General features: G+C 66.4%; 46 protein-coding genes. 24 read left to right on the top strand and 22 right to left on the bottom strand.

The features are described from left to right. From V2B31_RS18035 to msrA, 6 genes are all read left to right on the top strand, one after another. Window positions 1-798 (top strand): FAD-dependent oxidoreductase (locus tag V2B31_RS18035; protein ID WP_328281159.1); only part of this gene is annotated, 798 nt, incomplete at its 5' end. Between the two features lie 253 nt (window positions 799-1,051). Then, complete coding sequence (locus V2B31_RS18030; protein WP_328281158.1) at window positions 1,052-1,924, top strand: UDP-2,3-diacylglucosamine diphosphatase; 873 nt, start codon at window positions 1,052-1,054, stop codon at window positions 1,922-1,924. 126 nt (window positions 1,925-2,050) lie between these two features. Then, window positions 2,051-3,079, top strand: coding sequence for a glycosyltransferase family 4 protein (locus tag V2B31_RS18025; protein WP_328281157.1), 1,029 nt, complete (start codon window positions 2,051-2,053; stop codon window positions 3,077-3,079). Window positions 3,080-3,194: 115 nt separating this feature from the next. Beyond that, the gene (locus V2B31_RS18020; RefSeq protein ID WP_328281164.1) at window positions 3,195-3,878 is read left to right on the top strand and encodes a DUF1013 domain-containing protein; all 684 of its coding nucleotides are present in this window, start codon (window positions 3,195-3,197) and stop codon (window positions 3,876-3,878) included. A 138-nt stretch (window positions 3,879-4,016) separates the two neighbouring features. Further along, window positions 4,017-5,723, top strand: coding sequence for a long-chain-fatty-acid--CoA ligase (locus tag V2B31_RS18015; protein WP_328281156.1), 1,707 nt, complete (start codon window positions 4,017-4,019; stop codon window positions 5,721-5,723). 41 nt (window positions 5,724-5,764) lie between these two features. Further along, the gene (msrA, locus tag V2B31_RS18010; RefSeq protein ID WP_328281155.1) at window positions 5,765-6,298 is read left to right on the top strand and encodes a peptide-methionine (S)-S-oxide reductase MsrA; all 534 of its coding nucleotides are present in this window, start codon (window positions 5,765-5,767) and stop codon (window positions 6,296-6,298) included. 74 nt (window positions 6,299-6,372) lie between these two features. Here msrA and V2B31_RS18005 read toward each other — a convergent pair whose 3' ends face one another. Continuing rightward, window positions 6,373-7,329: a crotonase/enoyl-CoA hydratase family protein gene (locus V2B31_RS18005; RefSeq protein ID WP_328281154.1), complete on the bottom strand. Its 957-nt coding sequence runs from the start codon at window positions 7,327-7,329 to the stop codon at window positions 6,373-6,375. Window positions 7,330-7,567: 238 nt separating this feature from the next. Here V2B31_RS18005 and V2B31_RS18000 point away from each other — a divergent pair, with 238 nt between their 5' ends. Next, window positions 7,568-7,747, top strand: a complete 180-nt coding sequence (locus tag V2B31_RS18000; protein ID WP_328281153.1) for a hypothetical protein — start codon at window positions 7,568-7,570, stop codon at window positions 7,745-7,747. A 43-nt stretch (window positions 7,748-7,790) separates the two neighbouring features. Then, a complete protein-coding gene (tgt, locus tag V2B31_RS17995) occupies window positions 7,791-8,921 on the top strand; it encodes a tRNA guanosine(34) transglycosylase Tgt (RefSeq protein WP_328281152.1) in 1,131 nt (376 codons plus the stop codon). A 50-nt stretch (window positions 8,922-8,971) separates the two neighbouring features. Here tgt and V2B31_RS17990 read toward each other — a convergent pair whose 3' ends face one another. Next, complete coding sequence (locus V2B31_RS17990) at window positions 8,972-10,477, bottom strand: sensor histidine kinase (RefSeq protein ID WP_328281163.1); 1,506 nt, start codon at window positions 10,475-10,477, stop codon at window positions 8,972-8,974. Between the two features lie 88 nt (window positions 10,478-10,565). Then, complete coding sequence (locus V2B31_RS17985; protein ID WP_328281151.1) at window positions 10,566-10,784, bottom strand: NepR family anti-sigma factor; 219 nt, start codon at window positions 10,782-10,784, stop codon at window positions 10,566-10,568. 307 nt (window positions 10,785-11,091) lie between these two features. Between V2B31_RS17985 and V2B31_RS17980 the strand changes: the two genes are divergently transcribed. The 8 genes from V2B31_RS17980 to V2B31_RS17945 all read left to right on the top strand — a co-directional run bounded on the left by V2B31_RS17980 (window position 11,092) and on the right by V2B31_RS17945 (window position 20,261). Beyond that, entirely contained in the window at window positions 11,092-11,883 is a 792-nt protein-coding gene (locus V2B31_RS17980) for a response regulator (RefSeq protein WP_328281150.1), read from the top strand. A gap of 73 nt (window positions 11,884-11,956) precedes the next feature. After that, entirely contained in the window at window positions 11,957-12,091 is a 135-nt protein-coding gene (locus V2B31_RS17975; RefSeq protein WP_328281149.1) for a hypothetical protein, read from the top strand. 114 nt (window positions 12,092-12,205) lie between these two features. After that, entirely contained in the window at window positions 12,206-12,862 is a 657-nt protein-coding gene (locus V2B31_RS17970) for a sigma-70 family RNA polymerase sigma factor (RefSeq protein ID WP_328281148.1), read from the top strand. A gap of 56 nt (window positions 12,863-12,918) precedes the next feature. Continuing rightward, window positions 12,919-13,215, top strand: a complete 297-nt coding sequence (locus tag V2B31_RS17965; protein WP_328281146.1) for a hypothetical protein — start codon at window positions 12,919-12,921, stop codon at window positions 13,213-13,215. A 159-nt stretch (window positions 13,216-13,374) separates the two neighbouring features. Further along, window positions 13,375-14,763, top strand: a complete 1,389-nt coding sequence (locus tag V2B31_RS17960; protein ID WP_328281145.1) for a TIGR03013 family XrtA/PEP-CTERM system glycosyltransferase — start codon at window positions 13,375-13,377, stop codon at window positions 14,761-14,763. A gap of 13 nt (window positions 14,764-14,776) precedes the next feature. After that, complete coding sequence (gene prsK, locus V2B31_RS17955; protein ID WP_328281144.1) at window positions 14,777-16,867, top strand: XrtA/PEP-CTERM system histidine kinase PrsK; 2,091 nt, start codon at window positions 14,777-14,779, stop codon at window positions 16,865-16,867. Then, the gene (prsR, locus tag V2B31_RS17950; RefSeq protein ID WP_328281143.1) at window positions 16,867-18,237 is read left to right on the top strand and encodes a PEP-CTERM-box response regulator transcription factor; all 1,371 of its coding nucleotides are present in this window, start codon (window positions 16,867-16,869) and stop codon (window positions 18,235-18,237) included. Before prsK ends, prsR begins: the two co-directional genes overlap by 1 nt. After that, the gene (locus tag V2B31_RS17945; RefSeq protein WP_328281141.1) at window positions 18,237-20,261 is read left to right on the top strand and encodes a tetratricopeptide repeat protein; all 2,025 of its coding nucleotides are present in this window, start codon (window positions 18,237-18,239) and stop codon (window positions 20,259-20,261) included. The genes prsR and V2B31_RS17945 overlap by 1 nt, the downstream gene beginning before the upstream one ends. 80 nt (window positions 20,262-20,341) lie before the next feature. Here V2B31_RS17945 and V2B31_RS17940 read toward each other — a convergent pair whose 3' ends face one another. Beyond that, the gene (locus V2B31_RS17940; protein ID WP_328281139.1) at window positions 20,342-20,686 is read right to left on the bottom strand and encodes a GntR family transcriptional regulator; all 345 of its coding nucleotides are present in this window, start codon (window positions 20,684-20,686) and stop codon (window positions 20,342-20,344) included. A gap of 71 nt (window positions 20,687-20,757) precedes the next feature. After that, window positions 20,758-21,336, bottom strand: coding sequence for a nitroreductase family protein (locus tag V2B31_RS17935; RefSeq protein ID WP_328281137.1), 579 nt, complete (start codon window positions 21,334-21,336; stop codon window positions 20,758-20,760). A gap of 141 nt (window positions 21,337-21,477) precedes the next feature. Between V2B31_RS17935 and V2B31_RS17930 the strand changes: the two genes are divergently transcribed. The 3 genes from V2B31_RS17930 (at window position 21,478) to V2B31_RS17920 (ending at window position 25,795) form a co-directional block, all read left to right on the top strand. Continuing rightward, window positions 21,478-23,001 (top strand): peptide MFS transporter, encoded by a 1,524-nt coding sequence (locus V2B31_RS17930; protein ID WP_328281136.1) that lies wholly within the window; start codon window positions 21,478-21,480, stop codon window positions 22,999-23,001. Next, window positions 22,998-24,395 carry an amidohydrolase gene (locus tag V2B31_RS17925; RefSeq protein ID WP_328281135.1) on the top strand — a complete coding sequence of 466 codons (1,398 nt, stop codon included), beginning with the start codon at window positions 22,998-23,000 and terminating at the stop codon, window positions 24,393-24,395. Before V2B31_RS17930 ends, V2B31_RS17925 begins: the two co-directional genes overlap by 4 nt. Window positions 24,396-24,520: 125 nt before the next feature. Then, the gene (locus V2B31_RS17920) at window positions 24,521-25,795 is read left to right on the top strand and encodes an amidohydrolase family protein (RefSeq protein WP_422247614.1); all 1,275 of its coding nucleotides are present in this window, start codon (window positions 24,521-24,523) and stop codon (window positions 25,793-25,795) included. A 3-nt stretch (window positions 25,796-25,798) separates the two neighbouring features. Here the strand turns inward: V2B31_RS17920 and V2B31_RS17915 are convergent, their stop codons facing one another. The 3 genes from V2B31_RS17915 to V2B31_RS17905 are packed head-to-tail and all read right to left on the bottom strand — an operon-like array spanning window position 25,799 to window position 27,446. Continuing rightward, window positions 25,799-26,446 carry a heme exporter protein CcmB gene (locus tag V2B31_RS17915; RefSeq protein ID WP_328281133.1) on the bottom strand — a complete coding sequence of 216 codons (648 nt, stop codon included), beginning with the start codon at window positions 26,444-26,446 and terminating at the stop codon, window positions 25,799-25,801. Continuing rightward, a complete protein-coding gene (gene ccmA / locus V2B31_RS17910) occupies window positions 26,443-27,042 on the bottom strand; it encodes a heme ABC exporter ATP-binding protein CcmA (RefSeq protein ID WP_328281132.1) in 600 nt (199 codons plus the stop codon). The genes V2B31_RS17915 and ccmA overlap by 4 nt, the downstream gene beginning before the upstream one ends. After that, window positions 27,039-27,446, bottom strand: coding sequence for a metallopeptidase family protein (locus V2B31_RS17905; protein ID WP_328281130.1), 408 nt, complete (start codon window positions 27,444-27,446; stop codon window positions 27,039-27,041). The genes ccmA and V2B31_RS17905 overlap by 4 nt, the downstream gene beginning before the upstream one ends. Before the next feature lie 41 nt (window positions 27,447-27,487). Here V2B31_RS17905 and V2B31_RS17900 point away from each other — a divergent pair, with 41 nt between their 5' ends. After that, the gene (locus V2B31_RS17900; protein WP_328281128.1) at window positions 27,488-27,778 is read left to right on the top strand and encodes a 4a-hydroxytetrahydrobiopterin dehydratase; all 291 of its coding nucleotides are present in this window, start codon (window positions 27,488-27,490) and stop codon (window positions 27,776-27,778) included. Here the strand turns inward: V2B31_RS17900 and V2B31_RS17895 are convergent. Genes V2B31_RS17895 through V2B31_RS17885 form a run of 3 tightly spaced genes read right to left on the bottom strand, consistent with a single transcriptional unit; the run spans window position 27,775 to window position 31,361 of the window. Then, window positions 27,775-28,278, bottom strand: coding sequence for a hypothetical protein (locus V2B31_RS17895; RefSeq protein WP_328281126.1), 504 nt, complete (start codon window positions 28,276-28,278; stop codon window positions 27,775-27,777). The two genes, V2B31_RS17900 and V2B31_RS17895, sit on opposite strands and share 4 nt — an antisense overlap. After that, on the bottom strand, window positions 28,275-30,608 hold the full coding sequence (locus tag V2B31_RS17890) for a patatin-like protein (RefSeq protein WP_328281124.1): 2,334 nt from the start codon (window positions 30,606-30,608) through the stop codon (window positions 28,275-28,277). The genes V2B31_RS17895 and V2B31_RS17890 overlap by 4 nt, the downstream gene beginning before the upstream one ends. A gap of 54 nt (window positions 30,609-30,662) precedes the next feature. After that, window positions 30,663-31,361 carry an endonuclease/exonuclease/phosphatase family protein gene (locus V2B31_RS17885; RefSeq protein ID WP_328281122.1) on the bottom strand — a complete coding sequence of 233 codons (699 nt, stop codon included), beginning with the start codon at window positions 31,359-31,361 and terminating at the stop codon, window positions 30,663-30,665. Between the two features lie 161 nt (window positions 31,362-31,522). On the opposite strand from V2B31_RS17885, the gene radA reads away from it, so the two are divergent. Beyond that, window positions 31,523-32,890, top strand: coding sequence for a DNA repair protein RadA (radA, locus tag V2B31_RS17880; protein WP_328281120.1), 1,368 nt, complete (start codon window positions 31,523-31,525; stop codon window positions 32,888-32,890). 114 nt (window positions 32,891-33,004) lie between these two features. Further along, window positions 33,005-33,523 (top strand): CvpA family protein, encoded by a 519-nt coding sequence (locus tag V2B31_RS17875; RefSeq protein WP_328281118.1) that lies wholly within the window; start codon window positions 33,005-33,007, stop codon window positions 33,521-33,523. A gap of 4 nt (window positions 33,524-33,527) precedes the next feature. Here V2B31_RS17875 and V2B31_RS17870 read toward each other — a convergent pair whose 3' ends face one another. The 5 genes from V2B31_RS17870 to V2B31_RS17850 form a co-directional block, all read right to left on the bottom strand. Beyond that, window positions 33,528-33,728, bottom strand: coding sequence for a hypothetical protein (locus tag V2B31_RS17870; RefSeq protein WP_328281116.1), 201 nt, complete (start codon window positions 33,726-33,728; stop codon window positions 33,528-33,530). 52 nt (window positions 33,729-33,780) lie between these two features. Continuing rightward, window positions 33,781-34,677 carry an NAD-dependent epimerase/dehydratase family protein gene (locus V2B31_RS17865; protein WP_328281161.1) on the bottom strand — a complete coding sequence of 299 codons (897 nt, stop codon included), beginning with the start codon at window positions 34,675-34,677 and terminating at the stop codon, window positions 33,781-33,783. A gap of 23 nt (window positions 34,678-34,700) precedes the next feature. Continuing rightward, window positions 34,701-35,831 (bottom strand): glutamate 5-kinase, encoded by a 1,131-nt coding sequence (gene proB, locus V2B31_RS17860; protein WP_328281160.1) that lies wholly within the window; start codon window positions 35,829-35,831, stop codon window positions 34,701-34,703. 142 nt (window positions 35,832-35,973) lie between these two features. Continuing rightward, entirely contained in the window at window positions 35,974-37,068 is a 1,095-nt protein-coding gene (obgE, locus tag V2B31_RS17855; RefSeq protein WP_328281114.1) for a GTPase ObgE, read from the bottom strand. A gap of 30 nt (window positions 37,069-37,098) precedes the next feature. Beyond that, entirely contained in the window at window positions 37,099-37,716 is a 618-nt protein-coding gene (locus tag V2B31_RS17850) for a TetR/AcrR family transcriptional regulator (RefSeq protein WP_328281111.1), read from the bottom strand. A 53-nt stretch (window positions 37,717-37,769) separates the two neighbouring features. Here V2B31_RS17850 and V2B31_RS17845 point away from each other — a divergent pair, with 53 nt between their 5' ends. Further along, window positions 37,770-38,621, top strand: a complete 852-nt coding sequence (locus V2B31_RS17845; protein ID WP_328281109.1) for a metal-dependent hydrolase — start codon at window positions 37,770-37,772, stop codon at window positions 38,619-38,621. Window positions 38,622-38,652: 31 nt separating this feature from the next. Beyond that, complete coding sequence (locus tag V2B31_RS17840) at window positions 38,653-39,213, top strand: GNAT family N-acetyltransferase (protein ID WP_328281106.1); 561 nt, start codon at window positions 38,653-38,655, stop codon at window positions 39,211-39,213. Here V2B31_RS17840 and V2B31_RS17835 read toward each other — a convergent pair. From V2B31_RS17835 to rplA, 6 genes are all read right to left on the bottom strand, one after another. Next, on the bottom strand, window positions 39,183-39,755 hold the full coding sequence (locus tag V2B31_RS17835) for a GNAT family N-acetyltransferase (RefSeq protein ID WP_328281103.1): 573 nt from the start codon (window positions 39,753-39,755) through the stop codon (window positions 39,183-39,185). The genes V2B31_RS17840 and V2B31_RS17835 overlap by 31 nt on opposite strands. 268 nt (window positions 39,756-40,023) lie before the next feature. Next, complete coding sequence (rpmA, locus tag V2B31_RS17830) at window positions 40,024-40,293, bottom strand: 50S ribosomal protein L27 (RefSeq protein ID WP_009822431.1); 270 nt, start codon at window positions 40,291-40,293, stop codon at window positions 40,024-40,026. Window positions 40,294-40,326: 33 nt separating this feature from the next. Continuing rightward, complete coding sequence (rplU, locus tag V2B31_RS17825) at window positions 40,327-40,623, bottom strand: 50S ribosomal protein L21 (RefSeq protein ID WP_328281094.1); 297 nt, start codon at window positions 40,621-40,623, stop codon at window positions 40,327-40,329. Window positions 40,624-40,747: 124 nt separating this feature from the next. Continuing rightward, complete coding sequence (locus V2B31_RS17820; RefSeq protein WP_328281090.1) at window positions 40,748-42,277, bottom strand: cryptochrome/photolyase family protein; 1,530 nt, start codon at window positions 42,275-42,277, stop codon at window positions 40,748-40,750. A 123-nt stretch (window positions 42,278-42,400) separates the two neighbouring features. After that, window positions 42,401-44,173 (bottom strand): DEAD/DEAH box helicase, encoded by a 1,773-nt coding sequence (locus V2B31_RS17815; protein ID WP_328281085.1) that lies wholly within the window; start codon window positions 44,171-44,173, stop codon window positions 42,401-42,403. A 306-nt stretch (window positions 44,174-44,479) separates the two neighbouring features. Further along, on the bottom strand, window positions 44,480-45,015 hold a 536-nt coding region (gene rplA, locus V2B31_RS17810; RefSeq protein WP_328281084.1), incomplete at its 5' end, for a 50S ribosomal protein L1.

The following is a 45,015-nucleotide window of genomic DNA, read 5'->3' as shown; positions in this document are numbered from 1 at the left end:
GTGGTCGAATATCTCGACCAGATCCTGCCCGGCATGGACGGCGAAGTCCGCAAGGAAGCCAACAAGGTCTTCAAGAAGCAGGGGTTCGAGTATAAGCTCGGCACCAAGGTCACGAGCGCCGAGGTTGTCGGCGAGGGCGTGAAGCTGACGGTCGAGCCGGCCGCCGGTGGCGAGGCGGAGACGATCGAGGCCGATGTCGTGCTGGTGTCGATCGGGCGGCGTCCGAATACCGAAGGGCTCGGCCTCGACAAGATCGGGCTGGACGTGAACCAGCGCGGGCAGATCGAGATCGACCATGATTTCGCCACCAAGGTTCCGGGCGTCTGGGCGATCGGCGACGTGGTGCCCGGCCCGATGCTGGCGCACAAGGCCGAGGATGAAGGGATCGCCGTCGCCGAGAATATCGCGGGGCTGACCGGCATCGTGAACCATGACGTCATTCCGTCCGTGGTCTATACCAAGCCGGAGATTGCGGGCGTCGGCCTCACCGAGGAAGCGGCCAAGGAAAAAGGCGCGATCAAGGTCGGCAAGTTCCCGATGCTGGCGAACAGCCGCGCCAAGACCAATCATGAGCCCGACGGCTTCGTGAAGATCATCGCCGACGCCGAGACCGACAAGGTGCTGGGCGTGTGGATCATCGCCACGGTCGCGGGAACGATGATCGCGCAGGCGGCGCAGGCGATGGAGTTCGGCGCGTCGAGCGAGGATATCGCCTATACCTGCCACGCGCATCCGACGCACAGCGAAGCGATCAAGGAAGCGGCGATGGCGGTGACGGGCAAGCCGATCCATATGTGATTAAGCGGCGGTGCTGCGAAGAGGAGGGGCTGCCGGGCGACTGGCGGCCCTTTTTCTTGAGTGTCGCAGCCCGGTGCCCCCTCATCCAACTTCGCCTAGGCTCCTTCGTCGCCAAGGCTTCGTATCCTTCTCCCTCACAGGGAGAAGGGCTAGTGCCCAAAACCGTCGCATTTCCGTCATATTCGGTGCGGAGTTGTAACAATGCGGCGCTAAGGATTCGGTCCCGAGGATAGTATATTCCGGGGAACGCATCATGAATGCCATCACGCGCCTGCCCTTTCTGGCGGATATGGAAGAAGGCGCCGAAGACAAGCTCCATATCCCTGAGCGGGAAGGGCAGCGTCGGCGCTATCGGACCATCTGGATTTCGGACATTCATCTGGGCACGCGCGGCTGCAATGCGGCGATGTTGATCGACTTTCTCGACAGCGTCGACAGCGATACCATGTATCTGGTCGGCGACATCATCGACGGATGGCGGCTGAAGAAGCGCTTTTACTGGCCGCAGACGCATAATGACGTGGTGTGGCGGGTGATGAAGCGGGCGAAGCGCGGCACGCGGGTCGTCTATATCCCCGGTAATCATGACGAGATGTTCCGCCAGTTTACCGGCATGAGCTTTGGCGGAGTCGAAATCCGGCGCAAGGCCATCCATGTGACTGCCGACGACCGCAAGCTGCTGGTTCTGCATGGCGACGAGTTCGACACGATCATGCTGGCGCACCGCTGGCTCGCCTTCGTCGGCGACGCTGCCTACACGATGATGATGCGGCTGAACGTCGCGGTGAATGCCGTGCGGCAGCGGATGGGGCTACCCTATTGGTCGCTGAGCAAGATGGCCAAGCACAAGGTCAAGAACGCGGTCGAGTTCATATCCAAGTTCGAGGATGTGGTGGCGCATGAGGCGGCGACGCGGGGCGTCGACGGCGTTGTGTGCGGCCATATCCATAATGCCGAGATGCGCCAGATCGCCGGGGTCGATTATTATAATGACGGCGATTGGGTGGAGGGCTGCACGGCCCTGGTCGAGCATTTCGACGGGCGGATGGAAGTGCTGCACTGGGCCGACGAGATCGCGAAGCGGGAGAAGGTGGAAGAGCTGCAGGGCCAGCGGATCGCGGCTTAGGTCATTCCCCCCTCCCGTTCAGGGGAGGGGCCGGGTTGGGAGCTGTCGGGATAGGCTGGCGCTTCACGGATGGCCCCCACCCCGACCCTCCCCTGAAGGGGAGGGAGCAGAAAGGTAGTCCGATCGATGCGTATAGCCATTGTCACCGATGCCTGGAGCCCGCAGGTCAATGGGGTCGTGCGCACGCTCCAGACGATCCGGGCGGAGCTGGAGCGGATGGGGCATGTGGTGCAGGTGATCTCGCCCGATCTCTATGGTTCCATTCCTTGCCCGACCTATCCCGAAATCCGCCTGGCGCTGGTGCGCCCGACCGTGGTGGGACAGGCGATCGCGGCGTTCCGGCCCGATGCGGTGCATCTGGCGACCGAGGGTCCGCTCTGCCTGGCCGCGCGGCGCTGGTGCCTGCGGGGGAAGGTGCCCTTCACGACGGCCTATCACACCCATTTCCCCGATTATGTGGCGCAGCGCACCGGGCTGCCCGCCGCCTGGTTCTGGCGCTATATCCGCTGGTTCCATGGGCCGGCGCAGGCGGTGCTGGTGTCGACGCGGTCGGTGCGCGAGCAGTTGCGGGCGCATGGCCTGCCCAATGTGCGGCCATGGGGGCGGGGGGTGGACCTGAGCGCCTTCACGCCTGACGCGACGCCGCCGCAGGTCTTCGCCGATCTGCCGCGCCCGATCATGCTTTATGTCGGCCGGGTGGCGGTGGAGAAAAATCTGGAAGCGTTCCTGGCGACCGATCATCCTGGCACCAAAGTGGTGGTAGGCGACGGGCCGGCGCGCGCGGCGCTGGAGCGGGCCTATCCCGACGCACGGTTCCTGGGCGCGCTATTCGGCAAGGATCTGGCGGGCGTTTATGCTGGGGCCGACGTGTTCGTGTTTCCGAGCCGGACCGACACGTTCGGGCTGGTGATGATCGAGGCGCTGGCGTGCGGCACGCCCGTCGCGGCCTATCCGGTTACCGGGCCGGTGGACATTGTGACGGCGGAGACTGGCGCCTTGTCCGAGCAGCTGGGCGAAGCGATCGGCGCGGCGCTGACGAAGGACCGAGCGGCCTGCGCCGCCTATGGCCGCAGCTTCAGCTGGGAACGCAGCGCGCAGGAGTTTCTGTCCGGGCTGCACGCCATCGACCCCGATGTGATGGACAGCGCCGCCTGACGCTTTTCCTTGCCGGAAAGGCAGGGATGCACTATCTCTCCCCCGTCGCGGCCGCCCTGCTTGGGCGGCCCTTATCGTTTTTACGCCGGAGAAAGTCCCCGTGTCCCAGCCCCTGATGCCCCATGCGACCGCCAGCTGGCTGGTCGACAATACCGCGCTCAGCTTCGACCAGATCGCGGAATTCTGCGGGCTTCACATCCTTGAAGTGCAGGCGATCGCCGACGATACCGCCGGCACCAAATATACCGGCCGCGATCCGGTGCGCGCGCACGAGATCACCATGGAGGAAATCCACAAGGGCGAGGCGAACCCGGATTACAAGCTCAAGATGCTGAAAGGCCCCGAGCCGGTCCGCCGCACCAAGGGGCCGCGCTACACGCCGGTCAGCAAGCGGCAGGACAAGCCCGATGGCATCGCCTGGATCCTGCGCAACCATCCCGAAGTGTCGGACGGCGCGATCGGCAAGCTCATTGGCACCACGCGCACGACGATCGCGGCGATCCGCGACCGGACGCACTGGAACATCAGCAACATCACGCCGAAAGACCCTGTGACGCTCGGGTTGTGTTCGCAGCGCGAGCTGGACGCGCTGGTGGCGAAGGCGGCGAAGAAGGCCGGCATCGAAGCACCGACCGATTCGCGGCTGGACGGCGACCGCGAGGCACTGATCGAGGAATTGCGGCGGGAGCGCGAGGACAATGCCCGGCGCGCCGAAGAGGCGCTGAAGAGCGAGTCCGAATTTATTTCCGGCGCGGCGACGATTCTCGATCCGTTCGGCGGGAACCGGAGCGACGCTTGATGCCGTAGCGTCATCGCCGACGCTTTGACCACAGCGCAACAATGCGGCAATCTACAAGGGGTCGCGCCTATCCATGGCGCGGCCCCTTCGCTTGGGTTGACGCTTGCGTAAAGCAGCAAGCCTCCATAGACTTTGCCCATGGAGAGCGTAGAAAAAATCTGGAGAGAGCGGTACCAGCACCCCACGGTCTGGGACCAGACATTCCCCCCCTTGTCGATGGGCGCGATGGTGAGCGCGAGCGCCGCCGCTCATCCGCAGGCCCACATGATCGACTTCATGGGCCGAAAATTCAGCTATGGCGACATGATGGCGCAGATCCGCCGGATCGCCTGCGGATTGCAGGCGATGGGCGTGAAGAAGGGCGACCGGGTCGGCCTCTATCTGCCCAACACGCCCCATTATGTCGCGGCCTATTATGGCGCGCTGATGGCCGGCGCGATCGTCGTCAACTTCTCGCCGCTCTACACCGCCGCCGAGCTGGAGCATCAGGTCGAGGATAGCGGGACGCAGATCCTCTTCACCCTGTCGGCCAAGGCGCTGCTGCCCACGGCGCTGGAGGTGCTGGAGCAGAGCAGTCTCCAGAAGCTGGTAGTAGGGTCGGTCGCCGAAATGCTCTCGCCGGTCAAATCGCTGCTGTTCCGCTGGTTCAAGGCGGCCGAGACGGTCGAACTGCCTGACGATCCGCGCGTGCTGCGTTATGACCGGCTGATCGCCAATGCGGGCGACTGCGTGGTGGCGGAGATCGATCCGGTCAACGATGTCGCGCTGCTGCAATATACGGGCGGGACGACCGGCACGCCCAAGGGCGCGATGCTGACTCACCAGAACCTGACCGCCAATGCGCGGCAGGCGCAGGCGATCGATCCCCATCAGCATCAGGCGGACCGCATCATCGCGGTGCTGCCCTTCTTCCATGTGTTCGCCAATACCTGCACGCTCAACCGGACGGTGGTGAATGGCGGCGAGATGGTGATGCTGCCGCGCTTCGACGCGGCGCAGGTGCTGGCCGCGGTGCAGCGGGTGAAGGCGACATCGCTGCCCGGCGTACCGACCATGTTCCAGGCGCTGCTGGATCATCCGGCAATCCGCAACATCGATTTTTCCTCGCTGCGGGCCTGCATTTCGGGCGGGGCGCCCCTGCCGCTCGAACTCAAGCAGAAGTTCGAGGCGGTGACGGGCGCGCAGCTGATCGAGGGCTATGGCTTGACCGAGACCAGCCCGATCGTCTGCACCAACCCCTATGAGGGGCTGAACAAGAGCGGGACGGTGGGGCAGCCGGTGCCGGGCACAAGGGTGAAGCTGGTGGACCGCGAAGACCCCACTAGGCCCCCGCCAGAGGGCGAACCGGGTGAGTTGCTCTTTGCCGGGCCTCAGATCATGAAGGGCTATTGGAACCGGCCCGATGCTGACGCCGAAGTGTTCGTCGGCGAGTACGTGCGCACCGGCGACGTCGGCCTGATCGACGAGGACGGCTATGTGAAGATCGTCGATCGGTTGAAGGACATGATTGCGGTTGGCGGCTTCAAGGTCTTCCCGAGCCAGGTCGAGCAGGTGCTGTATCATCACCCGGCGGTCAAGGAGGCGCTGGTGATCGGCGTGCCCGACCGCTATCGCGGCGAGCAGCCCAAGGCGTTCGTGACTCTGAACGAGGGCTTCGAGATCGGCGGCGCGGCACTCAAGGAATGGCTCAATCCGCAGCTGGGCAAGCATGAGCGGGTGTGCGAGGTGGAGGTGCGGTTGAATCTGCCCAAGACGCTGGTCGGCAAGCTGTCGCGCAAGGAATTGGTCGCCGAAGAGCGGGCGAAGGCGGCGGCGCGGCTGGCGGAGGCTGGAACGGCGGCCTGAGCCTTCCTATCTTTGCGGCCAATCGAACTAAAGGAATGACGATGGCGCAAGAGATCGCGACGCTGGCGGGTGGCTGCTTCTGGTGCACCGAGGCGGTGTATCAGAATTTGAAAGGCGTTAGCTCGGTCGAGAGCGGCTATATCGGCGGGACGAAGCCGAATCCGACCTATGAGCAGGTCTGTTCCGGCGATACCGGCCATGCCGAGGCGATCCGGGTGACGTTCGACCCGGATGTGATTTCCTATGGCGATCTGCTCGACATCTTCTTCGCCACGCATGATCCGACGACGCTGAATCGTCAGGGCAACGACATCGGCACGCAATATCGATCGGCCATCTTCCCCCATTCTCCCGAGCAGGAAGCGGAGGCGCGCGCGGGCATCGAACGGGCGCAGGCGGACCAGAAGGCGCCGATCGTGACGGCGATCGAGCCGGACGCGCCCTGGTATCCGGCGGAGGATTATCACCAGAAATATTGGGACCGCGTCGGCGACCGAAACCCCTATTGCATGGCGGTGATCCCGCCCAAGCTCGCCAAGCTGCGCAAGGGCTTTGCAGAGCGGATCGAGGGGTAAGATTTAGCAATTCTCCCCTCCCCTTAAGGGGAGGGGCTATAAGTTCTCATTTACGCAGCTTGGTGTAAGCGCCGTCAGTGCCGCAGCTTGGTCTGGGCGGCAGCGAGGCGGCGCATCATGCGCAGGTCGCGGTCGGACAGGGACAGAGCGGTGTCGGTCCAGGTTTCGACAATGTCTATGAGTTCGTCGAGCGTCATCGGGTTCACGCGGCGGCCCGCGCGGTTGATGCCGACATAGCCGGCATGATGCGGCCTATGATCGCGAATCCAGGCGGCAGTCGCGGCTTCGCCTTCCCCGGTATCGACCACCTGCGTGACGACGCCCATGTCGCACATCTCTTCGGCGGTGTAGATGCGCCCGTCCGTTATCATCCGCCGGGCCTGCACCGGGCCGACCTTGCGCGAGAGGATGGAATAGGCGCCCATGCCGGGGAAAAGGCCGAACAGCACTTCGGGCAGGCCGAAGCGCGCCTGGCGCTCGGCGATGATGACGTCGAAGCACATCAGCGCTTCCAAGCCGCCGCCGAGCGCATCGCCCTGCGCCAGGCCGATATTGATGATGTTCATGTCGTTGCAGTGCCAGATGCGGTCGACGATCTCGCAGCAAGCGATGCCATATTTGAGCAAAGTGTCGCGATCGCGCCGCTGGATGCATTCGGCGAACATTTCGAGGTCGCCGCCGAGGTTGAATACGCCGGGGAAACGCGAGCCCAGCACCATATATTTGAGCAGCCCGCCCTTTTCGCCGAACACCCGGCGGCTTTCGCGCTGCCAGGCCATGGTGTCGCGAATCAGGCCCATGTTGGAATTGGGGCGCTCGTGCGGGGTCATGAAGGCCCAGAGAGTCGCAAGGTCGGCATCCCAGCGCACGTCGATCTGCCCCAGATCGAACAAGGTGGACTGGCGGAAGGCGGCGGCGAGCGGCGTTTCCGCAGCGGCAAGCGGCGGTCGGTCGCCACTGTCGACCAGATGCGCGTCCGATACGTCCTCCGCATCGTCTCGGCCGGGATGAAACCGTCCAGAATCAATCATGTGCGTCCCCATTTTCTTGTGCGGTCAGACCACAACAAGCGCGCGTGGCAGGATGCAACCAATCGGCACAGGATTGACAGGGTGTTAACCATTTTTGATGATGACTGTTGCATCGCAGCAGCCATAAACCCGCGCGAAATGCCGGCTTGTTGCGCAAAAGGCACAAAAAGCGGGTTGTGACCTATGTAAGTTTCGCGGCGCAGGTCTTTGTTAACCTTTATTAATTATGCATCGGTGCATGATCGAACCGCGTCGTCCTTCCCCCCCAGTGACCCTCGCTCTGCATGATGCGCAGGGTGATCCGTGGCCGCTGCGGCTGTCGGCCGACTGCCTGCGCTTCATCGGCCCCTATCGCCGGGTCGAGGGCTTCCATATTGACGCCATGGCATTATTCGAGGGCGTGCGCCGGGCAGGTTGAGCGCCGTCTTGTGCGGCGTATCGCGGGCCGGTAGAGCGCCGCGATGAGCAGACCGCGGTTCTCCTTCTCGATCAGCGCCACCGACGGCAAGGCGCGCACCGGCATGATCCAGATGCGCCGGGGCGACATTCGCACGCCCGCCTTCATGCCCGTGGGCACCGCCGCAACCGTCAAGGCGATGCGGCCGGCCGAGGTGCGCGCGGCGGGCGCCGACATCATCTTGGGCAACACCTATCATCTGATGCTGCGGCCCGGCGCCGAGCGGGTCGCGCGGCTGGGCGGGCTGCATGGCTTTATGGGGTGGGACCGGCCGATCCTGACCGACAGCGGCGGATACCAGGTGATGAGCCTCAGTGCGCTCACCAAGATGAGCGAGGAGGGCGTCGCCTTTTCGAGCCATATCGATGGGTCGAAGCATATGCTGACACCCGAACGATCGATGGAGATCCAGCGCCTGCTGGACAGCGACATCGTCATGGCGTTCGACGAATGCACCAGGAATGGCTGCACCCATGACGAGGCGGGGCGATCGATGGAGCGATCGATGCGCTGGGCGAAGCGATCGCGCGACGGATTCGACGCGGGCGGCGAGCACGCCGAACGGGCAGCCTTGTTCGGCATCCAGCAAGGGTCGCTGGACGAGGGGCTGCGGCGGGTTTCGGCGGAGAAGCTGATCGAGATCGGCTTCGACGGTTATGCCGTGGGCGGGCTGGCCGTGGGCGAGGGGCAGGAAGCGATGTTCGCCACGCTCGACTTCGCGCCCGACATGCTGCCCGCCGACCGGCCCCGCTATCTGATGGGGGTAGGCAAGCCCGACGACATCGTCGGCGCGGTGGAGCGCGGTATCGACATGTTCGATTGCGTGCTGCCGACCCGGTCGGGACGCAATGGGCAGGCATTTACCTGGGCGGGGCCGCTCAATATCCGCAACGCGAAGTTCAATGAGGATCAGGGGCCGATCGACCCGCTCTGCGGCTGCCCGGTATGCGCGACGTGGAGCCGCGCCTATCTGCACCATCTGGTGAAGGCGGGCGAGATGCTGGGGGCAATGCTGATGACCCAGCACAACATCCATTTCTACCAGGAACTGATGCAGGCGATCCGAGAAAGCATCGCCGGTGGGCGCTTCGCTACCTTCGCCGCTGATTTCCGCCGCCAATATCAGCGGGTTTAAAGCATCGAGCGTCAAATCCGAACCACGGGTCAGATCAAAGGCTCGATGATCTAGGCGATGACCGTTATGGCGATGGCGTAGCGGCCGCGATCGCCGTCATAGTCGAGCGGTGCGCGGAGCTGGCGCGAGAGGCCGGTGAGGACGCGGCCATAGCGTTCGGTGAGCAGCTGGCTCATCTCGTCCGACGCCTGGAGTCCGACCGACTGCATCGACAGCACGGCGCGGTCGTCCCGTTCAGGGTCATGCTGGACGCTGATCCGCATATTGCCGCCCGGTGCGAGGATCATCGCCAGTTCGACCAGTTCGGTGACGAGGAAGGCGACCGGCACGGCGACATCCTGGCTGATGTGCAGATTGTCGCTTTCGATCTGGATGGCGAAGCGGCGGGCATGGGCCGGTGCGGTGCCGCGCAGGCTGGCGGACAATTCGCTGATAAGCGCGCGCACGCCCACGCCGCGATTTTCCTCCAGCTCGGCAAAATGGTTGCGATGGACGACCGAGAGCGCATCGACCCGGCGCTGGATCGAGGCATAGGCTTCGATCGCTTCCAGATCATGCGCGCCGCGCGCATGAAGGCTGATGAGGCTGGCGATGATCTGGAGGTTGTTCTTGACCCGGTGATGGACCTCCCGGGTGAGCTTGCGCTGGGTTTCGAGGCTTTCGGCCATCTCCGCCTCGTGCGTCGCCACATCCTCGCTGATTTCGCGGAAGGTGTCGCCCAGAGCGATGATCTCCTGCGCGGGGGTGCGGACCCGCTGCATGGGATCCAGTACTTCGCCCGGCTCATGGGCGGCGACGACGCGGCGCAGAAGGACGAGCGGGCGGATTAGCAGGCGGTTGACGACGAACCAGCCGACCGCCGCCGCCGCGAACCACATCACGAGCGGCAGGAAGAGCGAGAGCATCCGCGCGAGCGTGGCGGGCGGATCGCGGATCGTCATGGTCAGGACGATGTCGGGGGGGTCTAGCCGGGCCGAGAGGCTGGTGCTTTGTCCGTCGCGGATCGAGCTGGGGCGGCTGATAACGAGGCGGCGTGCCCCCTGGCTAAGCACCAGTTGCCGGTTCTGGAGCGCCGTGGCGGGATCGGCGACGCTTTCGAGATGGGCGCGGCCATAATATGTGAGCGCGACCACCCGGCCGTCGCTGCTGCGCACGCGCGTCACGAGATATTGGGCGGCGGGGAGGAGCAGCGCCAGCGGTCGATCGAACCGGTCCTTTACAGCGATGCCTTCGGGTTCGGGCTCGGGCGAGGCGCACAGGCGCTTGCCGTTACGATCATAGATGTAGAATAATGCGCCCTTGTCCTGCGTGGTCAGGAAGAAGCGGAGGCGGCCGCACATGCCGGTGTCGGCGCGGCCGCTCGCCATCGCATTGACGCTGAGTTGCAGGGCTGTGCGGTCCGACTGAAGATCGGCGGTGAGCTTGCGGGCGCTCTGCGTCACCGCAACCCGAAGCAGCGCTTCCTTTTCAAGGTCCGCGCCGCGGATCGCCTGCAGGGACGCGACGAGGGCGATGAGGCCCAGAGGCAACAATGCGAGCGTCAGGATGAGGAACATCTTGACGCCGGTGGACTGGAAAAATCGCAGCAGCGATCCCGTTTCGGAGCGGGCTGCCGGAGGAAGGCTGCCCCCGTTCATGACTGGCTCAGTCCAGCTTGCTCAGCAGGTCCAGCATTTCGGATGGAATATCCTCATCGACCGCACGCTGATAGACGGTCTTGAGCGCTTGGGAGACATGGCCGTCTTCCTTGGCCGGGGCGCGTTTTTTCCGGGGAGATACGGCCCTGACCTTCGGCTCCGACGCCGCGACCCCGGCTTCGCCACCGTTACCGCCCGCGTCCCGCTCCCTGATTGAAGAAACCAAAATCAGCCCCTCTTTAACAATCTCTATACATGCGGCCGCACTTCCCGCGACATAAACAGCTAACGCACATTCAACGCAACCGCTCCGATCGGTTAAATCGCGGCAGCGCCAAAAAAACCATCTGGGTGCGAAACAAATCGCCAGTTCGTTGGTTCCGGCAACTCAAGCATTTTTTGCGCTGCCCCTTTGCACGGCGGCGACGAGGGGGGACGGGGCTTGCCATGACAGCATTCGCATTCCATCCTCCCCGTCGACGCCGCTGCTGCGGGACGAGGACGCCCGACATGGGCAGGGAGACGATTTGACAATGTCGCTTGGACAGCAACTGCACCCCCATCTGCCTTTCCTGCGCCGCTATGCCCGCGCCCTCACTGGGAGTCAGGCGCATGGCGACGCCTATGTCCGTGCCGCGCTGGAAGCGATCGTGGCGGCGCCCGAGGAATTTCCGAGCGACGTCGATCCGCGTCTCGGCCTCTACAAGACCTTTCATGCCATCTGGTCGTCGTCGCATCTGGAGGATGTGCCGGTGTCGGTGGGCGGCAGCCGCGAGGCGATCGCGCAGGCGCGGCTTGCCCGGCTGACGCCGCTGCCGCGCCAGGCGCTGCTGCTGACGGCGCTGGAGGGCTTCACCGTCGATGACGTGTCCTATTTGATCGACATGGACACCAATGAGGTCGAGGCGCTGGTCGAGGAGGCGCTGAGCGAGATCGAGGCGCAGACGCGCGCCAAGGTGCTCATCATCGAGGATGAGCCGATCATCGCCATGGACATCGAGACGATCGTCCGCGATCTCGGCCACGACGTTACCGCGATCGCGGTGACGCGCGAGGATGCGGTGCGCGAGGCGATGGCCGACCGGCCCGGTCTGGTGCTGGCCGATATCCAATTGGCGGACGACAGCAGCGGCATCGATGCGGTCAAGGACATACTCGCGGAATTTTCCGTCCCTGTTATCTTCATCACCGCTTTCCCCGAGCGGCTGCTGACTGGCGAGCGGCCCGAGCCGACCTTCCTCATCACCAAGCCGTTTCAGCGATCGACGGTCAAGGCCGCGATTTCGCAGGCTTTGTTCTTCGACGAGGCAACCGCTCCGGCTTGACGCGGCCGCCAGATAATCGGGAACCGCCCTCCGCCCGCCGCGTTAATGATGCGTAACGATCGGGAGTAGGGCAATGGCCGAGCCGGAACAGCATGTCTCCACCGACGAGGCGCGGGCGGGATCGACCCCGCATATCGTGCGCTATGTCCTTGTCATTTCGCTGGCGTTGGCGGTCATCGCCATGCTGTCGCTGGTGATCTGGCGCTAGACCGGGACGGGTCTTTCCATTCAATGATTTATGGTTCAGGGTGCGGACGCTTATATGGCTTTGACAAGGTCGGTTCATGCGGCGAGAGCGACGATCGGCGCAGGGAATGCTGCGATGAATGACGACGTGACCGAAATCAGCGCGTTCGAGGAACGGGCGCAGCTGTCCGATTCGGACTTCAAGCGCGAGCTTGCGGCGGTCATCCCGCACTTGCGTGCGTTCGGCCGGTCGCTGTCGGGTAATCGCGACCTGGCCGACGATCTGGTTCAGGAGACGTTGCTGAAGGCCTGGGCGGCGCGGGCGCGGTTTCAGGCGGGCACCAACATGCGCGCCTGGACCTTCATCATCCTGCGCAACCATTATCTGTCGCAGATGCGCCGGTCGCGCTTTCGGGGCGATTGGGATGATCTGACCGCAGACCGCATCCTCGCCGCGCCGGCCGGGCAGGACAAGCATGTGGAGCTGAGCGACATGCAGCGCGCGCTGCTGCAACTGCCCCAGCCGCAGCGCGAGGCGCTGATCCTGGTCGGCGCCGGCGGCTTCGCCTATGAGGAAGCGGCCGAGATTTGCGGTGTCGCCGTCGGCACGATCAAGAGCCGGGTGGCGCGTGGGCGCGCAGCGCTGGAACAGATTATGGAGCATGGCGATTTGCCGTCGCGCCGGACGCAGGAGACGACCGAAGGCGCTGTGCTCGACGAGATCATGGAAGATGTCGATCGCCTGAGCCGCGGTCGCACTATCGGCACCGCACCCGCCTCCGACGAGGAATGACGATCGGGACCGCGCGCGTCGCTCGACCCTTATATGCGGGGGCAAGGAGACGCATCATGTTCGAAGATCCTGTTCCGCCCGACCGCGGCCCGCCCGAGCCGGTCAACAAAGGCGAGCGCGGCAGCGGCGTCATATTCGCGCTGGTGGTCATCGCGCTGATCCTGGCGATCATCTTCTTCTATCTCACCCGCGAGGCGCGCGAGGACCGCCGCGCCGAGGCGGTGACAAGGGCGGCGAGCGTCGTCGACGATGCCGCCCGCGCCATGGGCGACACAGCGAAGACCGCCGCCGACCGGCTGCGCGACCAGGACGATAAGGATCGGTTGCGCCTGAAGATCGTCCATGCGGATTAGACAAACCCTATAAATCGCGCCGCATCCGGCGAATATTCAGCATTTCTTTGCGATTTTCCGGCAGGGTGAGCCTATGTCGGATAATCTTACACCCGCCTGTAAGCTGATGCCCGGCATCAAAGGGCGCGCCGCAACGGTCGCCCGCAGGGCAGAGCGACGATGATCAGGCTGTTCAAACATTATGTGCCCCATGCGGTGCTGCTGCTGGGGCTGCTTGATTTCGTGCTGCTATTGGGTGCGGCCGAGACCGGATGGGTGCTGCGCGCGCACCAGATCGGCATGGATATCGAGCATATCATGACGCGGATCGGTCCGCTGCTGAGCTTCGCCGTCGCGGTTCAGACGGCGATGATCGCGGTCGGCGTCTATGGCACCGAAGCGCTTCAGTCGCTGCGCTTCGCCTTCGCCCGGCTGATCGTCGCTGTGTCGCTGGGCGTCATATTCCTGTCGGTCCTCTATTTCCTGATGCCGGGCATGACCCTATGGCGCTCCAATTCGCTTTACGCGATGGGGCTGGCGCTGGCGCTGCTGGTTATGGTGCGGCTGATGCTCGGCTCGATGCTGGGCGGCGAGGCGTTCAAGCGGCGGCTGGTGGTGCTGGGCGCGGGCAATCGCGCGGCGCGGATCAAGCAATTGGAGGAGCGCCGGGGATCGGGATTTCTGGTGGTCGGCTATATCGCGATGAATGACGGGCCGCAGGTGATCCCCGAGGCGATCAACCGCGACGCGATCTTCAACCTGTCCGACTTTGTCGTGCGCCTCAACGCAAGCGAAGTCGTGCTCGCGCTGGAGGAGCGGCGCAACGCCATTCCGATGGCCGACCTGCTCCGGATCAAGACCACCGGCGTCCATGTGAACGACCTGTCGACCTTCCTGGAGCGCGAGACGGGGCGGGTGGACCTCGCCAGCGTCAATCCGAGCTGGCTGATCTTTTCCGACGGTTTTTCCGCCGGCCGCCGCTTGTCCAGCATCGCCAAGAGGCTGTTCGACATCATCGCCAGTTCGATCCTGCTGCTGCTGACCGGGCCGGTCATTCTGATCGCCGCGATCCTGGTGAAGATGGACAGCAAGGGGCCTGCCTTCTACCGCCAGCAGCGTGTCGGGCTTTACGGGCAGGAATTCTGGATCGTGAAGCTGCGCACCATGCGGCAGGACGCGGAGGTCGCGACCGGCGCGGTATGGGCGGAGAAGGACGATCCGCGCATCACGCGGCTGGGCTACTGGCTGCGCAAGCTGCGGATCGACGAACTGCCGCAGACCTGGACGGTGCTGAAGGGCGAGATGAGCTTCGTCGGCCCGCGCCCGGAGCGCCGGCAGTTCGTCGAGGATCTGGAACAGCATCTGCGCTACTATGCCGAGCGGCATATGGTGAAGCCCGGCATAACCGGCTGGGCGCAGATCAATTATCCCTATGGCGCGTCGATCGAGGATGCGCGGCACAAGCTGGAATATGACCTCTATTATGCCAAGAATTACACGCCCTTCCTGGACCTGCTGATCCTGATCCAGACGGTGCGGGTCATCCTCTGGCCCGACGGCGCGCGCTGAGGAGCGGCGGCCGATGGGCGTGCTCCTGCAATTTATCGGTGACTGGGGTCATGCGCTGGCGGCCGTGCTGTTTGCGGCGCTCGGCATATTCCTGCTGCGCCGGCGCGAGGACGCGGCCGACATGCGGCTGCTGGCGGTCGCGCTGCTGCTGACATCCTGCTGGGCGCTCTACGTTTCGTTTGGCGGGGTATCGAAGCCTCTGTCGGGCATAGGCGAGAGCATCCGCAATGCGGCGTGGCTGCTGGCATTGTTCCTGATGCTGCGGCGGGGGCCGGCGGGGCGCAGCGGGATAAGCCGGCCGGTCGTCGCGCTCTACGCCGCCGTGGCCGGGCTGATCCTGCTCCAGACCTTCACCGACCTGGTGTGGCGCGGCCTGCCGGTCGAAAGCGACGTGCATCAGGCGTTGGTCCTCACCTCGCTGATTCTGCGGATGATGACCGCGATCGGCAATCTGCTGCTGCTCCATCATCTCTACAGCAACTGGCCCTCGCGCGAGCGGGGCGGGATCACGCTGGTGCTGGGCGCGCTGGCGGCGATGTGGACCTATGACCTCAACCTCTACGCCATCTGCTATTTCGTGCCGCGCCATGTCGGCGAGCTTTATGCGATGCGCGGGCTGCTGATGGCGTTGCTCGCGCCGGTGATAGCGGTGGGTCTGCGCAAGGGGGTGCGAGGGCGGCTGCAATTGTCGCGCGCCATCACCTTCCAGTCGCTGTCGGTCGTGGCAGCCTGCCTCTATGTGCTGGCGCTGAGCGCGGTGGCGGTGCTGATCGAGCTGATCGCCGGCCCCTATGCGCGGGTGGTGGAGATCGCCGCCGTCTTCTTCACGGCGGTGAGCGCGCTGGTGCTGCTGCCGTCGCCCCGGCTGCGGGCGCTTTGGAAGGTGCAGGTCGCCAAGCATTTCTTCCAGCATCGCTATGATTATCGCACCGAATGGATGCGTTTCGGCGAGACGATCGGACGGCCGGGGGAGGATGCCGCGCCGTTGGGCGAGCGGGTGGCGAAGGCGGTCGCCGATATTACGGACAGCCCGGCCGCGATGCTGCTGCTGCGCGACGAGCGCGGCGGCCTCTCGGTCGAGACGGAATGGAACTGGGGCGCTGATCCGGCTGGCGCAGGGCCGGTGTCGCCGGAGGCGGCCGCGACGATCGAGCAGAGCGGCTGGATCGTGGATTTCGCGCGGTTGCCCACGGCGGAGCGGGGGATCGACCTGCCCGAATGGATGATGCGCGACCGGCGGGCCTGGGCGCTGGTGCCGCTGCTGCATTATGGCCGGCTGATCGGCGCGATCCTGCTGGCGCGGCCGCCGGTGGACCGGCAGCTCGACTGGGAGGATCTGGACATGCTGCGCGCCGCCGGGCGGCAGGCCGCAACCCATATCAGCGAGGCGCAGGGGCAGCAGGCGCTGAGCGACGCGCAGCGGTTCGACGAGTTCAACCGCCGCTTCGCCTTCATCGCGCACGACATCAAGAATCTGGTGAGCCAATTGTCGCTGCTGACCCGCAATGCTGAGCGCCATGCCGACAATCCCGAATTCCGCGCCGACATGGTGCTGACGCTGAAGGAATCGGTGGGCAAGATGAACGACATGCTCGCCCGCCTGTCGCAGCATAATAAGGGGCGGCCGGAAGAGCCGCGCCCGATGGCGCTGCGCGCGCTGATCGAGCAGGTGGCGCGGAGCCGGGGGCGGCAGCACGAGATAGAGGTGCGCGGGGATGCGCCGCCGGCGCTGGCCGATCCGGCGCGGGTCGAGCAGATCATCGTCCATCTGCTGCAAAATGCGATCGATGCCAGCGCGCCCGACCAGACGGTTCTGCTGCGCCTGTCCGCCGACGCCAGCGACGCGATCGTCGAGATTGTCGACCGGGGGCGCGGGATGACGGCGGACTATGTGCGGCGCGAACTGTTCAAGCCCTTTTCCTCCAGCAAGGCGGGCGGCTTTGGCCTGGGCGCGTTCGAGGCGCGCACCCTGGCCGAGGCGATGGGCGGACGGATCGCTGTGGAGAGCCAGCCGGGGCAGGGGAGCCGCTTCACGCTGCGCCTGCCGCTCGCACCGAGCCTGCTGATGGGAACACCGAGTGGGACAGTTGAAAAGGCTGCCTGATGAGCGATACACGACCCAAATTGCTGATCGTCGAGGATGATGCGGGGCTCCAGCGTCAGTTGCGCTGGGCCTATGAGGATTATCAGCTGTTCATCGCCGGCGATCGCGAGGAAGCGATCGAGATGCTGCGCGCCGAAGCGCCCGACGTGGTGACTTTGGACCTGGGTCTGCCGCCCGATCCCGACGGCACCAGCGAGGGCTTCGCCACGCTGGCCGAGATGCTGAAGATCAAGCCCGATACGAAAGTGATCGTAGCGTCGGGCCATGGCGCGCGGGAGAGCGCGCTGGATGCGATCGCCGGGGGCGCTTATGACTTCTACCAGAAGCCGGTTGATATAGACGAACTGGGCCTGATCGTCCGGCGCGCCTTCCATGTCCATGCGCTGGAGCGGGAGAATGCGCGGTTGGCCGAGACCGCGCCGGAGGATGGCCGCGTGCTGGGCCGCCTGATTACCGGCGCGCCCGAGATGATGAAGGTCGCGCGCACCGTAGAGCGGGTGGCGAGCGCCAATGTTTCCGTGCTGCTGCTGGGCGCGAGCGGGACGGGCAAGGAGTTGCTGGCGCAAGGGCTGCATGACGCCAGCCCGCGCCGGGGCGGGGCATTCGTGGCGATCAACTGCGCGGCGATCCCGGAGACGCTGCTGGAATCGGAACTGTTCGGGCATGAGAAGGGCGCCTTCACCGGGGCGGTCAAGACGACGCCGGGCAAGATCGAACAGGCGCAGGGCGGCACCTTGTTCCTGGACGAGGTGGGGGACATTCCGCTGGCGCTTCAGGTGAAGCTGCTGCGCTTCCTTCAGGAGCGGGTGATCGAGCGGATCGGCGGACGGACGCCGATCGCGGTGGATACGCGGATCGTGTGCGCCACCCACCAGAATCTGGAAGAGATGATCGTCGCGGGCAGCTTCCGCGAGGATCTTTATTATCGGCTGGCGGAGATTGTGGTGCGTATCCCGTCGCTGCGCGAGCGGCCGGGCGATCCGGCGCTGCTGGCGCGGCATTTCCTGACGCGGTTCGCCCGCGATCTGAACCCGCAGGTCAAGGGGCTGGCCCCCGATGCGCTCGCCGCGCTCGACGCCTGGGGCTGGCCGGGCAATGTGCGCGAGCTGGAAAACCGGATGAAGCGCGCGATCATCATGGCGGACGGCAAGCTCATCACAGCGGCCGACCTCGATCTGGACGAGGATCGGGTCGAGGGGGCCGAGATGGTGAACCTGAAGGCCGCGCGGGAGATGGCGGACCGCCGGGCGATCCGCCGCGCGATTGCGCGCACCGACGGCAATATATCGGGCGCGGCCAAAATGCTGGGGATCAGCCGGCCGACGCTCTACGACCTGTTGAAGCAGTATCAGATGCAGGGGCAGGGCTGATGCGCCGGTCGCGGTTGTTGCTGATCGCCGGAGCGGCGGCGCTGGCGCTGGGCGGCGCGGGGCTGTGGCAATGGCGCGCGCATGAGCGGGACGGCAGCGCAGCGCTGACGCGGGGACTGGCCGCGCTGGACAAGGGCGACGCGCGGACGGCGCGGGTCGAGCTGATGAACGCGATCAAGGGCGATCCACGGTCGGCCCGCGCACGCGCGGCGCAGGCAGCGGCGCTCGTTGAGCTGGGCGATGGCGCGGGCGCGCAGGCGGAGGTCGCGCGGGCGCGGGCGCTGGGGATGCCTGCCGCCGAGACGCGCGCGGTGATGGCGCGGGCGCTGCTCTTGCAGGGCGACGCGGCGGGGGCGTTGCGCGAGGCCAGGGCGACCGACCTGCCCGCCGATCAGGCAGTGGCGGCGGGGCGGGTGGCAGCGCGGGCGGCGCTGATGCTGGAGGATGCGGCCGGTGCGCGGCGAGCGCTGGAGCAGGCGCTGGCGGCCGCGCCGAACGATCCCGAGACATGGGTGGAGCTGGGGCGGTTGCGGCTGGCGGTCGGCGATCAGGCGGGTGCTATTGCCGCCGCCGACCGGGCGGCGGCGCTGTCGCCGGGCAGCGCCAAGGCGCTGACGCTGCGGGGCGAGCTGACCCGCGCGCAATATGGGCTGATGGCGGCGCTGCCCTGGTTCGACCGGGCGCTCGCCGCCAATCCCGATGCGGTGCCGACGCTGGAGCAATATGCCGCGACGCTGGCCGATGCGGGGCAGGCGAGCAAGGCACTGAGCCTTAGTCGCCGGCTGCTGGCGCTCGATCCGGCGAACCCGCGCGCCTGGATGCTTCAGGCGGTGATGGCCGCGCGGGCCGGGGAAGATGATCTGGCGCGCAAGCTGCTGGAGCGGACGCAGGGGCGGCTGGATGGCGAGCCGGCGACGCGGCTGCTGCGCGGGGTGTTGCACTTGGGCGAAGGCAATGCGGTGCTGGCGGCCGAGGCGCTCGCGCCGCTGGTGGAGGCGCAGCCCGACAATCGGGCGGCGCGGACGTTGCTGGGCAAGGCGCAGTATCTGAACGGCGATTATGCCGGCGCTGCCGCGACGCTCGCGCCGATCGTGGCGCAGCGCGACGCCGATCCTTATGTGCTGACGCTGGCGGCGCGGGCGCAGGAGGCGATGGGCGACCGGGTGATGGCGGCCGACATGCTGGCGCGCGCCGCCTGGCCGGTGCGGGCGGCGGCCGATCCGTTCATCGCCTCAAGCGATTCGTCGCCGCCGGCCAGTGTCGCAACCGCGCGCGACAATATCCCCTATATCCGCGCGCTGCTGAGCGGCGGACGGAGCGACGAGGCGGTGGAGCGGGCGCGACTGCTGAGCCGCGCCAATCCCGGCGCGCCCGACGCCTGGCTGATCCTGGGCGACGCGCTGGGCGCGGCGGGACAGGCGGGCGAGGCGGCGCGCGCCTATGAGGCGGCGGCGAACATCCGGTTCGACCGGGCGGCGGCGTTGCGGCTGGCGGCGGCCTGGGGACGGGCGGGCGATCCCGCGCGCGCGGGCCAGGTGGTGCGGCTGTTCCTGACGCAGAACCCTAATGATGTGGAGGCGCAGCGGCTGGCCGGGGCCATGGCGCTTCAGGCGGAGGATTGGCGCACGGCGCTGCGGATGCTGCGCGCGGTGCAGGCGCAGATCGGCGGCAATGACGCGGTGCTGATGGCCGACCTTGCCCGCGCGGCGCTGGAGAGCGGGGACAAGGCCGCGGCGCGGGCTTATGCGGCCCATGGCTATCGGCTGATGCCGGGCAATCCGGTGACGGCGGACATGCTGGGCTGGGTGCTGCTGCGCACGGGAGATAAGGGCGCTGCACCGGTCGACCTGCTGGAAAAGGCGGTGGCGCTGGCTCCGGGCGCGCCGGCGCTCCAGATGCATCTGGGGCAGGCCTATGCGGCGGCGGGGCGGAAGGGGGAGGCGAAGCTGGCGCTGGGCCGTGCGGCGCGGGTTCCGGGATTTGCTGGCCGGGATGAGGCGTTGGAGGCGCTGAGGGCGCTGTAGGCGGGCCAGTCCTGATGTGATTGAACATCCGTGCTCCTGCTTTCGCAGGAGCACCGTGTCCGTATCAATAGGAAGGCGCTTCAGGCCTTCGCCAGGTCCAGATCAGCGACGCGGAGACCCAGGCGGCGCATCTGGGCGGCGACGGGGGGCCAGACGGTTTCGAGGAAGCGTTCGCGCTCGGCGTCACGCAGGCGGCGGGTCGCGCCATCAGCGACGAACATGCCGACCCCCCGCTTCACCACGACGATGCCGTCATCCTGAAAGCTCTGATAGGCTTTGGCGACAGTCAGCGGATTCGCGCCCTGCGCCGCCGCGAAAGCGCGCACCGAGGGGAGCAGGTCACCATCCGCAAACTCGCCATCCAGGATGGAAGCGGCGATGATCTCCCGCAAGCGGAGATAGACGGGCTTCGAGTCGTCGGCCATAGTGCATCAGTGCCATAATACAGCCATGCGGGTCAAGTTGGTAAATTACGCTGACCCATTTGTCTGGGTAATTATCTGTCCCACACGGAAACGATCGCGTTATAATCTGGCCGGGGCCGTTCCTCCTGCGGGCGGCCCGGAGTCCCAATGAAAACAAAGCCGGCGATCGCCTCATGACCCTGCGCGAAGGCGGCGCGCACGTCCGGGCTGTAGGTTGGCCAGCCGGTCAGCCAGCCGCCGGCAAAGCCCAGCGCATGGGTGGCGTGGAGCAGGTTCATGATCGCCGCGCCGACGGACAATTGCTGTTCCCAGAGCGGGATCTTGCTGCCGACGACGGGCGCGGACAAGGCGACCACAAGGGTCGGCGCCTGATGCGCGAACTGGTGCATCGACTCGATTTCGAGCCGGCCGGCATCGGGCTTTTCGGTGCGATAGGCGGCTTCCAGCAGCGTGGCGAGCGCTTCGCGCCGATGCTGCGGCACGATGACGAAGCGCCAGGGGGCGAGCTTGCCATGATCGGGGGTGCGGAGCGCCACCTCCAATATCTGGCGCAGCTGCGCGTCGTCGGGACCGGGCGCGATCAGGTCGCGCGGCTTGCCCGAACGGCGGGTCTGGAGGAGCGAAAGGGGTGTGGAGCGATCGTTGAACATCGCGGCCAGACATGGCGCGGCGCACGGAGGGACGCAAGGGCAAGCGGTCCTTTTGACAGGATGAACCACATGGCTCTAGGCTGCGCCTATCACGCGGCCGCCGATCACGGTCGGCCGGACATAAAATATAAAGGGTGCCGAATGGCGACTTCGGATAGCGTTGCGGTCGAGGCCGGCAAGACCTGGCTCGGCCATCCGCGCGGGCTGTATCTGCTCTTCTTCGCGGAAATGTGGGAGCGTTTCTCCTATTATGGGATGCGCGCCATCCTGATTTTCTACCTCACCAAACATTTCCTCTTCGGCGAGGACAAAGCCTATCTGCTCTACGGCGCCTATACCTCGCTGGTCTATATCACCCCGGTCATCGGCGGCTATCTGTCCGACCGGTTCCTGGGTCCGCGCAAGGCGGTGACGGCGGGCGGCGTGTTCATCGCCATCGGCCATTTCCTGATCGCCATCACCGAAGGGCCGGGCGGGCAGCAGCCCTTCTTCCTCAACGGCTTCTATCTGGCGCTGGCCAGCATCATCGTCGGCACCGGGTTCCTCAAGGCCAATGTCTCGGTGCTGGTGGGCGAACTCTATCCGCGCGACGACGCCCGGCGCGATCCGGCCTATTCGATCTTCTATATGGGGATCAACATGGGCGGGATGCTGGGGCCGATCGTCTGCGGCCTGCTGGGCGAGTTGTGGGGGTGGAGCTGGGGTTTCGGCGCGGCGGGCGTGGGGATGCTGCTGGGGCTTGCCGGCTTCGTGTGGCTGAAGCCATGGCTGCTGGGCAAAGGCGAGCCGCCCGCGCCGCAGGCGCTGCGAGAGAGGACGGCGACGGGGCTTTCGCGCGAATGGACCATCTATGTGGGTGCGGCACTGGGCGTCGTGGCGATCTGGCTGGTGATCCGCTATGCCGAACTGCTGGGCTATGCGCTGCTGGTCTTCGCCGCTGCGACGCTGGTCTACATCATCTGGCGCAGCGTCATGACGCTGCCGCCCGTCGAGCGCGACCGGATGTTCGCGGCGCTGTTCCTGATCGCGCTCAATCCGCTGTTCTGGGGGCTGTTCGAGCAGACCGGATCGTCGCTCAACATCTTCACCGACCGCAATGTCGATCGGTCCATACTCGGCTGGGAGGTGCCGGCGTCGCTGTTCCAGTCGGTCAATTCGATCTTCATCATCCTGCTCGCGCCGCTGTTCGCGGTGCTGTGGACGATCCTCGACAAGCGGCGGCTGGAGCCGTCTTCGCCCGCCAAGTTCGGGATCGGGCTCATCCTGTGCGGGGCAGGGTTTCTGGTGCTGGTCGCGGGTGCGGCCATGGCGGGGGAAAGCCTGACCCCGGTGCTCTTCGTGTTCCTCATCTACCTGTTCCACACCATGGCGGAACTCTGCTTCTCGCCCGTGGGCCTCTCAGCGATGACGCGGTTGTCGGTGTCCTCGATGGTGGGGCTGGTCATGGGCACATGGTTCCTCGCCATGGCGGCGGGCAATTTTATCGCCGGGCTGATCGCGCGCGCGACCGGCAGCGGCGAGGCGGGCGACGTGACCCAGGTGCTTGACGTCTATACGCAGATCGGCTGGTTTGCCGTGGTGGTGGGGGGGCTGGTTCTGCTCGTTTCCCCCTTCGTCAAACGGATGATGCATCTGGACAGCATCGGCGCGGAGGAAAAGGCATGAACAGGACGGGCAGGATGCTGCTGGTAGCGGCGCTGCTGGCGGGCGTGGCCGGGCCGGTGGCGGCGAAGAAGGACAAGGAGGAAGCGCCGGCCAGCCAAGGATCGTCGGCCGAGCCGGAAAATCCCTATCCGTCGACCTACAAGCCTTATCCGGGTCGGCCGACCGTGTTGCGCGGGGCCACCATCTTCGACGGGGAAGGCGGGCGGATCGACAATGGTATTGTCTTCCTGTCCGACGGCAAGGTGACGGCGGTCGGCGGGCCGGACACACCGATCCCCGCCGACGTGCTGCTGATCGAGGCGCAGGGCAAATATGTGACGCCGGGCGTGATCGACATCCACAGCCATCTGGGTGACTATCCCTCGCCCGGCGTCGATGCGCTGTCGGACGGGAACGAAGCGACATCGCCGGTCACGCCGCATGTCTGGGCCGAGCATAGCATCTGGCCGCAGGATGCCGGCTTCACCCGCGCGCTCGCCAATGGCGGGGTGACATCGCTTCAGATTTTGCCGGGTTCCGCCAATTTGTTCGGAGGTCGCAGCGTGACGCTGAAGAATGTGCCGGCGCGCACGATGCAGGGGATGAAGTTCCCCGGCGCGCCGCAGGGATTGAAGATGGCATGCGGGGAGAATCCGAAGCGGGTCTATGGCGCAAAGGGCCGCGAACCGAGCACCCGGATGGGCAATATGGCGGTCAACCGCCAGGCGTGGATCAAGGCGCGAGAGTATCAAAAGAAGCGCGCTGCGGGCAAGGACCAGACCCGCGACCTCGCGATGGAGACGCTGGCCGACGTGCTGGAGGGCAAGATCCTGGTCCACAACCATTGCTACCGCGCCGACGAGATGGCCAACGTCATCGATATGAGCAAGGAGTTCGGCTACAAGGTCTCGACCTTCCACCACGCGGTCGAGAGCTACAAGATCGCCGACCTGCTGCGCGAGAACGGCATCTGTTCGGCCATGTGGGGCGACTGGTATGGCTTCAAGATGGAAGCCTATGACGGGATCAAGGAGAATGTCCCGCTGGTCCACCGCGCGGGCGCCTGCGCCATCGTGCATAGCGACGATCAGGACGGCATTCAGCGGCTCAATCAGGAAGCGGCCAAGGCGCTGGGCGCGGGGCGGCGCATGGGGATCGACATCAGCGACGAGGTGGCGTGGACCTGGCTTGCCATCAATCCAGCGCGGGCGATGGGGATCGCCGATCGGACCGGGAGCCTGAAGGTGGGCAAGATGGCCGACGTGGTGCTGTGGAACGGCAACCCATTCAGCACCTATACCCGGCCGGAGAAGGTGTGGATCGACGGGGCGCTGCTCTATGACAGCTATGATCCCAAGCGGCGCGGGGTGGTCGATTTCGAGCTGGGGCAGATCGGCGCGGGAGATGTGAAATGATGAAGATAGCTCTCCCCCCGTTCGCCCTGAGCGAAGTCGAAGGGTTTCGCCGAGCGGAGCGAGGCTGCTTCGCTTCGCTCAGCGCAGGGCTTCGACTTCGCTCAGCCCGAACGGTGCTACTGGGGCTGGCTTTGACCGCCACCCCCGCGCTCGCCCAATCGGTCACGATCACCAACGCGACGGTCGCGATCGGCGACGGGTCGGAGCCGATCAAGGGCGGCACGGTGGTCGTCAGTGCCGGCAAAATCGTTGCCGCCGGGGCCGGCGTTGCCGTGCCGGCGGGCACCAAGACGATCGACGCGGGCGGCAAATGGGTGACGCCGGGGATCGTGTCGGGCTTTTCGCGCGTCGGGCTGGCCGAGGTGCCGGCGGTTCGCGAGACCAACGACACCAGCGCCGGGCGATCCCCCTTTTCCGCCGCGATCGATGTCGCGCCTGTCGTCAACCCCCTCGCCAACCCGATTGCGATCAGCCGGACCGCCGGGATCACGCGCGCGGTGGTTGCGCCGGCGACCGGCAGCAGCATCTTTGCCGGGCAGGGGGCGGTTGTCGATCTGGGGTCGGACCTGAACCCCATCACCAAGGCGCGCGCCTTCCAATATGTCGAGATGGGGGAGGCGGGATCGGCCGAGGCGGGCGGCAGCAGGGCGGCGATGATCCTGACCTTCCGCATGATGCTGCGGCAGGCGCAGGACTATGCGAAAGCGCCGGCCAGCTATGACGGCAACAGCCGGGATGCGCTGCTGAACCGCGTCGATGCCGAGGCGCTGGCGCCGGTCGTGACGGGCGCGATGCCGCTGATGGTCCATGCCGAAAGCGCGCGCGATATCTTGGCGGTGCTGGCGTTGCGGCAGGAATTTCCGGCGCTGAAGCTGATCCTGGCGGGCGCGACCGAAGGCTGGATGGTGGCGAACCAGATCGCCGCCGCCAAGGTGCCGGTCATCACGGCGGGGCTGGAGGATCTGCCCTCCAGCTTCGAGAAGCTGGCGGCGACGCAGAGCAATGTCGGGCGGCTGGTGAAGGCGGGGGTCAGCGTTTCGATGGGGATGCTGACCGGCGACGATGCGTTGCAGTTGCGCGCGGCGACGCAGCAGGCGGGGAATATGGTCGCGCTGGCGAAAGTGCCCGGCGCGGCGGGGCTGAGCTGGGGGCAGGCGCTGCGGACGATCACCTCCGCGCCGGCCGAGGCGATGGGGCTGGGCGATCGATTCGGGTCGCTGCGCGCCGGTCGTGCGGGCGATGTCGTGCTGTGGGACGGCGATCCGCTGGAAATGACTTCCGCCCCGGTGGCCGTGTGGATCGACGGGGTGCAGCAGCCGCTCGACAATCGCCAGACGCGGCTGCGCGATCGTTATGCGACGCCGACCGAGGGTTCGCTGCCCAAGGCCTATGAGTGGTAGGCTTTAGTCCCGGCCGGCGCGGATCGCCGCGCCGCCGGCGATGGGGGTGATCGCCACCAGCAGCAGCGACGCCGCGCCGAGGAATTTGAGCGCCGCGCCGCTGCCGTCGCCCAATGTTCCCGCGCCGAAGATCAGCAGCGGGACGGCGAGGGGAAGAGCGAGCAGGCCGGCGAGCGCGCCGCTGGAGCGCAGACCGGCGGTGAGGGTGGCGACCAGCAGGCCGAGGGCTGCCAATGCCGGGGTGCCTGTCAGCAGGCCGAGTTCCAGCGTCGCGGTGGTCGCGCCGTCCAGCTTCAGCAGGGCGGCAGCGGGCAGGGTGGCGATCATCAGCGGCGGGCCGAAGCCGAGCCAGTGGGCGAGAAGCCGCGCGCTCACCAGCATTTCTTCGCCGATGCCCCGCAGGGCGATCTGGTCGAGGATGCCGGCGTCGGCATCGGGCGCGACCAGTCGGTCGACGGGAAGCAGGCTGGCGAGCAGCGCCGCGATCCAGATCATGCCGCCGCCGGTGCGCCGCAGGATCGTGGCGTCCGGGCCGACCGCGAACGGATAGAGGCTCGCGACCAGCAGCAGGAAGGCGACGGGGAGCCACAGGCCGCCCGAGGCCCATGCCTGACGAAGGTCTCGGGCGGCGAGGAGCCAGAGCAGCCTCATGCTGCCTCCGCCTGATAATCGGCCAGCGATAGCGTGACCGGCGCGGCCAGCGGCAGCGGCTGGTGCGAGGCCGCGATTAGGATGCCGCCTGCCGCCAGATGGTGCGCGATCGCTGCGCCGAGCAGCTCGAGCGAGGCGGCGTCTAGGCCGTTGCCCGGCTCGTCCAGCAGCCAGATCGGCGCGCCGCTGGCGATGACGCGCGCGAGCGTGACGCGTTTGCGCTGGCCGGTGGAGAGCATCCGCACCGGGACTTGGGCCAGCGGGGCGAGCGCCATGGCGTCGAGCGACGCCGACACCGCCGCCGCCGCCGCGCCATCCAGCGCGGCCCAGAAGCCGAGCGCCTCGCGCAGCGGCCGGTCGGCGTCCAGCGCCAGACGATCGTCCGCAAGCGCGAGGCGGCCTTCCGTCTCGACCGTGCCGGCAAAGGGGCGCAGCAGGCCAGCGCACAGGCGCAGAAGGCTCGATTTACCGACGCCGTTCGGACCCGTCAGCAGCGCCGTGCCGCCCGGCGCCAGGTCCAGTGACACGCCCCGGAACAGCAGCCGCCCGCCGCGCAGGCAGGCGACGTCCGATAGGCGCAGCCGCGTGGGCCTCATGGCGCGACCATATCCTCCAGCACATGCATATCGAGGTCGGACAGGCCGAAATGATGGCCGATCTCATGCACGACGACATGGGTGATGAGCGCGTCGAGCGGGACGCCGGTTTCGACCCATTCGTCGAGCAGCGGCCGGCGGTAGAGATGGACGGTGGGGGGCGTATCCCCGGTCTGCGCCTCCTGCCCGACGCTGCGGCCGGTATAGAGGCCGGTCAGTTCGAACGGGTCTTCGAGGTCCATGGCCTTGAGCGTCGCTTCGTCGGCAAATTCTTCCACGAAGAGGACGACATGGGCGAGATGCTCGGCGAAGGGCGCGGGCAGGCGGCTGAGCGCTTCGAGCGCCAGGGTTTCGATCTCTTCTCGGGTAGGAGCGAAGCGGGACGGTTGACCGTTGGATGACATGGCTGCCACATACGCCAAAGCCTCGGGACTTGGATAGGGACATGATCGCCAAATTGACCGATGAAGAACGGGCGTTGGCGCTCGCCGACCTGCCGCTCTGGACGCCGGTCACCGAGCCGGAGGGGATAAGCCGGCGGTTCACCTTCCCTGACTTCAACGCTGCCTTCGGCTTCATGACGCGAGTCGCGATCCTGGCGGAGAAGGCGGACCATCATCCTGAATGGTCCAATGTTTACAACCGGGTTGATATCGTTCTGACCACCCATGACGCGGGCGGGCTGTCCCAGCGCGATGTCGATCTGGCGAGGGCGATCGAGGCGTTGGGGGTTTAGTATCCGGCGCTTTCAATCCGGTCGTCATAGCCCTTGAGCGCCGCGATCACGGCAGGGTCTTCGGCATAGCGCCGACGCAGCAGGGCGAGGCGCGCATCGGTACCGGTGCAGAGTTCCGCCACATTTTCCGCGATATAGGCGCGCCGTTCGGCGTCATAGGGCTCTTCGCCGCGGAAATGGTCGCAGCCGTCACGATCGACCATGAAGGCGGTGACTTCCTGCGGAAAGGGCTCTACGCCGGCGCTGTCCTGCGAAGGGGGCAAGTCGAGCGGGTTGAAGGGCGCGGGCTGCGCGCGGACGGTCACCTTGGGGCCGGGCCGGGCAGGTTCCGGCATGGGCTCCGCCGGGGCGGGCAGCGGGTCGGGCGCGGGTTGGGGAACGGCCATGGCGACAGGCGCGGGAGCGGCATTGGACTGTGCCACGTCGGGGGATGCGTCGCGGCAGCCGGCGAGTAACGCCAGCACCAGCACCACCGGACCCAGACCTCTACGCCCGTTCACCCGATCTCCCTCCGCAAGCTGGCGATGAGATCGCCCATATGGGGCAATCGCGACTCTTCCTCCTCAAGGATCGCCAGAAACGCCGCCCGCCTATAATCGCGGACCATGTCGGGGGAAAGACGGCTTGCCATGGGTGTTGCGCTATTCACGATGTCCAGAAGCCGCTCGACCCCATGCAGCCGGCCCCAGAGATAGTCATTCTCCCGATAGGCCCTGCTAAAGAATGCGCCGAAATTATTGAATTCTATACCTTTCAAAGTGGCGGTCGCACCGCCGCCGCGCAGCGCCGAGCAATCTTCAGGCGAAATGCGATCGACCTTCACCGGATCATATTCGTCGAGAGTGTCACCCTGAAGCAACGGTAGGGTGGCGATGTCGGTGAAGGGGAAGCCGAGATAGGCGAGCAGCATCGTGCGCCGCCCGGCCTTCGGGAGCGCGGCGAAGGCGTCGGCGAGCATCCGGTCGGCCGCCTCGTCGCGCGCCTTGAGGTCGCGGGCCTGCGCCACGGCTTGGAGCGCGGCGGCGGCGTTTCCGGGCACGTCCTTGGCTGCTGCGATCACCGCCGGACCATGGAAGTCGGCTTCCTCGCATTCGGCATAGAGCGCCAGCGCGTCATAGATGGCGTCGTGCATCGCCTGCACCGCCGGATCGTCCGCCTCTGCTTCCAGCTCCAGCGTGGCGGCCAGCCGCCGCGCGAGATAGCGCAGCCGCCGGATGCGGAAGGCAAGGTCGTGGGCGCGGAAGAAGGCGACCGGGGCGGAGGCGGAGCCGCTCGCTTCGGTCAACTGGTCCGCGCCTTGCCCACGCACCTGCGCCCAGATCGCCTGGCGATAGGCTTCGCGCATCATAGCGCTGTCCTCGCCCGACAGGCGGAACAGCAGGGTGCTGAGCGCCTCGACGATGCCCGAGAGTTTGAGATGGCCGTAGGCGGGGTAGGCGAAGCCCGCCGCGCTCGCCGCGCGCTGCTGCGCCTTCGCGCGCCAGGCGGAGAGGCGCGCGGGGTTCGGCCGGTCGAGGAACAGCATATTGCCGATCGCGCTTTCCACCTCCGCCTCGATGCCGGGACGCAGCGCGTCGAGAATGCGCCGCATCCGGCGGATACGGGCGGAATGGCGGTCGATCGCCTCTAGATTGTCGCGGATTGGCTGTTCGCGCGGGATGTCCGAAAGCGCGCCGAAGATGGTGCGGAAGAAGCCGGGGAGCGGTGCGTCTTCGCCCTGCGGCGCATCCTCCTGCTCGCCCTCACGGTTGAGGCGGATCGAGCGGTGGCCGGGCTTGGGATCGATATAGACGAAGCGGCGATCGACCTCGCGGCGTGAGGGCCGGTTGCGGAGCGCGCCGATCGCCTGCGCGAAAGGGGCGTTCGCCAGCACCGATCCGTCGATCAGCACCGCGTCCTCCACCGTGCCGCGCGCGGCGTGGCGGGGCAGGGTGCGCGCGAGAAAGGCGTCGCGCGTCGGCCAGCTGCGGTGGCGGCGCTTGAGCACCCGGTCCAGTTCCCGGACGGTGAAGGGCGGGAAGGCGCCGGGGAAGCTGGCGGTCGCGCGGGCGGCGAAGGTGAGTTCGACCGGATCGGCGAAGGCGCGGCTTTCGCGGCCCCGCGCGCGGAAGCCGATCGAGAGGCGATGTTCTGTTTCAATGACTTGTGCCGGACTGTTGAGATTGAGGCTTTGCGGGTGGCCCTCGAAATCGGTGACGGTGACGAACAGGTCGAGCGGATGGCCCTCGGGCAGCAGGGGCGGGCCGCGTTCGGCGACGGCCATCGCCTCGAACGCATCGAGCAGCATGGTCGTGAATATCTCGCCGCCAAAGGGCGGTTCGAACCAACGCGAGCGAATGAAGCGGGACAGCTTCATCCGCACTTCCTCGCGCGTGTCGGGGGCGACGGTGCGTTCGACCGCATCGCCGGGTCGCCGCGCCGCCATCCAGACGAGCGGCGTCGCCCAGAATTTGGTGAGCGCGCGCGCCGGTCGCGCGTCGGGATCGAGCAGGCGGTCGACATCGGCATATTCGAGCCAGAGATCGGTCAGCGGCTCCAGCGACTGGCCGGTTTCGATCGCCTGGGCGAGGAAGATGCCGTTGATCCCGCCCGCGCTTGCCCCGGCGATGATGTCGGGCATGACCCGCAGCTTGACGCCGCTGTGCGCCTCGATCGCCTCCAGCACCGCGCGATAGACGGCCTCGCTGCCGGTGCTGGGCGGCGCATGGTCGTGAAAGGCCCGGCTCGCTCGCGCCAGCCGCCACACCTCCTTGGTGATGCCGTGCATGTAGACCGCAAGGCTGATACCGCCATAGCAGACCAGCGCCAGGCGCAGTTCCCTCTCCTTCATGGATGGAACGTCGCAGAGGGTGGAGGAAATCGCAACCCAAAGCGGAGGATGGTGTCAAGCAATCCCGAAGTCCGCCCAGATCGGCAGATGGTCCGAGGCCTTGCGTGCCGCCGCGCTTTCGTGAACGCCGCAGTCCTTGAGCGTCATCCGCCCGCAATGCATGATCCGGTCGAGCCGCGCCACCGGCCGGCGTGCGTGGAAGCTGCGCCCGCATGGCGCAAAGCTGTAGTGTCGCGCGAAATCGGCGAGACAGCCGCGATCGGCGCTCCATTCGTTGAGATCGCCCATCAATATCGTCGGCATCGCTTCGCGCTGCGCGGCGGCGTGGATCACGGCGGCGGCCTGCTTGCGGCGCCAGAGACCCGACAGGTCGAGGTGCATCCCGAATACCCGCAGCCGCGCGCCCTTCACCGCGACCTCCGCCATGGTCGCGCCGCGCGGTTCCAGATAGGGGAGGTGCAGCACGTCATGCGCGCCGATCTCCGCCGCCTTGCGCACCAACAGCGCATTGCCATGCCAGCCCATCGAGTCGATCTGAACATTGAGCGGCACGGGCTTGTAATCGCTTGCCTTCTCGATCAGTTGTGGCGGGATGGCGGCCGAGCGGACGCCAAACCGGCGATCGGCTTCCTGGAGCGCGATCACGTCGGCGTCGATTTCGTTCAGCACCTCGAGCACCCGCTCCGGCACTCGCCGCCTGTCCGTGCCGATGGCCTTGCGGATATTGTAGCTCGCGACGCGGATCGTTGTCATGCCGGATCAATGCGCCAGCCGCGCGGATGTTTCCAGAGGGTGGCGCTGTGTTCTTGAATTGTTCCAATTTTGGCGCCATACCGCTCCCGTTCGGTTCGAGCTTGTCGAGAACTGCGCGCACCGGTTCTCGACAAGCTCGAACCGAACGGAGAAGAAAGGCCATGGCCAAGGCAAAGCGCAAGTTCGTCTGTCAGCAATGCGGCACCGTCACTGGGCGGTGGCAGGGCCAATGCGAGGATTGCGGTGAGTGGGACAGCATCGTCGAGGAAGCGGCCGAGACGGTCTTTTCCGCGCGCCATGATCTGCAAGGCGGCGGGCGGGCGATCACGCTGGTGGGCCTAGACAGCCAGGTCGAACTGCCGCCGCGCACCTCCACCGGCATTGCCGAGTTCGACCGGGCGCTGGGCGGCGGCATCGTCAGCGGATCGGCGACGCTGATCGGCGGCGATCCGGGCATCGGCAAGTCGACATTGCTGCTTCAGGCGGCGGCGCGCATCGCGGCGCGGGGCTTGTCGGTCGCTTATATCAGTGGGGAGGAAGCGGCCGATCAGGTGCGGCTGCGGGCGCAGCGGCTTGGCCTTGGCAATGCGCCGGTGCAGCTGGCCAGCGCCACGTCCGTGCGCGACATATTGACGACTTTGGGGAACGGTCCGCCGCCCGCCTTGCTGGTGATCGATTCGATCCAGACCATGCACAGCGACCTGATCGAGGGCGCGCCGGGCACGGTAAGTCAGGTGCGGGCGAGCGCGCAGGAACTTATCAAATTCGCCAAGCAGCGCGGCACGGCGCTGATCCTGGTTGGCCATGTGACGAAGGACGGCAGCATCGCCGGGCCGCGCGTGCTGGAGCATATGGTCGACACAGTGCTGGCGTTCGAGGGCGAGCGCAGCCATCAATATCGCATCCTGCGCACGATCAAGAATCGCTTTGGCGGTACGGATGAGATCGGCGTTTTCGCCATGGTCGCGGAGGGGCTGGAGGAAGTCGCCAACCCGTCCGCCCTGTTCCTGACGCATCGGGACGAGACGGTGACGGGCGCGACGGTCTTCCCGGCGCTGGAAGGGACGCGGCCGGTGCTGGTGGAGATACAGGCGCTGGTGGTGCGCCTGTCGAGCGGGGCGACGCCCCGACGCGCGGTGGTGGGATGGGACAGCGGGCGGCTGGCGATGATTCTCGCCGTGCTGGAGGCGCGGTGCGGGCTCAGTTTCTCGACGGCGGAAGTCTATCTGAACGTCGCGGGGGGTTATCGCCTGAGCGATCCGGCGGCCGATCTGGCGGTTGCCGCCGCGCTGATTTCGGCGTTGTCCGAGCGGCCGGTGGCGGCCGATGTCGTGTTGTTCGGCGAAATCGCGCTGTCGAGCGAGATACGCCCGGTCGCCCATGCTCCGTTGCGGTTGCGGGAGGCCGCCAAGCTCGGCTTCAACCGCGCCTTCATTCCCGCGTCCGCTGCCGACGGGGTCAAGGGCATTGCGGTCAGCGGCTTCCGCACCTTGAGCCAGCTTGTTGACCAGATGCTCGGGCGGGGATAGCGCGAGACCTGATTGCCGTCCGACTTGTTCCCCGGCGCAGGCCGGGGTCCAGCTTCGGCGGTAGAACTGGACCCCGGCCTGCGCCGGGGAACAGTCAAATTCTAGGGCTAGCGCATGAACGCCATCGACATTCTCGTTCTGCTCGCGATCGGCGGATGCGCCGTGCTGGGGCTGATGCGCGGGTTCGTGCTGGAGACGCTGTCGCTGATCGCCTGGGTGCTGGCGATCTTCGCCATCCGCCTGTTCCATGCTTCGGCCGCCGAACTGCTGAGCGCCTTCGTCGGTAACAGCAGCGGGGCGGCAATGCTGGCGCTGGTGCTGGTGTTCGGCGTCACCTTCGGCGCGGGAAAGCTCATCGCGCACGCCATCGGCCGCCGCACGCGCCAGTCGGTGCTGGGGCCGATCGACCGGGTGCTGGGCGCGGGGTTCGGCGCGGTCAAGGGGCTGATCGGCGCGACCCTGGTCTTCCTCGCCTTCAGCCTTGTCTATGACACTTTCTACGGCAGCGCGGCGCGCCGTCCTGACTGGCTGAGCGACGCGCGCACCTATCCTTTGCTCAACGCCAGCGGGCAGGCGATCAGCGAGTTTCTGGCCGAGCAGCGGGCGAAGAAGCCTGCGGCGGAGACTCGCTGACGCATCAGTCCAGCTTGGTGCCGGTATGCTCGGTCGCGCGGTTTTCGCCGGTCGCCTGATCCTCTTTCAGCTGCTCGCCATGCCAGAGATTGAAGCCGACGAAGACGCAGGCGATGATGGCGAGGATGATGCACACGACCGTGAAGCCCGCGCGTTGCAGGCGGCGGTCGCTCGGACGGTCTGGGTCGATGACGGGATCGGTCATGACAGAGCAAGCGACGAAGCAAGCCTGCGGTTCCGCACGGCGCTAACAGGCGTTAGAGCCAGCCCTTTTCCCGGTAGGCGGCCGCCGTTGCCTTCAATCCCTCTTCGGTGGGCACCTGCGGCAGCCATAGCCGCTTGGGCGGTTGCTTGCGTTTTGCCACCACCCAGTCGGGATGGCAGAAATAATCGACCCGGTCGGGGGTTAGCTTCGCGCGCTTGCCGCGGACCAGCCGGTCGGCGCGCGCAGCGATCGACAGCAGCCATTCGGGGGTCGCGATGACGCGAACGTTGCGGCCGACCGCGCGGCCGATCGCCGCGCCGAAGTCCTTGTGGTCCCAGCCGCTTGGGCTACCGTCATCGACTTCGTAGCTGCGGGTGAGGCTGTTTTCCTTCTCCTGCGCCAGTGCAAGCAGCAGGCGCGCAAGATCGCCGACCTGGATGACCGACAGCCGGCCGCCGGGCGGCAGCATCATGAGGCCGCGCTTGGCCATGCGGAACAGTTCGAGCATCTCGCGGTCGCCGGGGCCGTAGATGGCGGGCGGGCGCACGATGGTCCAGTCGAGGCCGCTCGCCTTGACGTGTTTCTCGGCCAGTTCCTTCGACCAGCCATAATCGGACAGCGCCGGCTCGCGCGCAGCGAGCGAGGAGACATGGACCAGACGCTTGATGCCGCGCCGGCGCATCGAGTCGATCACGGCCACCGTTCCGCGCGCATTGCCCGCTTCAAACCCCTCACGGTCGGGGGCGTTCACGACGCCGGCGATGTGGATGACCGCGTCCGCGTCGCGCACCAGCGTGTCGAGCGCGGCGGCTTCCTCCAGCGATCCGGGCACCCATTTGAGCCGTGCGCGGGGCGGCTGCGCCTTGCGGGTCAGGGCGTTCACGCGGAACCCTTCGCCGAGCGCCTGCTCCAGCGTTTCGGTGCCGACGAAGCCGGTCGCGCCCGTCATTGCAATGCGGAACGGCACGGGCTTCACATCATCGCCATATGATCGCGGTGGACGAGGACGGAGCGCGGCATTTCGCCCAGCAAGGCGGCGATCTCCTCGCTGCGGCGGCCGGCGATCCTGGCGGCGGCGGCGCTGTCATATTCGATCAGGCCGCGCGCGATGACCCGGCCGTCCGGCGCGACGATATCGACCACGTCGCCGCGCTCGAACGCGCCTTGCACGCTGGCGACCCCGGCGGGCAGGAGGCTGTTGCCGCGCCCAAGCGCCTTTTCCGCGCCCGCGTCGATCACCAGCCGCCCGCGCGTCGTCAGGCGGCCGGCGAGCCAGCCCTTGCGCGCGCCTTTCGCCGGGGCGGCCAGGAAAATCGAGCCCTTGCCGCCCTTCGCCCAGTGCGACAGCGGCGCATCGACCTTGCCCGACAGGATAGCGAGGTGCGCGCCCGCGCCGGTGGCGATCTTCGCCGCCTGGATTTTCGACACCATCCCGCCTGACCCCATGCCCGACGCGGAGCCGCCGTCGGCCATGGCCATGATCCGGGCGTCTATCGTCTCAATCGTCTCGATCAGCATGGCGCTCGCATCGACGTGCGGGTTGGCGGTGTAAAGCCCGTCCACGTCCGACAGCAGCGCAACCGCGTCGGCCCGTGCCGCCTGCCCGATGCGCGCCGCGAGCCGGTCATTGTCGCCGAAGCGGATTTCCGCCGTCGCGACACTGTCATTCTCGTTGACCACCGGCACGACACCGAGCGCCATCAGCCGCTCCAGCGTGGCCGAGGCGTTGAGGTAGCGGCGGCGGTTTTCGAGGTCGTCCAGCGTCACCAGCATCTGCGCGGCGGTGATGCCGCGTTCGGCGAGCAGCCCGGCCCAGCATTGCGACAGCGCGATCTGGCCCGTCGCCGCCGCCGCCTGCGCGTCCTCCAGGCTGGCGCGGCCGCCCTTGGGCAGTTTCAGCCGCCGCGCGCCGAGCGCGATCGCGCCAGAGGAGACGATGATGACCTGCTGCCCCGCCGCGTGCCGCTCCGCCACGTCGGCGACCAGCGTGCGCAGCCAGTCGGTGCGGACTTCGCCGGCGGGATCGACCAGCAGCGCCGACCCGATCTTCACGACCAGGCGGCGGATCAGGGCAGGGGGGAAGCCGGAGAGGGGGTGGGTCACGAACAGGTCCAAATAAGCCCCTCCCCTTCAGGGGAGGGGATGGGGGTGGGGGTGGGCCGCGCGCGTCGCCCTGTGGGGCGACACCCCACCCCAACCCTTCGGCGGCGGCCCGTGACGCCGCCGAACCTGAAGGGGAGGGGCTTTAAATCGGCGACCATGGCTTGTCGGGCTTCGGCGCTTCCTCTTCATCGGTCTCGGCCGGGGCATCCAGCAGCGGGAGCACCGCGTCCAGTAGCGCGCCCACACCCTCGCCGGTCGCGCCGGAGATGATGAAGACCTCCTCGACATCCGCCTCATCGCGCAGTTGCTCCGTGATATCCTCCATCAGCTCCTGCCCCAGCAGGTCGCCCTTGTTCAGCACCACCAGTTGCGGCTTTTCATCGAGGCCGCCGCCATAGGCCGCGAGTTCGTCGGTCACGATGCGGAAGGCGTTGACGGGGTCGTCCGCCGTCGCGTCAATGAGGTGGAGCAGCACCCGGCAGCGCTCGATATGGCCAAGGAAGCGATCGCCGATGCCCGCGCCATCCGCCGCGCCTTCGATCAGGCCGGGAATGTCGGCTAGCACGAACTCGCGGTCGCGGTGCAGCACGACGCCAAGCTGCGGCTTGGTGGTGGTGAAGGCGTAGGCGCCGACCTTCGCCTTGGTGTTGGTCACCTGGTTGATGAAAGTGGACTTGCCGGCATTGGGCATACCCACGAGGCCCACATCCGCAAGCAGTTTCAGCCGCAGCCAGACCCACATTTCCTGCCCCGGCCAGCCAGTGCCATGCTGGCGCGGCGCACGGTTGGTGCTGGTCTTGTAGGAGAGGTTGCCGCGCCCGCCGTCGCCGCCGCGCAGCAGGACGAGCCGCTGACCGACTTCGGTCATGTCGGCGAGCAGTTCCTGCTCATATTCCATCGTGCCGTCTTCCGCGTCCTCGGTCCCTTCGATGGGAGTCGGATCGGACAGTATCTGCGTCCCGACCGGCACCTTGATGACCAAGTCTTCGCCGCCCGCGCCATAGCGGTTCTTGCCCATGCCGGGCTGGCCGCGCTGCGCCTTGAAATGCTGGGTGTAGCGGAAGTCGATCAGCGTGTTGAGGCCGGCGACCGCCTCGAAAATGATGTCGCCGCCCTTGCCGCCATTGCCGCCGTCGGGGCCGCCATATTCGACATATTTTTCACGCCGGAAACTGACCGCGCCGGGGCCGCCCCAGCCGGACTTGATGTAGATTTTCGCTTGATCGAGGAAATGCATGGCGCGCCCATAACGCCATCTGGCCCAAAGTTAAACCTTGGCCTGCGCGGCATAGGTCGCCGCCTCCTGAAGCAGCGCCGAGGTGAGGCTGCGCGTCGCGATCTCGCGCGCCTTTTCGCGGGGGAGGCCGATCGCGGCGGCAGTCGGTCCGCCAAGCTGCGAGTCGCCAAGCGCCAGCAGCACCAGCATCAGCGTGTTTTCGCGGATGAGGTCGCCCATGTTCGGGGTGAGCGCGCTCGCCGCCAGCTTGTCCACGAGGCGATGGATCGCTTCCACTACGGGATCGAGCGCATCCTCATTGCCCGAGGAGAGCATCCAACTCGCCAGCGCGCCCGCGCCCTGCGCGTCGAAAGCGTCGAAGGTCATGTCGACGATGGTGCGCGGGCTGACCTTGCCGCGCCGGGCGGCGTCCACGGCCTCGCCGATGCTGGCGGTGATGACGTCGGCGAGGTGCGCCGCGAGCGCCTTTTGGAGGCCGGCCGCCGACCCGAAATGGTGGAGCAGATTGGCGTGCGTGCGCCCGATCCGCGCCGCCACGGCCTTGAGCGTGACCGCCTGCGGGCCGGCTTCGATCAGGAGCGTCCGCGCTGCCTCCACAGCAGCGAGGCGGCTTTCGTTGGGGGTGAGGCGCGCACGGGTTGTTGACATTGGTGTCAGTTACTCATATTTACATCAATGTAAGTAAGTGAAGGAGGCGTCCCATGACACCCACCGACCTCACCATCACCCCGCGCGACCGCCGTTTCGGGCGGGATCGTGCGAGCGGGCGACATTGGCTGAACAATGATCCGATCGCCACGGCTTTCTTCAACGCGCTCTCGATCACCTTCCCGCGCGGCGAGGCCTTCTTCATCGATTCGGTGCGCGCGTTCCGCGACGGCGTGCCGGAGAAGCTGGCGGGCGAGATTGCCGCGTTCATCAAGCAGGAGGTCGTCCACAGCCGCGAGCATCTGGCGTTCAACCGGCAGGTGACGGATCAGGGCTATGACGTGTCGCGCCTCGACGCTGACGTGACCATGGTGCTGAACCTCGCCTATAGCCGCCCGGCGATCGTGCGGCTTGCCGCGACCATGGCGCTCGAACATTTTACCGCGATCCTGGCGCATCAATTGTTGCGCGATCTCCGCTATCTGGACGGGGCGGAGCCGGAACTGGCTGCGCTGTGGCGTTGGCACGCGATCGAGGAGATCGAGCATAAGGGCGTGGCGCATGACACATGGGTGCATGCCACCCGCGACTGGCCGCACCTCAAACGCTGGTGGGTCAAGACGCTGATGATGCTGATCGTCACGAAGCATTTCCTGCATCATCGGGCGCGCGGCATGATGGAATTGTTGCGGCAGGATGGGATCAGGGGCGTTCGCGCATGGGGTGGGCTGCTGCGCTATGCGCTGCTGCGGCCTGGCATATTGCGGCGGGTGGCGCTCCCGTGGGCAAGCTATTTTCTGCCGGGCTTCCATCCGTGGAAGGTCGACGACCGCGCGCTCATCGCGGTCGCCGATACGCCCTATGCCGCTGCGCGGGCAGACGGCGCGCTCGTGTCGGCCGCTTGACGGCCGGACGGGCGCACTCTCTTATCGGCTCATGCCCGAAGCGCCCGTCCTCGAAACGCCCCGTCTGATCCTACGCCCGCATCGGGTGGCGGATTATGCCGCCTGCCGCCGGCTCTGGGCGGACGCCGATGTAGTGCGCTTCATTGGCGGCGCGCCGCAGGAGGCGCAAGCGGTCTGGTTTCGCCTGCTGCGCTATGCGGGCATGTGGGCGCTGCTCGGCTACGGCATGTGGGTGGTCGAGGATCGGGCGAGCGGCGCCGTGCTGGGCGAGGCTGGCCTGTTGCGCGCGGAACGTGGTCTGCCCGAGTTGGAGGATGTGCCCGAAGCGGGCTGGGTGCTGGGGCCAGACGCATGGGGCAAGGGCATCGCCACCGAAGCGATGGCGGCGGTGCTCCAATGGGCCGACGATCATGTCGATGCGCCGTCCGTCCGCTGCATCATAGATCCCGACAATGCCGCGTCGATCAAGGTCGCCGAGAAGCTGGGCTTTGCGGGAGTGATCGACACGGTCCATGGCGGCAAGCCGGCGCGGGTGTTCGACCGGCCGAGACGCGATTCTGTTCAGGCCGCTACCAGCATGGCGTCGCCGTAAACATCCATCGCCGGGTCGTCATTCAGCCACGCGGCTTCTCCCTCCTCGAAGATCAGGCTTTCGACCGCCGCGCCGCGTGCGAGGCTGAACAGCGGCCGCGTCTCACCATTATGGCGAAAGCCGAGCTTGCGCAGGACGTTCCCCGATGCCGGGTTATCGATGAAATGCCCCGCCCGCATGCCGGTGACGCCCGCGGCGCGCGCCATCGACAGCACGGCGCGTCCTGCTTCGGTAGCGAAGCCCAGCCCCCAATAAGGCCGTGCGATCCAGTAGCCGAGTTCGGGGCGGCCTTCCTCGTCCACATGGATGCCACACCCGCCGATCAGGCGCGGCGCGCCCTTCGTTCGGGTGAAGGCCAGCAGACGGGGCAGCCGCGAGTCCTGCGGCAGCGACAGAAAGGCTTCGGCGTCTGCGCGGGTATAGGGGCTTGGCACGCGCGCCAGGTTGCGCGCGACGGCGGGATCGTTGATGGCCTGAGCCAGCGCGGGCGCGTCCTCCATCCAGCCGGGACGCAGCAGCAGGCGCGGGGTGCGGGCGAACATTTTCGTCTCTCCTCTGGGATGCGCCGTTAGCCGCCCATGATGACGGCTTGACGACGCTGCTCCTGGCCTATCGGCTTTGCCGCACGACGCGCGAAAAGCCGCTTGGTTCCAGTGACTTGAGGGAATTTAGAGAGGAAACGCCGCCCAACGAGAACAGGGGCGCCCCTCTGGTGAGGAGCGCCCCTGTTCCCTCGGACACCGGCGTTGGACTGGTCATCCGAACACCGGGAGGATCGCCCCTGAAGGACGACCCGTCATCGGTCGTCCGTTATTCGGCGGCTTCGGCCATTGCGTCGACCGACACGTATTTGCGGCCTAGCTTGCCGGTGTGGAACACCACCTTGCCTTCGCCGAGCGCGAAGAGGGTGTGGTCCTTGCCCATGCCCACATTGCGGCCCGGATAAACGCGAGTGCCGCGCTGGCGAATGATGATGTTGCCGCCGATCACGTCCTGACCGCCGAACTTCTTGACGCCAAGACGCTTCGACTCCGAATCGCGACCGTTGCGCGAGGAACCGCCCGCTTTCTTATGTGCCATGACCTAAACTCCTTGATTCTGTTGCGCGACGGCTCAGGCGATCGACACGATCTTGAGGATCGTGTGATTCTGGCGGTGGCCGTTCTTGCGACGATAATTGTGGCGGCGGCGCTTCTTGAAGACGATGACCTTCTCGCCCTTCGCCTGCGCGATGATTTCGGCGGCGACCGTCAGCTTCGAGACATCCTTCACGTCGCTGCCCTCGCCGGCGAATAGGACGTCGCCCAGCGTGACCTTGTCGCCGGCCTCACCGGCCAGCTTCTCAACGACGATCTTGTCTCCGGCGGCGACGCGATACTGCTTGCCGCCCGTGCGCACGATAGCGAACATGGCTTGTCTCTTCTCGTTCAAATCTGCTTTACGCCGATCATCGAGGAGGAAATCCTGTCGACCCGCGCGGGAATGTGGCCCGTTAGTGGAATGATAGGCCGCTGTCAACCGATCCGGGGCGGGATCAGGCGAGTTTGTGAAGGAATTGCTTCGCTTGTTGGCGGATCGCGGCGCGGTCCTTCTCCGCCATCTTCTCCCAGGTGCGATAGGGCATGGCCATGCGCGGGTTGCGGGCCAATTTGCTCTGATTGCGGGCGATGAAGTCCCAGTAGAGCGCGTTGAACGGGCAGGCATCTTCGCCGATGCGCTGCTTGACGTCATAGCGGCATAAGCGGCAATAATCGGACATGCGGTTGATATAGGCGCCCCCCGCGGCATAGGGCTTGCTGCCAAGCAGCCCGCCGTCGGCGAACTGGCTCATGCCTATCGTATTGGGCATCTCCACCCATTCATAGGCGTCGGCATAGACTTCCAGATACCAGACATGGACCTGATGCGGGTCGATCCCGGCGAGGAGGGCGAAGTTGCCCGTAATCATCAGTCGTTGGATATGATGGGCGTAGGCATGATCGATGGTCTGGCCGATCGCTTGCGCCATGCAGTGCATGTCCGTCTCGCCTGTCCAGTAGAAGGCAGGGAGGTCGCGGGTAGCGTTCAGCGCGTTGCGCGAGCCATAGTCCGGGCCTTCGTGCCAGTAGACGCCGCGCACATATTCGCGCCAGCCGATGATCTGGCGGATGAAGCCTTCGGCGCAGTTGAGCGGCACTTTGCCGGCGCGGTAGCGCTTTTCCACCTCGCGGCAGACGTCCAGCGGGTCGAGCAGCCCGGCGTTGATATAGGGCGAGAGGATCGAGTGCCACATAAAGGGCTCATCGCTGAGCATCGCGTCCTGATAGTCGCCAAAGCGGGGTAGGGCTTCGTCGAGGAAGCGCTTCTGCTGGCGCAGCGCGTCGGCGCGGGTCACGGCGAAGGCGAAATGCTCGAGATTGCCGATATGTTCGGCGAAGCGGGCCGCCACCATCGCCAGCACCTCGTTTGTGATCGCGTCGGGGCGGAAGCGGATGGGTTGCGGCATGAGAAGGTCGCGCTTCGGCGCGGGCTTGCGGTTTTCGGCGTCGTAGTTCCACTGGCCACCTTCCGGCTGGCCGTCATCGTCCAGCAGCAGGCCGGCCTTGCGCCGCATGTCGCGGTAGAAATATTCCATCCGCATCTGCTTGCGCGCCGCCGCCCATGTGTCGAACTCGGCATGGGAGCAGAGGAAACGGTCATCCTCATGGATGGTTACGGGGATGGTGAAACGGTCCTGCCAGCTCTCCAGCATCGCGCGCACGCGCCATTCGCCGGCTTCGGTGACATGGATGGCGCTGGGCTGATGCCTTTCGACGGCGCGGGCGACTTCTGCAGTGAAGGAGCCTGCATTGTCCGGGTCGTCCAGCCTGACATAATCGACTGTCCAGCCCTCGGCGCGCAGTGCGTCGGCATGGTGGCGCATGGCGGAGAGGATGAAGGCGATCTTGGCCTTGTGATGCTTCACATAGGTGGTCTCGTCGGCAACCTCCATCATCAGGACCACGGCTTCGCGCTTGTCCACCGCGCGCAGCGATGCGAGGTCGAGGCTCAGCTGGTCGCCCAGAATGGGGATGAGGATGGTCATCGCCCATCAATGGACGAGATGGGGCTTGGCTCCCAATCTACCCGAAAGGGTTGTTCCCCGGCGCAGGCCTGGGGCCAGTTGAAACGCTCGAACTGGACCCCGGCCTGCGCCGGGGAACAGATGTCAGCGGCCGCGCGGCGGCCCCTTGCGCGGGCCGCCGGCGCCTGCGCCCTTGAACGGGCGGGGGCTGTGCGGGCGTCCGCCGCCGGGGCCGCCGCGTGACGGCCCGCTTCGATTGGGGCGGTCGCTATTGGCAGGGCGCAGTTGCTTACGGTTTTCGCGGGCTTCCTGACGCGGCGCGCCATCCACCGGTTCGAACGAGACGTCGGCGCCCTCGTCGCTTGCCTCGCCCGAGCGCTTGACCGCCGCAATGAAGCGACTGGCGATCGCCCTGGGGATTTCGAACATCGTTTCGTTGGCGGCGATGCGGATCGCGCCGATATCCTGCCGCGACACATGGCCGCGGCGGCAGATCAGCGGCAATATCCAGCGCGGATCGGCATTCTGGCGGCGGCCGATGTCCATGCGGAACCATTGCGTATCCTCGAACCCCGGACGCGGCCCGTCGCTGCGGGCGGGCGCTTCGCTGCGATCCAGCAGTTCCTCGGGTGCGGGAAGGGACGCGCGCGCGCTCTTGACCAGCATCGCGGCGATTTCCTTGGCGCTCTTTTCGGCCAGCAGTTCCGCGCCCAGCGCCCAGTCCGCTTCGTCCAGTTCCGCTTTTTCCATCAGCGTGGCGCGCAGGCGGGCATTGTCCTGCTCCAGGATCGCTTCCTTGCTCGGCGGGGTGCCCCATTCGACCGGAATCTTCGCGCCCCGCAGCATCGATTCGACGCGGCGGCGGCGGGGGTAGGGGACGATGAGGACGGCGGTCCCCTTCTTGCCCGCGCGGCCGGTACGGCCCGAGCGATGCTGCATCGTCTCGGCGTCACGCGGTAGCTCGACATGGACGACGAGGCTGAGCGAGGGCAGGTCAATGCCGCGCGCCGCGACGTCGGTCGCCACGCACACCCGCGCGCGCTTGTCGCGCAGCGCCTGCAACGCATGGTTACGCTCATTCTGGCTATGCTCGCCCGAGAGCGCCACGACGGCGAAGCCGCGCTCGGTCAGGCTGGCGTGCAGGTGTCGCACATTGTCGCGGGTGGCGCAGAACAGCATCGCCGTCTCCGCCTCGTGATAGCGCAGCAGGTTGACGACCGCATTCTCGATATCGGAGGGCGCGACGGTCAACGCCTGATAGCTGATGTCGCCATGGCCGCGCTCCTCGGTCACGGTCGAAATGCGCAACGCGTCCTTCTGGTAGCGCTTGGCGAGCGCCACGATCGGCTTGGGCATGGTGGCGGAGAAGAGGAGCGTGCGGCGGCCTTCGGGCGCGCTGTCGAGAATGCCCTCCAGATCCTCGCGGAAGCCCATGTCGAGCATTTCGTCCGCCTCGTCCAGCACCACGGTGCGGATGGCGGACAGGTCCAGAGCGCCGCGCTCCAGATGGTCGCGCAGCCGGCCCGGCGTGCCGACGACGATATTCGCGCCATGGCTGAGCGCGCGGCGCTCCTTGGCCGCGTCCATGCCGCCGACGCAGGTGGCGATGCGTGCGCGCGCCGCGCCGTACAGCCATTCCAGTTCGCGGCTGACCTGCAAGGCGAGTTCGCGCGTCGGCGCGATCACCAGCGCCAGCGGCAGGCCGGCGACGGGCAGGCGCTCGGCATCGCCCAGCAATTCGCCCGCCATGGCGAGGCCGAAGGCGACGGTCTTGCCCGATCCCGTCTGCGCGGAAACGACCAAGTCGCGGCCGACCGCTTCCTCCTGGGTGACTTCGGACTGGACGGGGGTGAGCGCCTCATAGCCTTTGGCGACGAGCGCCTGCGACAGGAGGGCGGGAAGAGTTTCAAATGCCATGTTGTTGTATTCCATCGGTAAAAGCGACCCGCCATTCCCGACGGATACGAAAGACCGTTCATGCTTCCGTATGGGAAGCCCAGCGGTCGGTCATGCCGCTGGTTCCAAAATCCTCCCCTGCAAGGGGAGGGGGACCGCTCGCGAAGCGAGTGGTGGAGGGGTGTCCCGTCATCGAAAGCGGGACACCCCTCCGTCAGCACTTCGTGCTGCCACCTCCCCTTGCAGGGGAGGATGAATAGGAAATAAGAAGGCCGCCTTCCCCCGCAAGGAGGGAAAGCGGCCCCTTTGTCTGTTATCGTCAGTCGATCAGATCGAGGCGACTTCCGCCACGTCGACCTTCACGCCCGGACCCATCGAAGAGGACAGGGCGATCTTGCGGACATATTTGCCCTTCGAGCCCGAGGGCTTGGCCTTCACGATCGCATCGACGAAAGCGTCGAAGTTCTTGCGCAGGTCTTCCGCCGGGAAGCTCGCCTTGCCGAGGCCGGCGTGGATGATGCCCGCCTTCTCGACGCGGAATTCGATCTGACCGCCCTTGGCGGCCTTCACGGCTTCGGCGACGTTCGGCGTCACCGTGCCCAGCTTCGGGTTCGGCATCAGGCCCTTGGGGCCGAGCACCTTGCCGAGGCGACCCACCAGACCCATCATGTCGGGCGTGGCGATCACGCGCTGGAAATCGATATTGCCGGCCTGGATCGATTCGAGCAGGTCTTCCGCGCCCACGACGTCGGCGCCGGCGTCCAGAGCCTGCTGCGCTTTGTCATTGCGGGCGAACACGGCAACGCGCACGTCCTTGCCGGTGCCGGCGGGCAGGGTGACGACGCCACGGACCATCTGGTCGG

Source organism: Sphingobium sp. (assembly GCF_036170395.1).
Taxonomy (GTDB): Bacteria; Pseudomonadota; Alphaproteobacteria; order Sphingomonadales; family Sphingomonadaceae; genus Sphingobium.
This window is presented reverse-complemented; position numbering and strand designations above follow the sequence as displayed.

Bases quoted from the DNA above. Each gene is read 5' to 3' on its own strand.
- V2B31_RS18030 (WP_328281158.1), top strand. From the start codon at position 1,052: ATGAATGCCATCACGCGCCTGCCCTTTCTGGCGGATATGGAAGAAGGC.
- V2B31_RS18025 (WP_328281157.1), top strand. From the start codon at position 2,051: ATGCGTATAGCCATTGTCACCGATGCCTGGAGCCCGCAGGTCAATGGG.
- V2B31_RS18020 (WP_328281164.1), top strand. From the start codon at position 3,195: ATGCCCCATGCGACCGCCAGCTGGCTGGTCGACAATACCGCGCTCAGC.
- V2B31_RS18015 (WP_328281156.1), top strand. From the start codon at position 4,017: ATGGAGAGCGTAGAAAAAATCTGGAGAGAGCGGTACCAGCACCCCACG.
- msrA (WP_328281155.1), top strand. From the start codon at position 5,765: ATGGCGCAAGAGATCGCGACGCTGGCGGGTGGCTGCTTCTGGTGCACC.
- V2B31_RS18005 (WP_328281154.1), bottom strand. From the start codon at position 7,329: ATGATTGATTCTGGACGGTTTCATCCCGGCCGAGACGATGCGGAGGAC.
- V2B31_RS18000 (WP_328281153.1), top strand. From the start codon at position 7,568: ATGATCGAACCGCGTCGTCCTTCCCCCCCAGTGACCCTCGCTCTGCAT.
- tgt (WP_328281152.1), top strand. From the start codon at position 7,791: ATGAGCAGACCGCGGTTCTCCTTCTCGATCAGCGCCACCGACGGCAAG.
- V2B31_RS17990 (WP_328281163.1), bottom strand. From the start codon at position 10,477: ATGTTCCTCATCCTGACGCTCGCATTGTTGCCTCTGGGCCTCATCGCC.
- V2B31_RS17980 (WP_328281150.1), top strand. From the start codon at position 11,092: ATGTCGCTTGGACAGCAACTGCACCCCCATCTGCCTTTCCTGCGCCGC.
- V2B31_RS17975 (WP_328281149.1), top strand. From the start codon at position 11,957: ATGGCCGAGCCGGAACAGCATGTCTCCACCGACGAGGCGCGGGCGGGA.
- V2B31_RS17970 (WP_328281148.1), top strand. From the start codon at position 12,206: ATGAATGACGACGTGACCGAAATCAGCGCGTTCGAGGAACGGGCGCAG.
- V2B31_RS17965 (WP_328281146.1), top strand. From the start codon at position 12,919: ATGTTCGAAGATCCTGTTCCGCCCGACCGCGGCCCGCCCGAGCCGGTC.
- V2B31_RS17960 (WP_328281145.1), top strand. From the start codon at position 13,375: ATGATCAGGCTGTTCAAACATTATGTGCCCCATGCGGTGCTGCTGCTG.
- prsK (WP_328281144.1), top strand. From the start codon at position 14,777: ATGGGCGTGCTCCTGCAATTTATCGGTGACTGGGGTCATGCGCTGGCG.
- prsR (WP_328281143.1), top strand. From the start codon at position 16,867: ATGAGCGATACACGACCCAAATTGCTGATCGTCGAGGATGATGCGGGG.
- V2B31_RS17945 (WP_328281141.1), top strand. From the start codon at position 18,237: ATGCGCCGGTCGCGGTTGTTGCTGATCGCCGGAGCGGCGGCGCTGGCG.
- V2B31_RS17940 (WP_328281139.1), bottom strand. From the start codon at position 20,686: ATGGCCGACGACTCGAAGCCCGTCTATCTCCGCTTGCGGGAGATCATC.
- V2B31_RS17935 (WP_328281137.1), bottom strand. From the start codon at position 21,336: ATGTTCAACGATCGCTCCACACCCCTTTCGCTCCTCCAGACCCGCCGT.
- V2B31_RS17930 (WP_328281136.1), top strand. From the start codon at position 21,478: ATGGCGACTTCGGATAGCGTTGCGGTCGAGGCCGGCAAGACCTGGCTC.
- V2B31_RS17925 (WP_328281135.1), top strand. From the start codon at position 22,998: ATGAACAGGACGGGCAGGATGCTGCTGGTAGCGGCGCTGCTGGCGGGC.
- V2B31_RS17915 (WP_328281133.1), bottom strand. From the start codon at position 26,446: ATGAGGCTGCTCTGGCTCCTCGCCGCCCGAGACCTTCGTCAGGCATGG.
- ccmA (WP_328281132.1), bottom strand. From the start codon at position 27,042: ATGAGGCCCACGCGGCTGCGCCTATCGGACGTCGCCTGCCTGCGCGGC.
- V2B31_RS17905 (WP_328281130.1), bottom strand. From the start codon at position 27,446: ATGTCATCCAACGGTCAACCGTCCCGCTTCGCTCCTACCCGAGAAGAG.
- V2B31_RS17900 (WP_328281128.1), top strand. From the start codon at position 27,488: ATGATCGCCAAATTGACCGATGAAGAACGGGCGTTGGCGCTCGCCGAC.
- V2B31_RS17890 (WP_328281124.1), bottom strand. From the start codon at position 30,608: ATGAAGGAGAGGGAACTGCGCCTGGCGCTGGTCTGCTATGGCGGTATC.
- V2B31_RS17885 (WP_328281122.1), bottom strand. From the start codon at position 31,361: ATGACAACGATCCGCGTCGCGAGCTACAATATCCGCAAGGCCATCGGC.
- radA (WP_328281120.1), top strand. From the start codon at position 31,523: ATGGCCAAGGCAAAGCGCAAGTTCGTCTGTCAGCAATGCGGCACCGTC.
- V2B31_RS17875 (WP_328281118.1), top strand. From the start codon at position 33,005: ATGAACGCCATCGACATTCTCGTTCTGCTCGCGATCGGCGGATGCGCC.
- V2B31_RS17870 (WP_328281116.1), bottom strand. From the start codon at position 33,728: ATGACCGATCCCGTCATCGACCCAGACCGTCCGAGCGACCGCCGCCTG.
- V2B31_RS17865 (WP_328281161.1), bottom strand. From the start codon at position 34,677: ATGACGGGCGCGACCGGCTTCGTCGGCACCGAAACGCTGGAGCAGGCG.
- obgE (WP_328281114.1), bottom strand. From the start codon at position 37,068: ATGCATTTCCTCGATCAAGCGAAAATCTACATCAAGTCCGGCTGGGGC.
- V2B31_RS17850 (WP_328281111.1), bottom strand. From the start codon at position 37,716: ATGTCAACAACCCGTGCGCGCCTCACCCCCAACGAAAGCCGCCTCGCT.
- V2B31_RS17845 (WP_328281109.1), top strand. From the start codon at position 37,770: ATGACACCCACCGACCTCACCATCACCCCGCGCGACCGCCGTTTCGGG.
- V2B31_RS17840 (WP_328281106.1), top strand. From the start codon at position 38,653: ATGCCCGAAGCGCCCGTCCTCGAAACGCCCCGTCTGATCCTACGCCCG.
- V2B31_RS17835 (WP_328281103.1), bottom strand. From the start codon at position 39,755: ATGTTCGCCCGCACCCCGCGCCTGCTGCTGCGTCCCGGCTGGATGGAG.
- rpmA (WP_009822431.1), bottom strand. From the start codon at position 40,293: ATGGCACATAAGAAAGCGGGCGGTTCCTCGCGCAACGGTCGCGATTCG.
- rplU (WP_328281094.1), bottom strand. From the start codon at position 40,623: ATGTTCGCTATCGTGCGCACGGGCGGCAAGCAGTATCGCGTCGCCGCC.
- V2B31_RS17820 (WP_328281090.1), bottom strand. From the start codon at position 42,277: ATGACCATCCTCATCCCCATTCTGGGCGACCAGCTGAGCCTCGACCTC.
- V2B31_RS17815 (WP_328281085.1), bottom strand. From the start codon at position 44,173: ATGGCATTTGAAACTCTTCCCGCCCTCCTGTCGCAGGCGCTCGTCGCC.